Source organism: Domibacillus sp. A3M-37 (assembly GCF_024213455.1).
GTDB lineage: Bacteria > Bacillota > Bacilli > Bacillales > Domibacillaceae > Domibacillus > Domibacillus tundrae.
Genome location: NZ_JANAVL010000003.1, coordinates 1 through 57,671, shown reverse-complemented (window position 1 = coordinate 57,671; position 57,671 = coordinate 1). Strand labels below are relative to the sequence as shown.

Annotated in this window: 50 protein-coding genes, 1 rRNA gene and 2 riboswitches (1 of these 53 running past the window's edge); of the genes, 31 read left to right on the top strand and 20 right to left on the bottom strand. The window is 44.4% G+C overall.

What is annotated here, in order from left to right; genetic code table 11:
* A protein-coding gene (locus NLX67_RS07115) for an MMPL family transporter (RefSeq protein ID WP_254310889.1) crosses the window boundary here: on the top strand, window positions 1-1,718 show its 3' portion. The gene continues 364 nt to the left of window position 1, outside the view; 1,718 of the gene's 2,082 nt are visible here — the last part of the coding sequence; its start codon lies beyond the left edge, outside the window; it ends in the stop codon at window positions 1,716-1,718.
* A gap of 1,026 nt (window positions 1,719-2,744) precedes the next feature.
* Here NLX67_RS07115 and metH read toward each other — a convergent pair.
* The 6 genes from metH to NLX67_RS07085 form a co-directional block, all read right to left on the bottom strand.
* Window positions 2,745-6,188 carry a methionine synthase gene (gene metH, locus NLX67_RS07110; protein ID WP_254310887.1) on the bottom strand — a complete coding sequence of 1,148 codons (3,444 nt, stop codon included), beginning with the start codon at window positions 6,186-6,188 and terminating at the stop codon, window positions 2,745-2,747.
* Window positions 6,169-8,028 (bottom strand): bifunctional homocysteine S-methyltransferase/methylenetetrahydrofolate reductase, encoded by a 1,860-nt coding sequence (locus NLX67_RS07105; protein WP_254310885.1) that lies wholly within the window; start codon window positions 8,026-8,028, stop codon window positions 6,169-6,171. Before NLX67_RS07105 ends, metH begins: the two co-directional genes overlap by 20 nt.
* Before the next feature lie 85 nt (window positions 8,029-8,113).
* A riboswitch (SAM riboswitch) is annotated at window positions 8,114-8,218 on the bottom strand.
* Window positions 8,219-8,306: 88 nt separating this feature from the next.
* On the bottom strand, window positions 8,307-8,942 hold the full coding sequence (locus NLX67_RS07100; RefSeq protein ID WP_254310883.1) for an SdpI family protein: 636 nt from the start codon (window positions 8,940-8,942) through the stop codon (window positions 8,307-8,309).
* Window positions 8,939-9,214 carry an autorepressor SdpR family transcription factor gene (locus tag NLX67_RS07095; protein WP_254310881.1) on the bottom strand — a complete coding sequence of 92 codons (276 nt, stop codon included), beginning with the start codon at window positions 9,212-9,214 and terminating at the stop codon, window positions 8,939-8,941. Before NLX67_RS07095 ends, NLX67_RS07100 begins: the two co-directional genes overlap by 4 nt.
* 180 nt (window positions 9,215-9,394) lie before the next feature.
* Window positions 9,395-10,402, bottom strand: coding sequence for a rod-share determining protein MreBH (mreBH, locus tag NLX67_RS07090; RefSeq protein ID WP_046181108.1), 1,008 nt, complete (start codon window positions 10,400-10,402; stop codon window positions 9,395-9,397).
* A gap of 193 nt (window positions 10,403-10,595) precedes the next feature.
* Window positions 10,596-11,099, bottom strand: coding sequence for an acyl-CoA thioesterase (locus NLX67_RS07085; protein WP_046181107.1), 504 nt, complete (start codon window positions 11,097-11,099; stop codon window positions 10,596-10,598).
* A gap of 154 nt (window positions 11,100-11,253) precedes the next feature.
* On the opposite strand from NLX67_RS07085, the gene argF reads away from it, so the two are divergent.
* Both argF and NLX67_RS07075 read left to right on the top strand, forming a co-directional pair.
* Entirely contained in the window at window positions 11,254-12,207 is a 954-nt protein-coding gene (gene argF / locus NLX67_RS07080; RefSeq protein WP_254310879.1) for an ornithine carbamoyltransferase, read from the top strand.
* Window positions 12,208-12,456: 249 nt separating this feature from the next.
* The gene (locus NLX67_RS07075) at window positions 12,457-13,317 is read left to right on the top strand and encodes a LysR family transcriptional regulator (RefSeq protein WP_046181106.1); all 861 of its coding nucleotides are present in this window, start codon (window positions 12,457-12,459) and stop codon (window positions 13,315-13,317) included.
* Window positions 13,318-13,706: 389 nt separating this feature from the next.
* Here NLX67_RS07075 and NLX67_RS07070 read toward each other — a convergent pair whose 3' ends face one another.
* Both NLX67_RS07070 and gltB read right to left on the bottom strand, forming a co-directional pair.
* Window positions 13,707-15,185 (bottom strand): glutamate synthase subunit beta, encoded by a 1,479-nt coding sequence (locus tag NLX67_RS07070; protein WP_254310877.1) that lies wholly within the window; start codon window positions 15,183-15,185, stop codon window positions 13,707-13,709.
* 16 nt (window positions 15,186-15,201) lie between these two features.
* Complete coding sequence (gltB, locus tag NLX67_RS07065; protein ID WP_254310876.1) at window positions 15,202-19,794, bottom strand: glutamate synthase large subunit; 4,593 nt, start codon at window positions 19,792-19,794, stop codon at window positions 15,202-15,204.
* A gap of 131 nt (window positions 19,795-19,925) precedes the next feature.
* Between gltB and gltC the strand changes: the two genes are divergently transcribed.
* Window positions 19,926-20,831: a glutamate biosynthesis transcriptional regulator GltC gene (gltC, locus tag NLX67_RS07060; protein ID WP_254310874.1), complete on the top strand. Its 906-nt coding sequence runs from the start codon at window positions 19,926-19,928 to the stop codon at window positions 20,829-20,831.
* Window positions 20,832-20,885: 54 nt separating this feature from the next.
* Here the strand turns inward: gltC and NLX67_RS07055 are convergent, their stop codons facing one another.
* Together NLX67_RS07055 and NLX67_RS07050 are read right to left on the bottom strand one after the other, a co-directional pair.
* Window positions 20,886-22,115, bottom strand: a complete 1,230-nt coding sequence (locus tag NLX67_RS07055) for an aminopeptidase (RefSeq protein WP_046181102.1) — start codon at window positions 22,113-22,115, stop codon at window positions 20,886-20,888.
* A gap of 54 nt (window positions 22,116-22,169) precedes the next feature.
* Entirely contained in the window at window positions 22,170-22,616 is a 447-nt protein-coding gene (locus tag NLX67_RS07050; protein WP_046181101.1) for an RrF2 family transcriptional regulator, read from the bottom strand.
* Between the two features lie 114 nt (window positions 22,617-22,730).
* Between NLX67_RS07050 and NLX67_RS07045 the strand changes: the two genes are divergently transcribed.
* The gene (locus NLX67_RS07045; protein WP_254310872.1) at window positions 22,731-23,216 is read left to right on the top strand and encodes a ferredoxin reductase domain-containing protein; all 486 of its coding nucleotides are present in this window, start codon (window positions 22,731-22,733) and stop codon (window positions 23,214-23,216) included.
* A 522-nt stretch (window positions 23,217-23,738) separates the two neighbouring features.
* Here the strand turns inward: NLX67_RS07045 and NLX67_RS07040 are convergent.
* A complete protein-coding gene (locus NLX67_RS07040) occupies window positions 23,739-24,623 on the bottom strand; it encodes a putative bifunctional diguanylate cyclase/phosphodiesterase (protein ID WP_254310870.1) in 885 nt (294 codons plus the stop codon).
* Window positions 24,568-25,014, bottom strand: a complete 447-nt coding sequence (locus NLX67_RS07035) for a GGDEF domain-containing protein (protein WP_309143120.1) — start codon at window positions 25,012-25,014, stop codon at window positions 24,568-24,570. The genes NLX67_RS07040 and NLX67_RS07035 overlap by 56 nt, the downstream gene beginning before the upstream one ends.
* Window positions 25,015-25,280: 266 nt before the next feature.
* Here NLX67_RS07035 and motA point away from each other — a divergent pair, with 266 nt between their 5' ends.
* The 4 genes from motA to NLX67_RS07015 all read left to right on the top strand — a co-directional run bounded on the left by motA (window position 25,281) and on the right by NLX67_RS07015 (window position 29,111).
* Window positions 25,281-26,084: a flagellar motor stator protein MotA gene (motA, locus tag NLX67_RS07030; protein ID WP_046181098.1), complete on the top strand. Its 804-nt coding sequence runs from the start codon at window positions 25,281-25,283 to the stop codon at window positions 26,082-26,084.
* Window positions 26,071-26,829 carry a flagellar motor protein MotB gene (gene motB / locus NLX67_RS07025; protein ID WP_254310868.1) on the top strand — a complete coding sequence of 253 codons (759 nt, stop codon included), beginning with the start codon at window positions 26,071-26,073 and terminating at the stop codon, window positions 26,827-26,829. Before motA ends, motB begins: the two co-directional genes overlap by 14 nt.
* Window positions 26,830-26,946: 117 nt before the next feature.
* Window positions 26,947-27,465 carry a type 1 glutamine amidotransferase domain-containing protein gene (locus NLX67_RS07020; protein ID WP_069937969.1) on the top strand — a complete coding sequence of 173 codons (519 nt, stop codon included), beginning with the start codon at window positions 26,947-26,949 and terminating at the stop codon, window positions 27,463-27,465.
* Between the two features lie 209 nt (window positions 27,466-27,674).
* Window positions 27,675-29,111 carry a methyl-accepting chemotaxis protein gene (locus NLX67_RS07015; RefSeq protein WP_254310866.1) on the top strand — a complete coding sequence of 479 codons (1,437 nt, stop codon included), beginning with the start codon at window positions 27,675-27,677 and terminating at the stop codon, window positions 29,109-29,111.
* Window positions 29,112-29,148: 37 nt separating this feature from the next.
* Here NLX67_RS07015 and NLX67_RS07010 read toward each other — a convergent pair whose 3' ends face one another.
* Window positions 29,149-29,370, bottom strand: a complete 222-nt coding sequence (locus tag NLX67_RS07010; RefSeq protein ID WP_046181118.1) for a DUF1128 domain-containing protein — start codon at window positions 29,368-29,370, stop codon at window positions 29,149-29,151.
* A gap of 74 nt (window positions 29,371-29,444) precedes the next feature.
* The gene (locus NLX67_RS07005) at window positions 29,445-30,794 is read right to left on the bottom strand and encodes an alanine/glycine:cation symporter family protein (RefSeq protein ID WP_254310864.1); all 1,350 of its coding nucleotides are present in this window, start codon (window positions 30,792-30,794) and stop codon (window positions 29,445-29,447) included.
* Window positions 30,795-30,993: 199 nt separating this feature from the next.
* Between NLX67_RS07005 and NLX67_RS07000 the strand changes: the two genes are divergently transcribed.
* Both NLX67_RS07000 and NLX67_RS06995 read left to right on the top strand, forming a co-directional pair.
* Window positions 30,994-31,347 carry a YtxH domain-containing protein gene (locus tag NLX67_RS07000; protein ID WP_254310863.1) on the top strand — a complete coding sequence of 118 codons (354 nt, stop codon included), beginning with the start codon at window positions 30,994-30,996 and terminating at the stop codon, window positions 31,345-31,347.
* 15 nt (window positions 31,348-31,362) lie between these two features.
* Window positions 31,363-32,208: a YihY/virulence factor BrkB family protein gene (locus tag NLX67_RS06995; protein ID WP_082091610.1), complete on the top strand. Its 846-nt coding sequence runs from the start codon at window positions 31,363-31,365 to the stop codon at window positions 32,206-32,208.
* Between the two features lie 41 nt (window positions 32,209-32,249).
* Here NLX67_RS06995 and NLX67_RS06990 read toward each other — a convergent pair whose 3' ends face one another.
* Complete coding sequence (locus tag NLX67_RS06990) at window positions 32,250-34,157, bottom strand: heavy metal translocating P-type ATPase (protein ID WP_254310861.1); 1,908 nt, start codon at window positions 34,155-34,157, stop codon at window positions 32,250-32,252.
* A gap of 236 nt (window positions 34,158-34,393) precedes the next feature.
* On the opposite strand from NLX67_RS06990, the gene NLX67_RS06985 reads away from it, so the two are divergent.
* The 7 genes from NLX67_RS06985 to NLX67_RS06955 all read left to right on the top strand — a co-directional run bounded on the left by NLX67_RS06985 (window position 34,394) and on the right by NLX67_RS06955 (window position 42,641).
* A complete protein-coding gene (locus NLX67_RS06985; protein ID WP_046181093.1) occupies window positions 34,394-34,774 on the top strand; it encodes an OsmC family protein in 381 nt (126 codons plus the stop codon).
* An 87-nt stretch (window positions 34,775-34,861) separates the two neighbouring features.
* Entirely contained in the window at window positions 34,862-35,914 is a 1,053-nt protein-coding gene (cax, locus tag NLX67_RS06980) for a calcium/proton exchanger (protein WP_254310859.1), read from the top strand.
* Window positions 35,915-35,935: 21 nt separating this feature from the next.
* On the top strand, window positions 35,936-36,115 hold the full coding sequence (locus NLX67_RS06975; RefSeq protein ID WP_046181091.1) for an SE1561 family protein: 180 nt from the start codon (window positions 35,936-35,938) through the stop codon (window positions 36,113-36,115).
* Window positions 36,116-36,284: 169 nt separating this feature from the next.
* Window positions 36,285-37,829, top strand: coding sequence for a fumarate hydratase (locus NLX67_RS06970; RefSeq protein WP_046181090.1), 1,545 nt, complete (start codon window positions 36,285-36,287; stop codon window positions 37,827-37,829).
* 101 nt (window positions 37,830-37,930) lie between these two features.
* Window positions 37,931-38,683 (top strand): delta-lactam-biosynthetic de-N-acetylase, encoded by a 753-nt coding sequence (pdaA, locus tag NLX67_RS06965; protein ID WP_046181089.1) that lies wholly within the window; start codon window positions 37,931-37,933, stop codon window positions 38,681-38,683.
* Window positions 38,684-38,742: 59 nt separating this feature from the next.
* Window positions 38,743-40,110, top strand: a complete 1,368-nt coding sequence (rlmD, locus tag NLX67_RS06960) for a 23S rRNA (uracil(1939)-C(5))-methyltransferase RlmD (protein WP_254310857.1) — start codon at window positions 38,743-38,745, stop codon at window positions 40,108-40,110.
* Between the two features lie 337 nt (window positions 40,111-40,447).
* Window positions 40,448-40,533: riboswitch (cyclic di-GMP riboswitch) on the top strand.
* Window positions 40,534-40,664: 131 nt separating this feature from the next.
* Entirely contained in the window at window positions 40,665-42,641 is a 1,977-nt protein-coding gene (locus NLX67_RS06955) for a methyl-accepting chemotaxis protein (protein WP_254310856.1), read from the top strand.
* A 40-nt stretch (window positions 42,642-42,681) separates the two neighbouring features.
* Here NLX67_RS06955 and NLX67_RS06950 read toward each other — a convergent pair whose 3' ends face one another.
* On the bottom strand, window positions 42,682-43,596 hold the full coding sequence (locus tag NLX67_RS06950) for a TIGR01777 family oxidoreductase (RefSeq protein ID WP_254310854.1): 915 nt from the start codon (window positions 43,594-43,596) through the stop codon (window positions 42,682-42,684).
* Window positions 43,597-43,683: 87 nt separating this feature from the next.
* Between NLX67_RS06950 and recX the strand changes: the two genes are divergently transcribed.
* The 3 genes from recX to NLX67_RS06935 are packed head-to-tail and all read left to right on the top strand — an operon-like array spanning window position 43,684 to window position 45,094.
* The gene (gene recX, locus NLX67_RS06945; protein WP_254310853.1) at window positions 43,684-44,478 is read left to right on the top strand and encodes a recombination regulator RecX; all 795 of its coding nucleotides are present in this window, start codon (window positions 43,684-43,686) and stop codon (window positions 44,476-44,478) included.
* Between the two features lie 17 nt (window positions 44,479-44,495).
* A complete protein-coding gene (locus NLX67_RS06940) occupies window positions 44,496-44,819 on the top strand; it encodes a YfhH family protein (protein WP_254311319.1) in 324 nt (107 codons plus the stop codon).
* Window positions 44,820-44,824: 5 nt separating this feature from the next.
* Window positions 44,825-45,094: a YfhJ family protein gene (locus NLX67_RS06935; protein ID WP_046181084.1), complete on the top strand. Its 270-nt coding sequence runs from the start codon at window positions 44,825-44,827 to the stop codon at window positions 45,092-45,094.
* Here NLX67_RS06935 and NLX67_RS06930 read toward each other — a convergent pair.
* On the bottom strand, window positions 45,091-46,077 hold the full coding sequence (locus NLX67_RS06930) for a metal-dependent hydrolase (protein ID WP_254310851.1): 987 nt from the start codon (window positions 46,075-46,077) through the stop codon (window positions 45,091-45,093). The two genes, NLX67_RS06935 and NLX67_RS06930, sit on opposite strands and share 4 nt — an antisense overlap.
* A gap of 95 nt (window positions 46,078-46,172) precedes the next feature.
* Between NLX67_RS06930 and mutY the strand changes: the two genes are divergently transcribed.
* The 5 genes from mutY to NLX67_RS06905 all read left to right on the top strand — a co-directional run bounded on the left by mutY (window position 46,173) and on the right by NLX67_RS06905 (window position 51,060).
* Entirely contained in the window at window positions 46,173-47,264 is a 1,092-nt protein-coding gene (gene mutY / locus NLX67_RS06925; RefSeq protein ID WP_156154095.1) for an A/G-specific adenine glycosylase, read from the top strand.
* Entirely contained in the window at window positions 47,261-48,004 is a 744-nt protein-coding gene (gene fabL / locus NLX67_RS06920; protein ID WP_254310849.1) for an enoyl-[acyl-carrier-protein] reductase FabL, read from the top strand. The genes mutY and fabL overlap by 4 nt, the downstream gene beginning before the upstream one ends.
* A gap of 92 nt (window positions 48,005-48,096) precedes the next feature.
* Window positions 48,097-48,576 (top strand): gamma-type small acid-soluble spore protein, encoded by a 480-nt coding sequence (locus NLX67_RS06915; RefSeq protein WP_254310847.1) that lies wholly within the window; start codon window positions 48,097-48,099, stop codon window positions 48,574-48,576.
* Window positions 48,577-48,727: 151 nt separating this feature from the next.
* Entirely contained in the window at window positions 48,728-49,258 is a 531-nt protein-coding gene (ntdP, locus tag NLX67_RS06910; protein ID WP_046181330.1) for a nucleoside tri-diphosphate phosphatase, read from the top strand.
* Window positions 49,259-49,314: 56 nt separating this feature from the next.
* Complete coding sequence (locus NLX67_RS06905; protein WP_254310846.1) at window positions 49,315-51,060, top strand: ABC transporter ATP-binding protein; 1,746 nt, start codon at window positions 49,315-49,317, stop codon at window positions 51,058-51,060.
* Between the two features lie 30 nt (window positions 51,061-51,090).
* On the opposite strand, the gene NLX67_RS06900 is transcribed toward NLX67_RS06905, so the two are convergent.
* Together NLX67_RS06900 and NLX67_RS06895 are read right to left on the bottom strand one after the other, a co-directional pair.
* On the bottom strand, window positions 51,091-52,167 hold the full coding sequence (locus NLX67_RS06900; RefSeq protein WP_254310844.1) for an FUSC family protein: 1,077 nt from the start codon (window positions 52,165-52,167) through the stop codon (window positions 51,091-51,093).
* Between the two features lie 160 nt (window positions 52,168-52,327).
* Window positions 52,328-53,617 (bottom strand): glutamate-1-semialdehyde 2,1-aminomutase, encoded by a 1,290-nt coding sequence (locus NLX67_RS06895; protein WP_254310843.1) that lies wholly within the window; start codon window positions 53,615-53,617, stop codon window positions 52,328-52,330.
* A gap of 127 nt (window positions 53,618-53,744) precedes the next feature.
* Between NLX67_RS06895 and bcp the strand changes: the two genes are divergently transcribed.
* From bcp to perR, 3 genes are all read left to right on the top strand, one after another.
* Window positions 53,745-54,212 (top strand): thioredoxin-dependent thiol peroxidase, encoded by a 468-nt coding sequence (bcp, locus tag NLX67_RS06890; RefSeq protein ID WP_156154114.1) that lies wholly within the window; start codon window positions 53,745-53,747, stop codon window positions 54,210-54,212.
* A 12-nt stretch (window positions 54,213-54,224) separates the two neighbouring features.
* The gene (locus NLX67_RS06885) at window positions 54,225-55,169 is read left to right on the top strand and encodes a D-2-hydroxyacid dehydrogenase (protein WP_046181334.1); all 945 of its coding nucleotides are present in this window, start codon (window positions 54,225-54,227) and stop codon (window positions 55,167-55,169) included.
* Between the two features lie 286 nt (window positions 55,170-55,455).
* Window positions 55,456-55,914, top strand: a complete 459-nt coding sequence (gene perR, locus NLX67_RS06880; protein WP_046181335.1) for a peroxide-responsive transcriptional repressor PerR — start codon at window positions 55,456-55,458, stop codon at window positions 55,912-55,914.
* Between the two features lie 48 nt (window positions 55,915-55,962).
* Here the strand turns inward: perR and NLX67_RS06875 are convergent, their stop codons facing one another.
* Window positions 55,963-56,319 (bottom strand): YgzB family protein, encoded by a 357-nt coding sequence (locus NLX67_RS06875; protein WP_046181336.1) that lies wholly within the window; start codon window positions 56,317-56,319, stop codon window positions 55,963-55,965.
* Between the two features lie 117 nt (window positions 56,320-56,436).
* Here NLX67_RS06875 and NLX67_RS06870 point away from each other — a divergent pair, with 117 nt between their 5' ends.
* Entirely contained in the window at window positions 56,437-57,309 is an 873-nt protein-coding gene (locus NLX67_RS06870; RefSeq protein ID WP_254310841.1) for a nucleotidyltransferase-like protein, read from the top strand.
* Window positions 57,310-57,602: 293 nt separating this feature from the next.
* Window positions 57,603-57,671, top strand: a 16S ribosomal RNA gene (locus NLX67_RS06865); the annotation flags it as partial.

Sequence of the window (57,671 nt, the reverse complement as noted above, 5' to 3'; positions counted from 1 at the left end):
TTTTAGCGAAAGATGAATCTGCCGCAGCTATTCCGGTTGTGTTTCAAGCGGGGTTTGATAGTGAAGAGTTTGAGCCGCTTATTGAAAAAATGACAGATATTGCGGTTCAGGAAGCCGGCGGCGATGTATATGTGACCGGACCAGCCGGCATTGCCACCGATACGACAGCCTTGTTTTCAAGAGCGGATATTGTGTTGCTTTTATCGACGGTCGGACTTATTTTAGTATTGCTTATTGTTATTTACCGCTCACCGCTGTTAGCGTTTATTCCACTCCTTGCTTCAGGACTTGTGTACGCGTTGACAGATCGGATTTTGGGTCTTTACGGTGCAGCCGGACTTGAAATGAGCAGCCAGGCATTGTCGATCATGACGATACTGCTATTTGCGGCTGTTACAGACTATTCCCTTTTCGTGCTGGCACGTTTCCGTGAAGAGCTGAAGCAGCATGAAAGCAAATTCAATGCGATGAAATATGCGATGCGCGAAACAGGGGAACCGGTCTTTTTCTCCGGCGGTACTGTTCTTGCAGCAATGCTTGTGCTGTTTTTTGCGGCCATCCGTGATTATCAGAATTTCGCACCGCTTTTTGCGACGGTTATGGCTGTTATTATGATGGCATCTGTCACATTGGTCCCGGCGTTATTTACGTTATTTGGACGCAAATCGTTTTGGCCAAAAGTGCCGAAAGTTGGAGCGGAAAACAAAATAGAAAAAGGTCTTTGGAGCCGTGTGGCGCGTTTTGTAATAAATAAACCCGCTCTTTCTGGCGGCATTGTCCTTGTCTTTTTAATTGTTTCTTCCCTAAATGTCTTTAATCTTAAATACGAGTTTGACACACTCAAATCGTTTCCGGCTGACATGCCGTCACTCGTCGGCTACAACATTATCGATGAAAAATTTTCAGCCGGTGATTTATCACCGACGACTGTTTTATACGAAGGGGAAGGTGATCCTGCTGCGGTGGCGGAGGAGCTTGGAAATCAGGAAGGAATCCTTTCAGCTGTGTCAGCGGCTTCCACAGCGGCAGGCAACGCTCATGAGCTGACGATAGCATTTGAAACGAGCCCTTATGATGAAACTTCGCTTGATATATTGGCTGATTTACGTTCGAATGAATCGGATATTCTGAAGGCTGCGGGTGCAGCCGGTGAATTGTACTTTGCGGGAGAAACAGCAGAAAAGCTCGATGATCGTGAACTGAATGAGCGGGACTTAACGCTTATCGTGATCATTGAAATTGTCTTGTTGTTTGTTATGCTTATTGTTTTGACTCGGTCTTGGAAAATGCCGCTTTATATGGTTGGAACCATTGTGCTGTCGTTTCTATCCGCGCTTGGTCTTGGCTTATTCTTAATAGATACATTGTTTGGTATTGATGCGGTCAGTACAAGAATTCCGTTATATTCGTTTGTCTTCCTCGTTGCGCTTGGTATTGATTACAACATTATTCTTGTCTCGCGTTATATGGAGGAAAGAGAAAAACACCCGCTTAAAAAAGCAGTTGAAATTGCAGTCGCTAAAACAGGCGGGGTCATTTCATCAGCAGGGATTATATTGGCGGCTACATTTGCGGTACTAATGACGCAGCCGATTGAAGTGCTGTTTGTGTTTGGTTTTATCGTCGCCGTCGGAATTCTCATTGATACATTTTTCGTGCGGGGTCTTCTGCTGCCTTCATTGATTCTATTTTTTGAGAAAAAGAAATATATAAGTTGAATTAAACTTCTTGCTTTCTGCGCTTCCTATTATGAAAGGATATCTTTTTAAAAGCAGCGTAATGGGCTGCAGGCTGGCGGCTGCGCTAACAACAGGGGTGAACGCTGAATCAGTCACCGCTTTGCGCTGCCCGTTTCAGCCTGTCCGCTCGTCTCGCGGAAGTCTCCGCTGCCATAGGCGTAAACTTAAGAAAAAAAGATAAAACCAGTTTCTTTTCCTCCTGAATGTGATAAAACAAACTATCACGAGGAGGTATTTTTATGAAAAAAAATAATCCTGCTGTCCTGATGGAAGAATTATTTCAGGAGTTGTCTCCCAAAAGTTCTTGAGGAGTTAGCGCACGAAACAGAGTTCATCAAGCGGAAAAGACTTTTTACGCCGGAACACCTTCTCATGCCCAAGCCTTCAGGAAAGGAAGGCGGGCATGGAAGAGGGCGGTCAAAAACTTCACTATTTGCCTGAACAAATGTGGAAAGACGTCTAAAAAAGCCAGAAACATAGCCTGGACCTGATAAAAAGGAAAAAATTTCAATACCCCTTTTTCGGAAGTCTTATTTTTTATGACCCCTTCACACGATAAAAAACAGCCTCCAAAAATACCGGGGCCAAAAATATTTCTCAGAAGAGGGCGTGCACCCTCCTTAAGTTTACGCCTATGGTCTCCGCGCTGCCAGCCCTCCGCCCGTTGGTTTTTAGTAAATCAGCGAGTATGGATAGACACATATGATCCATTCTTTTCGATAAGAGAAGAAAAGACCAAATTGTTGTTGATCCTTCCTGTTTTTCCTCCCCACAAAGGCGGCAGGCGCAGGACGGAGACTGCCCCATGGAAAGCGCAGCCCTGTGTCTGCCGCCCTTCCATTACTTAGGATAAGCGCTGTTCTTGAACGCTTTTTCTGAACGGTGGTGTGTAAAATCATTTGTTCAACTTATATAGATTGTTTTTTAGTTGATTGCGAAAGTTTGCAGTTGGCCACGAAACAAAAAAGCAGCCCTGCGTACCATACGCAGCGGCTGCTTTTTTTATTAATTTACGTTAAAGTATCGTGCATCCGGGTGAGCAAAAACGATGGCGGAAACAGACGCTTCCGGTTCCATCATAAAGCCCTCTGTTAAGTTGACACCGATTTCCTCCGGTTTAATAAGGCCAAATAGTTTTTCCTGGTCTTCAAGGTTTGGACAGGCCGGGTAGCCGAATGAAAAGCGCTGCCCCTGGTATTTGGCTGCGAATCGTTCACGCATTGTAAAGTCAATCGGATCGGGAATACCCCACTGGTCGCGCATTTCCTGGTGAATCCGTTCAGCAAAGCCTTCTGCAAGCTCAAGCGCTGTCGACTGAAGCGCATGGCTATCAAGGAATTTCCCTTCTTCACGCAGCTTCATCGCTGCATTACGAACACCAAATCCGGCTGTGACAACGAAAAATCCGACGTAATCCATTTCGCCGCTTTCAACAGATTTCACATAATCCGCCAAACAGAGGAAAGGCTCTTTCGTCTGGCGCGGGAAGGTAAATCGTTCAATTTCTGTTTTCGCATCAGACGGATCGTAAATAATGACATCGTTGCCTTGTGACTGTGCCGGGAAAAATTGATAGACAGCCGCTGTTTTTAACTCGCCGTCATTTAAAAAGCCGGTAACTGTGTCGTGAAGCTGAATCGCTTTGTCATTTTGTTCTTCAATCAGCTTTTTCACATTGCCTTTCATGCCAAGGTGATGGCCGATCAGTGTCTGCATATTCACGTACGGCTTCAAGTGGGAAATTGAATAATCTTTCAACAAGCGGCGGCGCTGGTCACGCGGCACAAAAACCGGTACATCTTCCCGAACGGTTTTGACCGGCTTCGGTGCGGTCGCAATTGCTTGTTCTTTCCGCTCCTCACGGTATGCTTCCACTTCTTTTCGTTTTTCTTTTTTATCTTCAAGCTCCTGTAAAAGTGCCACTTTTTGCTCCGCATTTTGCAGGCGGTTGGCGATATCGAGGCCGTCCATCGCATCTTTAGCGTATAAAACAGGACCCGTATATTCCGGGGAAATTTTTGTTTCAGTAAACCGGCGAGACAGCGCCGCGCCGCCGACTAAAATTGGGACATTGATATCCGCTGACTTAAAGTCCTGCGCAGTAATAACCATCTGCTGAGCTGACTTAACGAGCAGTCCGGATAAGCCGACCATGTCTGGTTTTTCTTTCCGGATGGCCTCTATTAACGCCTGTGGTGTGACTTTAATACCGACATCAACCACTTTAAAGCCATTGTTGCTTAAAATAATGTCAACCAGGTTTTTGCCGATGTCATGCACATCGCCTTTTACAGTCGCCAACACTATTTTTCCTTTGCCGTTGTCATCTTCTTTTTTCTCCATGAACTGCTCAAGGTAGGAAACAGACGCTTTCATGACTTCCGCACTTTGCAGCACTTCTGCCACGATCAGCTGGTTGTCATTAAACAAACGGCCGACTTCTGCCATTCCTTTCATGAGAGGCCCATTAATAATATCAAGCGGTTCATCATACATGCCGCGCGCCGCTTCAAGATCCGGAAGAAGGCCTTCTTTCGTTCCTTCAACCACATAGTAACTTAAACGCTCCGGTACCGTTTTTGGAATATCTTCTTCTTTTTTCTCTTTTTTCTTGCCGCGGTAAAAGTCAGTGAAAACAGCCAGTGTTTCGTCTGTCGTTGTAAACAGCAGTTCATCCGCAAGCTTGATTTCTTCTTTCGGAATCGACGCGTAGCGTTCAAGTTTCTCCGTGTTGACGATCGCATAATCGAGTCCTGCTTGTGTACAGTGGTACAAATACACCGCATTCAGCACTTCACGCCCGACAGGAGGGAGGCCGAATGACACGTTGCTCACGCCAAGAACAGTTAAGCATCTCGGCAGTTTTTCTTTAATAAGCCGGATGCCTTCAATCGTTTCAACCGCAGAACCTATATACTGCTCATCGCCGGTTCCAACAGGGAAGACAAGTGGATCAAAAATAATATCCTCTGGTGCAAGCCCCCATTTTTCCACAAGCAAGTCATGTGAACGGATGGCGATTTCAAGTTTTCGCTCTCTTGTAACGGCCATGCCGACTTCATCAATCGTTCCAACGACGACAGCTGCCCCGTATTGCTTTACAAGCGGCATGACTGCATCAAAGCGCTCTTCGCCGTCTTCTAAGTTAATCGAATTAATAATGGCTTTCCCTTGTGAGTATTTTAGTGCTTCTTCAATGACTTTTTCATCGGTGGAGTCAATGACGAGCGGTACTTTTACTTTTTTGACGACTTCTTGCATAAATTGTTTCATGTCGTCCAGTTCTTCACGATCCGGGTTGGCGAGACAAATATCGATAACGTGTGCGCCGCCTTTTACTTGCGCCCGGGCAACTTCTGCTGCTTCTTCAAATTTGCCTTCAATGATCAGCCGCTTGAATTTGCGTGAGCCGATAACGTTTGTCCGCTCTCCAATGAAAAGAGGGCGCATAGAATCGTCATATAAAAGCGGTTCTATGCCGGAAACAGCGTGTCCGTGCGGCTGCTCAGGCGATGTGCGCGGTTTTTTTTCTTTGACCGCTTCACGCATGACACGAATGTGTTCAGGTGTTGTACCGCAGCAGCCGCCGACGATATTCAGCCAGCCTTTATCGGCAAATGCTGACAATTTTTGCGCAAGCGAGTCCGGTGATTCATGATAATTGCCTTCTTCATCCGGAAGACCGGCATTCGGATAACAGCTGACATAGCTTGTTGCAAGGTCTGACAGGGAGCGGATATGATCCGTCATAAATTCCGGACCGGTCGCACAGTTTAGGCCGACTGAAAGAGGCTTAATGTGTTCAATGGAAATGTAAAACGCCTCAATGTTTTGTCCGGCAAGTGTCGTGCCCATCGGTTCGATCGTACCCGAAATCATAACAGGAAGCTCAACACCAGCTGCATCAAAAGCGCGGCGGATCCCAAGCGTTCCGGCTTTGACGTTCAGCATATCCTGACTTGTTTCCATCAAAATTAAATCCGATCCGCCTTCAATTAACGCTTTTGCCTGAAGCTCAAAATTGTCAACGAGTGCATCGAATGTGATGCCGCCTGTGACAGACAATGTTTTCGTCGTCGGGCCAATGGCGCCTGCTACAAAACGAGGCCAGTCAGGCGTGGAAAATTCATCGACGACTTTACGGGCGATCTGTACAGCGCGCAAATTGATTTCATACGCTTTATCGCCTAAGTCGTACTCGTCCAGCACGACGGGTGTTCCGCCAAACGTATTGGTCGCGATAATGTCAGCGCCCGCTTCTAAATATTCGCGGTGAATGCGTTCGATCACATCCGGTCTTGTAAGCACAAGGTTTTCGTTACAGCCGTCATATTCTTCGCCGCCGAAATCATCCGGCGATAAATCCGCATTTTGAAGCATTGTTCCCATTGCACCATCAATGAGAAGAATTCGCTTTTTCAGTTCTTGTTCAATTTGATATGTGGTCATGCATAGCCCCGCTTTCTTTCTTTGCATCAAGTTCTTTTATATAATGAATCAATTCAACCGACATGTCGTAACGTAAAAACGGTGTAATAAGATACAAACCATTAAACAGTCCGGCCGCCGTATCAATCAGCTCTTTCGCAATTTTCACGCCTTCTTTTGCGGACGCTTCTTTATCTTCGCCGCATGCGCGCATTCTTTCAAGTGTTTCGTCTGACAGCTTAATACCTGGCACTTCATGATGCAAAAACTCAGCATTTCGCATGTTCGTCAGCGGCATGATGCCAATAAAGACCGGAGTGGGTAAATGCTTGGTCGCTTCATGGACTTCAATAATTTTTTCTTTTGTAAACACAGGCTGGGTAATAAAGTAATCCGCGCCGCATTCGATTTTTTTCTCCAGCCGCTTTACGGCGCGGTCGAGCACGCGTACATTCGGATTAAACGCGGCTGCAACCGAAAACTTTGCTTTCTTTTTCAGCGGCTTGCCGGAGAAGGAAATGCCTTCATTTAATTGCTTAATAAGCTGAATCAGTTCAAGGCTTGATACATCGTACACACTTGTCGCACCAGGGAAATCGCCTACTTTCGTCGGGTCGCCAGTAATGGCAAGCACGTCATGCAGGCCAAGAGCGTCAAGCCCCATCAAGTGGGATTGCAGCCCGATTAAGTTACGGTCACGGCACGTAATATGAACGAGCGATCGAACGTCATGTTTCATTTTTAATGTCGCACCCATTGCCATGTTGCTGACACGTGGGGAAGCGAGCGAATTATCGGCCATCGTCACGGCATCGACACCGGTCGCATATAACGCATTCGCGCCTTCAATAAACTTATCGGTCATTAATGTTTTCGGCGTATCGAGCTCTACGATCACCGTCCGTTCAGTTTTCGCTTTCTCACAAATGGACACGTCCGTTGCAGGCGCCGCTTCTTGAATAACAATCGGCTTTTTCGTTTTTACTTTTTTCTCCATTAAAGGAGGGAGGCCGGCGAGACGTTTTTTGGCTGCTTCAATATGCTTCGGCGTCGTACCGCAGCAGCCGCCGATGAGCCGTACACCTTCATTACGGAGAAGAACGGCCGCCCGTCCAAAATAATCGGCTTCCGATTCATACACGATCCGTCCGTCTTCTACATCAAGCAGGCTCGCATTCGGGTAAGCGGATAAAAAGGATTTGTTTGGCAGTGTCACGTCTTCAAACGCTTGAATTGTATGATAAGGACCTAAGCGGCAGTTGACACCAACAACGTCTGCGCCGATTCCTTCCAATTGCTGAAGCGCGTCGTTTAATGACAGCCCATTTTGCAAAACGCCCGGTTCGTGCATCGACACTTGTGCAATGATCGGCACATCGCTCATTTGACGAAGCAGCTTCACGGATGCGGACAGCTCTTCAAAATCATAATACGTTTCAAGCAAAAGTCCGTCCGGATCACCAGCTAATAAACTTTCTGCCTGCTCGCGTACGGAAGCGAGAATTTCATCATTTGTCGCCGTGCTTTTACGAATGCCGCGGATGCCTCCGATTGTGCCAAGAACAAACTGGCCGCCTGGTGCCGCTGCTTTTTTCGCAATGTTCACAGCTGCTTCGTTTAATTCGCGCACCCGGTTTTCAATGCCATAGCGCGCCAGCTTTAATGTATTGGCACCGTATGTATTCGTTTGAATAACATCCGCGCCGGCTTTAATATAATCTTGATGAATTTTTTCGATAATTTCCGGTTTTTCTGTATTCAGTTCCTCATAGCAAAAATCAATTCCATATGAATATAAAAGCGTGCCCATCGCTCCGTCCGCGGTCAGCACGTCTGTTTTTAACTTATCGAGCAGTGTCATGGCGCAGCATCCTCTCCGTAGTAAAATAAAAAAAGCCTTCCTGAGGGCAAGAAGGCTTTTTCAACATGTATGTGTTGTCCGTTCCTTCTCATCTTCCAGACTGCAGCAGTCTGCTGGATTTAGCACCTGACCGTCCGGCTGGTTGCTGAAGCGTCATAGGGCCAGTACCCTCGGCTTCTCTCGATAAGAATTAGGTTATAAAATTGCATGAATAATTAAAATTATCATATCGTTTCAAGAACGCTCAGTCAAGAAGAATTTTCACTGTAGGATTATATTTAACGATGCATTTTTTTGAATAAAAGGTATGACTGGATAAAAGGAATCAATGAGATCAGAATAATGACAACGACCAACGCCGTAATTTTAACAGCGACCGGCAAAAAGGCTGCAACAATCAGCACAAGTCCTCCAATGACAAACAGCAGGCCGCCTGTCCGGTGTGTTTTCGTCCAGACCTGGTCATCTGCAAGTGTCCATGGTGTTCGAATGCCAACTAAGTAACTGGGGCGCACGCGCGGCATGTAATTGCCGATGACAATAAAGAGCGAACCAATTAAAAGAGAAACGGCTACATCCATTTGCACAGCATACCCAAGCCCGTTAACCAGCGTCAGTAAGTGAATGATAAATAAAAGCGTAACCGATGCATTCATAATAATAAGGTAGCTGCTCTTAAATTTTCCGTAATTTTGACGGCGTGGATCGATTTTTGGAGAAGCGATCAAAAGGACGCCGACAAATAGAAGCATGAGCGGTCCGAAAAATGCACCAAACCATTTAGAAGAATAGCCGTCCACTTCTCCAGCAGGACCCCAATGTGTCGCAATTTGATCCGGCAAATAGGGGAGGATGATAAAGCTGATCAAAAAAGCAGCCGAGATGACGAGCCAAAAATAACGATATTCTTTCATTTTTCATTCTCCTTTCCAGATACATTCATCATCCACATCATAATGTCTTGAAAAACGGTTGTGTTCAATGAATAAATAATGTGCTGGCCGCTTCGTTCCGATAAAATAAGTCCTGCTGTCTGAAGTGTACTAAGATGGTGCGAGATACTGGGCTTTTTCATGTTGAACTGCTCGGCAATATCGCCAGCCGTCATGTCTTGTTCTTTTAACAATTCGATTATCGAACGTCTAGTAGGATCAGCAAGCGCTTTGAAAACAAGTGTAGCGGACATCTGCAGCCTCCTTTATTTAGATGTTTATCTAATTATCTAAATTATAATATATCGACGTGAAACATTCAAGGAAAACAATCACTGCTTTTGGTATACTTTTCTTTTATTGAACTTTTTTATCAAGATGTTCCATACGAAAAATAAAGGGGCTGCCTTTTTCATGGCAGCCCCTTTATTTTTTTAAGACGTCACTTTTTGTAATTTTTTCAGTACATGTAATGACCGGCCAGTGCCGATCGCGACAGATTCCAATGGATTTGGTGCTAAGTGAACCGGCACGATGATTTCTTGTGCAAGCCAATCCTGAATGCCGTTTAAAAGTGCTCCGCCGCCGCTGATCACGACGCCGCGGTCAACGATATCGCCGCTCAGCTCCGGTGGCGATGATTCAAGTGTAACGCGGATCGTTTCTAAAATAGCTGACAGCGATTCGCGAAGCGCTGTTTGAATTTCATACGAGCTGACGTTCACGGTTTTTGGCAAGCCGGTCACAAGGTCGCGGCCGCGCACATCCATATGCATCTCATTATGCTCAATGGGTGCATAGCCGATTTCCATTTTGACATTTTCTGCTGTCCGCTCACCAATCAATAAATTGTATTCTTTCCGAATATATTGAATGATGTCTTCATCTAATTTATCACCGGCTAAGCGGATCGAATTGCACGTAACCACTCCGCCGTATGAAATAATAGCCACTTCCGTCGTACCGCCGCCAATGTCAACAATCAGGTTGGCAATCGGTTCCTCTACAGGGAGGTCTGCTCCGATTGCTGCCGCTACAGGCTCTTCAATTAAATGAACCGTTTTGGCTCCGCTTGATTTGATCGCATCTTGAATCGCACGGCGTTCTACACTGGTTGCGCCAGAGGGTGTGCAAACAACGACTGTCGGCTTCCGAATTGTAAATCCGGCTGCTTTTCCGGCTTTTTTCATTAATTCTTTTAACATTTCGGCTGTTACATCAAAGTCGGCGATGACACCGTCTTTCATCGGGCGCACAGCTGCAATCCGTCCCGGCGTTTTTCCGATCATTTCTTTTGCATCTTTACCAACAGCTAGTACTTTTTTTGTATCCATATCAATGGCAACAACAGAAGGCTCATTTAAAATAATGCCTTTATCTTTACAGTAAACGAGCAAATTAGCTGTTCCCAGGTCAATTCCGATTTCAACTTGTCCAAACATATATCCATTCCTCCAAACGGCATTTTCTCGCCTGCGCTCATTATAAGGAAGAAAAAGAATACACGTACATGGGACAAAAAGATGAATTTGCTTTTATTACAGTCATGACAGAAGAAAAAGCCGTCGTTATAGTAAAAGGGGACAAGCTTGTTACGAAAACTTAAATTTTGTTACGGTGAAGGGAGGTCAAAGGTCATATCTTTTTAAAAAATAAAGCTAGTTCTTTACTATGATCTTTTCTGGTTTTTCGATATGCGGCACGTGCGGGAGCGGTGTCAGATAACCATTTTTCTTCTTCTGATTCTGGTACGACGCTTCCTACTTCTACCGGTTGACCGTTTTCATTTAATGCGACAAATGTCAAAAATGAAATGGCGGCCACCTCTTCTGCGCCGGTAATAAGATTTTCAGATATCACCCGAACAAATACTTCCATGCTCGATCGGCCGGTGTGGGTCACCATTGCTTTAAGCGTGACTGTATCGCCGACTTTAATCGGCCGAATAAAATCAACAGAATCAGTAGATGCTGTGACCGTTGGATTACGGGCAAATCGTGTCGCAGAAATAGAGGCGACATCATCAATATGCGCCATTAATTTCCCGCCAAAAAGCGTTCCATAATAGTTTGTATCCGGAGGAAACACTTGAGCAGACTTCACTACAATCGTATCTTGCATTCGCTTCGGTTCTTTCATATATAATCACCTTTTCCTTCCATAAAAAGTATACATGAAGGAAGGAGGCGGATAAAGAATTTCAAATAATTTATTTTAAAAAGGTTGTATTTTAATTCTTTATAGTGTATAAATATAAGTATAAACACGGTGACGACACGTCGGGGTGACTTTTATGATCACGATGGAACAAGTAGTGAAGCTCGATTTAAAAGGGAAAGACTTCCTGAAGCTTCTTGACTTCAGCATTGAAGAAGTGCAGGCACTTGTCGTGCTTGCTGACGATATGAAAAAACAAAAAGAAAAATATTTTGATGCCTTAAAAGGACAGATTCTTGGCATGATTTTCGAAAAAAGCTCAACGAGAACGCGTGTTTCTTTTGAAACAGCTATTCTACAGCTTGGCGGAAACGGTATGTTTTTAAGCTCGGACCAGCTGCAAATAGGCCGTGGTGAAACAATTGAAGACACCGGCAAAGTGTTATCAGGCTATCTGGATGGCATTATGATCCGTACGCACGGACATGATCGGATTGAAACGCTGGCAGAAGCAGCGTCCGTTCCTGTTATTAATGGACTGACGGACTTGTATCATCCATGCCAGGCGCTGGCTGATTTATTGACCGTTTATGAGTACAAAGGCAGTTTTAAGGGCAGCAAAATAGTGTATGTTGGTGATGGTAACAACGTCGCACATTCTCTCATGATCGGTGCGGTCATGATGGGCATGGACTTTGCTCTTGCGGCACCAAAAGGATATGAAGCAGACAGCAGCGTGATCCAAAAGACAAAAGAAATTGCGGCCAAAACAGGTGCTGTCGTGACATTCACGGAAGATCCGAATGAAGCGGTACAAGGAGCAGATTTCATTTATACGGACGTATGGACGAGTATGGGGCAGGAAGAAGAATCAGCTCTTCGTCTGGAGGCATTTGCACCGTATCAAGTCAATGAAGCACTGCTTCAACAAGCAAATGGAAACTGCAAGTTTATGCACTGCCTGCCTGCGCATCGCGGCGAAGAAGTATCTGCTGGCGTGATGGATGGAGAAGCGTCCGTCGTGTTCCAGCAAGCAGAAAACCGCTTGCACGCCCAAAAGGCAGTTTTGTACAGCTTAATGAAAAAATAAAGCATCACCACCTTGTTCAGCTGTTATTGGAGAATAGCTGGACGCAATGAAATACTTACTTTCAGCTGTTATTGGAGAACAGCTGATCCTAAACAAAACAATTCAAAGCATTCAAATGTCATAGGAGGACACTGAATGCTTTTTTGTTTGCTTCTTTTTATACAGCGTTCCCTTTTTCCATTTCGTTCATGCTAAAATAGAAGCAGTTAAAAACAAATAAAAAGCAATCATGTATGATGGTGGGTGGCTATGGAACAAAAATTAAGAGTTTTTTTAACCGTAGTAAAGCATATGAATTTTTCAAGGGCGGCAGAAGAGCTGTTTATTACGCAGCCAGCAGTGAGCCAATACATTAAATCGTTTGAAGAAGAGCTCGGCATTAAACTTATTGACCGGACGAACAAAAAGATCCGTTTGACGAAAGCTGGCAGCCTTGTTGCCTATTACGGCGGGGAGATTTTTACGTTAAACGAAAAAATGAAGCAGGCAGTGGAAGATTTGGCCGGTGAAGTAAAAGGGAAGCTGGCCGTTGGCGCAAGCTACTCGTTTGGTGAATACATTTTGCCACACATTGTGGCGGACTTTCTCGAGAAGTTTCCGTCGGTGGATCCTCATATTACGATCGGCAACACACAGGAAATCGCCGAAAAGGTCATCCATAATGAAATTGATCTTGGGGTTGTGGAAGGGACTGTCGCCTCGGATAAACTGATCGCTGAGAAAATTGCTTCGGATAAAATGTATGTCATTAAAGGAAAAAAAGAAAATACAGAGAAGCGTGTTCATTTAAATGAAGAAACATGGATTGTAAGAGAGCAAGGATCCGGTACGAGGGAAGCATTTGATTGGTTCGCGGCGAAAAACAGCATTCGTCCGGCGAAAATTCTTGAATTCGGCAGCACACAGATTATTAAAGAAGCAGTAGAAGCGGGGCTTGGTGTCGCTCTTTTATCCGAATGGACGATCCGCAATGAATTGGAGCTCGAAAAATTGAAGATTGTCGGTGGCGGAAGTCTTTATTACGAACGAAATTTTTATGCGATTATTCCAGATGCGCCGTTTATGACGAAAACAGCTGAAACGTTTTTGCATTATTTAAGAAGGGACTAGCAGACGCTGGTCTTTTTTTGTATGGAATTGTTGTGGTTCGCTGTTTTTGACGGGAGCCGAAAAGGCGGTGGGCAAAACAGCATCGTCTGGCAGATACATATTCTTTCGCAGCAGCAGGGGTGAAAGAATTCGCAGAAATGTCCCTGACGATTGTTAAATAAATGCAGTATATAAAGACTCGCTCTCACTTGCTGCTTTTCCAAAACCACTTGGTGAAGCCTGCCAGACGAAGACTCCTGCGGGAAGTACAGTGAATCGGCAGATCCCGCAGGCGCAGACGATGAAGCTGCCGCACTGCCCGCGGAAAGCGAAGTCCGGCCGGCTTCACCTATCGGCCCTTTTCAAAACAGAAAAAGGCTGCCGACAACGTCGACAGCCTCTTGTGCTAGTTAAGGAAGTTTCGTTTCACCCATCAGGAAGTGGTCTGTTTCACGTGCTGCTTCGCGTCCTTCATGGATCGCCCAGACGACAAGACTTTGTCCACGGCGCATATCACCAGCGGCAAAAATGCCTTCTTCGTTTGTCTTGTACTTGCCGTATTTCGCAAGAACGGTATTCCGTGCTGTTGTATCTACACCGAAGTGAGAAGCAAGCGGCATATCTGTTCCACTGAAGCCGATCGCGACAAGCACAAGTTCAACAGGCCAAACTTGCTCGCTGCCTGGAATTTCTTCCATCGTGTAGCTTCCGTCTTCAAGGTGCGTTTTTTCCATACGAACCGTATGAAGTTCTTTTAACTTGCCGTGTTCATCCGCGACGAATTTCGTTGTCGAAATCAAATATTCACGTGGGTCTTCACCAAACACAGCTGCTGCCTCCGCGTATGCGTAATCAAGCTCGAATACATTCGGATACTGAGGCCACGGGTTATTTCCCTTGCGTGCCATTGGCTGTGCTTCATGCTTACCAAACTGCACAACGCTTTTGGCACCTTGGCGAATCGCTGTAGCGACACAGTCAGCGCCTGTATCGCCGCCGCCGATGACGATTACATTTTTGCCTTCTGCTGAAATAACGCCTTCTTCAGACTCATTTAAGAGGCCTTTAATGCTTTTTGTCAAATAGTCCATTGCTAAGTGAATGCCATCTGCTTCGCGTCCTTCAATGACGATGTCGCGGTGTGTTTGTGCACCTGCACACAAAATCACTGCATCGTATTCTTCTTTCAGCTGTTCTTTTGTAATGTCTTTGCCGATTGTTGTGTTGACAACAAATTCAATGCCTTCATTTTTCAACAAGTTTACACGGCGTTCGACGGATTCTTTTTCAAGTTTCATTGAAGGGATGCCGTACATAAGCAGGCCGCCGATCCGGTCGTCACGCTCAAAAACTGTCACAAGGTGGCCTGCTTTGTTCAGCTGATCTGCGGCAGCTAAACCTGCAGGACCTGATCCAACGACTGCTACTCGTTTACCTGTGCGGCGTTTTGGCGGGTTCGGCACGATCCAGCCTTCTTCAAAACCTTTGTCAATGATCGCTTTTTCAATGGATTTAATGGCAACAGCAGGATCGCTGATGGCAACGGTACATGAACCTTCACAAGGAGCCGGGCAGACACGGCCCGTGAACTCAGGAAAGTTGTTTGTTTTGATTAAACGGTCCAATGCTTCTTTCCAATGACCGCGGTAAACAAGGTCATTCCATTCCGGGATCAAGTTGTAAAGCGGGCATCCCGATACAGTGCCCCCAATCATCTGGCCAGTGTGGCAGAAGGGAGTCCCGCAGTCCATGCAGCGGGCCCCTTGAATTTGTAATTCCTGTTCAGGAAGTTTTGTGGTATATTCTTTCCAGTCTTTCACCCGATTAGCCGGGTTTCGTCCTGGCGCTGTTTTACGATCATATTCGATAAAACCGGTAGCTTTCCCCATCAATTCATTCTCCTTTCTATGCGTTTTCAACGACTGGCATTTTTTTCTCTGTGAATGCGGCATATTTCGCGTCAGCCGTTTTCATTCCTTGCTGCTCATAGTAGGAAATGGATTTCATCATTTCTTTATATTCATGAGGGATGACACGGATAAAGTTGTTTTTCTCCGTTTCCCAGTTTTCTAAAATGGAAGCGGCAAGCGGGCTGCCTGTCCATTGAACGTGGCTTGTAATAAGCGCTTTTAGTTCAGATTCTTCCTGTGCACCGTCTAATGATTCTGTTAATACCATTTCACGGTTTACACGGCTTTCCGTATAATCGCGCTCCGTTATATATAAGTACGCGATACCGCCGGACATACCAGCAGCGAAGTTCCGGCCGGTTGGACCAAGAATGACAACCCGTCCGCCTGTCATGTACTCACAGCCATGATCGGTAATGCCTTCAACAACAATATCCGCGCCGCTGTTACGAACCGCAAAGCGTGTGCCGGCACGTCCGTTAATGAACGCTTCTCCGTTTGTTGCGCCATACAGGTTTACGTTTCCGCAAATCGCATGTTCATGCGGTACAAGATTAGCGTCATTATGTGGACGGACAACGAGGCGTCCGCCTGACAATCCTTTGCCGAAATAATCATTCGCATCGCCGTTTACAGTAAACGTCAATCCTTTTGGAAGGAACGCGCCGAAGCTTTGTCCGGCAGACCCGTTAAACGTGAATTGAACTGTATTGTCAGGGAGACCTTCTGCCCCGTATGCAAGCGTGACAGCTGAACCCGTAATTGTACCCGCTGCACGGTCCGTATTGACAATGTCAAACTCACCTGCAACAACTTCCCTATTTTCAAGCGCCGGGCGAACGGCGTCTAAAAGAAGACGACGGTCAATCGTACGCTCTAATTTATAGTCCTGATCTTTCGTTTTGTACTGTTTCTGGCCGGGTTTAAGCGGCGTCATATATAGAAGAGGAAACAGGTCCAAGTATTTTGCTTTCGGATGCTGATCTTTCCGCGCATGCGGCTTTAACACTTGTTTCTGTCCGATCATTTCGTCGATTGTGCGGAAACCAAGCTCAGCCATCAATTCACGGATTTCACGCCCCACAAACGTTAAGTAGTTGACAACATGATCCGGATCGCCCATGAATTTTTCGCGAAGAGCCGGGTTTTGTGTGGCAACACCAACCGGGCATGTATCCATATGGCACACACGCATCATAATACAGCCAAGAACAACAAGTGGAGCTGTCGCAAAACCGAATTCTTCGGCACCGAGAAGAGCTGCCATGATAACGTCGCGGCCGTTCATTAATTTTCCATCTGTTTCAAGCGTTACTTTTTCGCGCAGGCCATTCATAAGAAGAGTCTGGTGTGTTTCAGCCAAGCCGATTTCCCACGGGATGCCGGCGTGTTTAATACTTGTTTTCGGAGAAGCACCTGTACCGCCTTCGTAGCCGCTGACGAGAATAACATCTGCCAAACCTTTTGCTACACCGGCTGCAATTGTGCCGACACCTGTTTTCGCCACGAGTTTCACGTTAATGCGTGCTTTGTGGTTTGCATTTTTCAAGTCATAAATAAGCTGCGCCAAATCCTCGATTGAATAAATATCATGGTGAGGAGGAGGTGAGATCAAGCCAACACCTGGCGTTGAGCCGCGTGTTTCCGCAATCCAAGGGTAAACCTTTTTGCCAGGCAAGTGTCCGCCTTCACCCGGTTTTGCGCCTTGTGCCATTTTAATTTGAATTTCTGTTGCTGTATTCAAATATTCACTTGTGACACCGAAACGGCCGGATGCCACCTGTTTAATCGAACTTGAACGCATGTCTCCATTGGCATCCTGGCGATAGCGGCCAGGATCTTCGCCGCCTTCACCGCTGTTGCTTTTACCGCCTAAACGGTTAAGGGCAATTGCTAATGATTCATGTGCTTCTTTACTAATAGAACCGTAAGACATCGCCCCGGATTTAAACCGTTTAAAGATGTTTTCAAGCGGTTCAACTTCATCAAGCGGAATCGATGGACGGACTGAGAAATCAAGATCAAGCAAGCCGCGAAGGAACATAACGTTTTCCTCGTTTATTAGCGATGAATATTGTTTATATAGCTCATAATCATTCGTCCGTGATGCATGCTGAAGCATATGAATGGTTTTTGGATTAAACGCATGTTTTTCACCTGTGCGTCTCCATGCGAACTCACCACTCGAATCAAGCGTCGGATCGCTGAATTCGCCTTTGCCAAATGCATCGTGATGACGGATAAGTGTTTCGTTTAAAATAACATCAAGTGTAATGCCGCTGAGTGCTGTCGTTGTACCGGTAAAGTATGTTTCAATGACGTCGTGGCCAACACCGACAGCTTCAAAAATTTGCGCGCCACGGTAACTTTGAACCGTTGAAATACCCATTTTAGCCATTACTTTGACAATGCCGCTTGTTGCCGCATAGTTGTAGTTTTTCTCTGCTTCTTCCGTCGACATGTTTTGAATCTTGCCATCTGCCACCATCGAACGAAGAGATGCGAGCGCAAGATACGGATAAATCGCATCTGCACCGTAACCAATCAAGCAGCAGAACTGGTGAACATCACGTGCTTCCGCCGTATCAAGAATCAAACTGACATTGGTGCGTCGTCCTGTTTTAATTAAGTGATGATGAAGACCGCTCACTGCAAGGAGGGCAGGCACAGCTGCTTTTTTGCTTGATACACCCCGGTCTGACAAGATGAGGAGTGACGCGCCATTTTCAATTGCTTCATCCGCTTGTTTAATCAGTTGTGACATCGTTTCCGATAAAGACGTTTTATCTTTTGCGTTAAATAAAAGGGAGAGCGTTTCTGTTTTGAATGCTTCTTTTTTGTTTAACGCAATTTTGTTCCATTCTTTTTCGCTAAGAATCGGCGTTTCCAAGCGGATGCGACGGCTGTTTTCTGCAGAAGGAGTTAAAATGTTTCCTTCGTTGCCAAGAAGCGTCATCATAGATACGACGTTATCTTCACGGATCGCATCAATCGGCGGATTTGTTACTTGAGCAAAAAGCTGTTTAAAGTAATTGTACAAAAGCTGCGGGCGTTCAGATAGAACCGCAAGCGGCGCATCATACCCCATTGAACCGATCGGGTCTACTTTTTCCGTTGCCATCGGCGCGATCTGTTTTGTTAATTCATCATACGTGTAGCCGAATGTTTTCTGAAGATTCAGTATCTCTTCGTCGGTAAATGACTCATCTTGTGCGTCAGTGGCTTCTTCAAGATCTGTAATATGTGTTAAATTATTGTCAAGCCATTCACGGTAAGGCTCAGCTGTTGTAATTTCCCGCTTGATTTCTTCATCAGACACGATACGTCCTTCTTCCAAATCAACAAGAAGCATTTCACCGGCGCTGACCGTTTCTTTTTTCACGATGCGTTTTTCATCGACTTCGATTGTGCCGACTTCAGATGAATAAATGATGTGGTCATCATCCGTCACATAGTAGCGGGCTGGGCGTAAACCGTTACGGTCAAGAATCGTACCGATTTTGCGTCCATCCGTAAATGAAATCGATGTTGGTCCGTCCCAAGGCTCCATTAGGCAGCTGTGGTATTCATAAAAAGCTTTTTTCGGATCCCCCATATGCGGATCACGGTCCCAAGGCTCGGGAATCAGCATCATTGCCGCATGAGGAAGTGAGCGTCCTGACAGTGTTAAAAACTCAACCGCGTTATCAAGCATCGCCGAGTCACTGCCGTTCGTATCAATGATTGGCAAAAGGTCTTCATATTGATTGCCGAACAATTTTGAATAGCCGGCTTTTTCACGTGCCTGCATCCAGCTGACGTTTCCACGGTTCGTATTGATTTCACCGTTATGAATCAAGTAGCGGTATGGATGCGCACGTTCCCAGCTTGGGAATGTATTTGTACTGAAACGAGAGTGAACGAGTGAAAAGGCGGACTGGTAGTCTTCTTTTGCAAGGTCAATGTAATATTGATCGATTTGCTCTGGTGTCAGCATTCCTTTATAAATGATGGTCCGTGTTGAAAAACTCGGAATGTAAAACGTACCTTTCACATCCGGATTATGACCAATTTCATTTTCGACGCGTTTTCTCATTATATAGAGTGCGCGCTCAAAATCTTTTTCTGTTTCATGTTTTTTGCTTTTTTCAACGAATAATTGCATTACATATGGAGCGATGACAAGCGCTTCTGGTCCAGCTGCCTCTGGATTGACCGGAACGTCACGCCAGCCGAGAAGTTTTAATCCTTCTTCATGAAGAATCAGTTCTGTTTCCACTTGAATCTGCTGACGTTCTTTTTCGTTTTTAGGAAGGAAGAACATACCGACTGCATACTCATACGGAGCAGGTAATGTAATGTTCAAGCTTTCACATTCTTTACGGAAAAAATCATCACAAATTTGCAACATGATGCCTGCACCATCGCCTGTTGTTCCGTTCAAGTTTCCGCCGCGGTGTTCTAAGCGGCAAAGCATATGAATACCATCCTGCACAATTTTGTGGGATGGGCGTCCTTTAATATTCGCGATAAAACCGATACCGCATGCATCATGTTCATTTTGTGGGTCGTACAAGCCCTGTTTTTCCGGGTAACCGTATAGATTCATGTTGTGCACCTCCGCGTTCAAATCATCTTTCTCTGTTAATATTTATTGTAAAGACGATAAATGATACAATCAATATATTATTAATCAGTTATTCATCTCGAAATGATATGAGTTGAAGGGTGTGGATATAAATGGAAATTAGACAAGTGAAATATTTTATGGAAGTAGCACGACAGGAACATGTCACGGAAGCTGCATTTCGTCTTCATGTCGCCCAGTCTGCGGTCAGCCGCCAAATTGCAAAGCTCGAGGATGAACTTGGAGTAGAGCTTTTTTTACGGGAAGGAAGGAGTGTGCGTTTAACGCACGCCGGCCGCATTTTTTATGATCATGCTGTCATTGCAATGGAAGCAATGGATAAAGCGGTGCAGGTAATTGAAGATTATTTGAATCCAGAAGCTGGAAAAATTCGTCTCGGCTTTCCGAACTCGCTGGCGACGAAAACATTGCCGCGGGTCATTTCCGCTTTCCGAAACCAATATTCGGATGTCGGATTTGATTTTAAGCAAGGGTCGAACAGGGAACTGCGCGACCGGGTGGAAAAAGGCGAAATTGATCTGGCGTTTGTCTCGCCTGTACCAGAAGCAACTGCTGAAATTGATACGCACGTTTTCTTCTCTGAGCATATGAGAGCGTTAATTCCTACGCATCACCGGCTTGCCAAGCAAGTATCGATTAACTTGCGCGACTTGATGGATGACCAGTTTGTTTTGTTCCGGACGGGATATGATATGCGGGCGCTCGTCATCGATGCATGCAAACAGGTGAATTTTGAACCTGCCGTGGCATTTGAGAGCGAAGATATTTATACAATTAAAGGATTAGTAGAAGCAGGGCTCGGTGTCAGCCTGCTGCCGGAGACGCTGTTAATTGACCAGACGCCGGTAGGCACAGTCAGTATCCCGGTCAGTGTGCCGCGGGTCACTAGAACGGTTGGCGTCATCATAACCAAATCGAGAACAATACCGCCATCCGAAAAATTATTTTATGAATTTCTCATTAAATACTATAATCGCTTGAATGAATTTAGTTTATAACAGAAAAGATCCAGTGCCGCTTATTTGCGGCACTGGATCTTTTCTATAGTTTCATTACGCCCAGTTGCCGTTGCGGAAAACGGCTTCACGTGTACCATCCGCTTTAATGCCGTCAATGTTCATCTCAGCGGAACCGATCATAAAGTCAACGTGGGTAATGCTTGTATTTAAACCATTTTTCTCAAGTTGTTCCTGCGACATTTCTTTGCCGCCTTCGATGCAAAATGCATAAGCGCTGCCGATGGCTAAATGATTCGATGCATTTTCATCAAAGAGTGTATTGAAAAACAAAATGCCCGCATTTGAAATTGGTGAGTCATGAGGGACAAGCGCCACTTCCCCTAAATAATGAGAGCCTTCATCTGTATCGACAAGCTGCTTCAGCACATCTTCCCCTTCTTCAGCAGATACATCGATGATACGCCCGTTTTCAAATGTAACGGTAAAGCCGTCGATAATGTTGCCTGCATAGCTGAGCGGCTTTGTCGCTTTTACATAGCCATTAACACCTGTTTTAACAGGGACCGTAAACACTTCTTCCGTCGGCATATTTGCCATAAAGCTGTGTCCTTGTTCACTTGTACTGCCCGCACCGACCCATAAATGTGTGTCTGGCAAGTCGATCGTTAAGTCCGTTCCGGGAGCTGTATAATGAAGTGTTTTAAAATGCTGCTCGTTCAATACGGCTACTTTTTCACAAAGGCGGGCATCGTGGTCTTTCCATGATTGCACCGGATCGGCATGATCAGCGCGTACTGCTTTGAAAATCGCTTCCCAAAGAGCTGGGGTTCGCTCCTCTTCAGGAAGTTCGCTGAATACTTTATCTGCCCAGTCCTGTGAAGGAGCTGCAATAACCGTCCAGCTTACTTTATCAGACTGAATGTATTCCCGGTATTTTTTCATCGCGGCACCAGCTGCTTTTTGATAAGCGGCAATTCGTTTTCCGTCGACCCCTTTTAACAAATCCGGGCCAGATGAAACGATCGACATAAATGCGGCGCCTTCTTCTGCAAGTGATTCCATCATTTGTTTGTTCCACTCAGGGAATTCATGAAATGCTTCTTCCGGTGCAAGTGTATATTTTAATTTAGAGACAGCATCGTCGCTCCAGTCGACATATACGTGCTTGGCGCCTGCTTTATATGCTTTTTCAACGATTAAACGGACAAGCTGTGCTGAATCAATCGCCGCACGAACGACGAGGGTCTGGCCCGGCTGAACATTTACACCTGTTGAAACCGACAGCTGCGCATATTTTTCTAATTGTTCCTGAAAATTTGTCATTGATATTCTCCTTTATATAAGTAGTATAGTCAGTTTATCAAAAAAAACGCTCCATTACGTAATAGAAGCGTCAGATTCCAAAAAGATACGAAGCATGTCTTTATCGGCTAAAAAATCATTCAATGTATAGCGGTCCAGCACCGACATAAATGCCTGCAGCGCTTCCGCAAATACGTGCCGCAATCCGCAGATCGGCGTAATGACACAACGCCCGGGATCAACAAAACATTCAACAAGATGGAAGTCATCTTCTGTTTTCCGGACGACCTCGCCAATATTAATATCCAGAGGATTTTTAGCAAGCCGGATGCCGCCATTTCGTCCTCGAATTGTTTCAATATAACCGAGTTTGCCCAGTTCGTGGGTTACTTTCATTAAATGATTTTTTGAAATATTATATGCATCCGCAATTTCTCTAATATTTGATAATTCACCTTCTTCTTTTGCTCCAAGAAAGACGAGCATCCGAAGGGAATAATCTGTATAAAGCGTTAATTTCATTTTCCTCACCTGTCCTATATACCTATTATGTCACGTGAAAAGAACGATGTGCAATTATGAACATTTTTCAAAACATACATTTTCTATATTGTTATTGCAGATCCAATAACGTATTTGCATGATCAATTAAAAGAAGGGGATACGATCGAAGTAAGTGCGCCGGCGGGTGATTTTTATTTGGAAAAAAGCACGCAGCCTGTCGCACTTATTTCCGGTGGTGTCGGTGTAACACCCATGATGGCAATGCTTGATGCGGTTGCTGCGAACGAACCGAACCGAAAAACAGTCTTTATTCACGCGGCTCGCAATAAAGAAGCGCACGCATTTGGCAGGGAATCAGCAGAAAAAATCAGCCAGCTGTCAGATGGAAAAGTGTACATTGCCTATGAAGAGAAAAAGCACGAGTCAGATGTATGCGATGTGACCGGATTTATTAGTAAAGACTTTTTACAGAAAGTGATTGATTCACAGAGCATTTGCTACGTTTGCGGTCCAGTTCCGTTTATGCGGGCGGTTGTGCAGCATTTGAATGAACTGGGCTTTGATAAACAAAATATAAAATACGAATTTTTTGGTCCATCGCTTGCCTTGCAGTCTTAAATGAAAAACGCAGAACCCTATTTGGATTCTGCGGTCAGAGTTTAGACAAATAAACCCTTTTGTCAGCACATTTGATTTTTCTTCTTCATCTTCATCCTTGTTCTTTGGTGATGGTGGTTTATAGCTTTCTGATTGGAGCCAAAATGCGGCAGGCTCGCGACTTCGCGTTCCGCGGGCAGGAGTCTTCGCCGCAAGCCCGCCGCCGCTGTTTCAATAAGAGCATCGCCGGTTCTCACGGACACGCTCCACTGGCGGCAGCGCCGAAACGGGACCCTTACGATGCCCACTCGTTTTCGCGAATATAAGCCAGCCAAAAAACGGGGTGAAGCAAAAAGGACGCAGACTCCTACGGGAACAGCGGTGAACGTGAGACCCCGCAGGAGCGGGAGCGACGGGGAGGCTCACGCACTGCCCGCGGAAAGCGAAGTCCTTTTTGCTTCACCTATCGGCCCCTTCAAAAAAACTGAAGACTTTGTCGACAGGCTGACCGCAAAACCCTATTCGGATTTTGCGTTTTTTTTATTATGAACCGTATTTTTTCTGCGCGTAACGTGCTTCTAAAATGTCAGGGCGTTCGGGCCAGCTAATTAAATAGCCTTGAATAGAGTCGCAGCCCAATTTTTTTAAAATGCTCATCTGCTCCTGTTTTTCCACACCTTCTGCCACAACAGACAACTTAAACAACTTCGCAAGCTGAATGATCATTTCAACAAGTGCTTTGTCCTCGAAGGATGTATGGACACCATCGATAAATGACTTATCAATTTTTAGTGTATCAATGGGGAGTTTCTTTAAATAAGTAAGCGAAGAAACCCATGTGCCAAAATCATCAAGGGAAATCGAAATACCTTCTTTTTTTAAAGAATTAATAATGGTAAGAGCAGCATCAAAGTGCGCCATAATCACAGTTTCCGTTATTTCGAGTTCAAGATGACGTGCTTCCAGGCGAGAATCATAAAGAATATGGCTAATCATTTTGGGGAGTCGATCCGATAAAAACATTGGGGCTGAAATATTGACAGCCACTCGTTCAATCGTACGGTTCATTTGTTTCCATTGCTTCATTTGGCGGCACGCTTCACCTAGAATCCACTTTGTTAAGTCAAAAATAAACCCGTTTTTTTCGGCAATAGGAATAAAAGTGGCTGGGGAGACGACGCCATGAATTGGACTATTCCAGCGGATCAGCGCTTCGACTGAATCAACACAGCCTTTGTGAACATTAAATTTCGGCTGGTAGCACAAATAAAACTCTCCGTTTTGGAGGGCGCTCTGAAAGCTCATCGCAAGCTGGCGTTCTAGATCCTGCTGTTGAAAGGATGCATCGTATAAGACGATATCATTTTTCCCATTATGCTTTACATGGCGCAAAAGAGTATAACAATCCGATCCATCCTCCGAGGCCAATGTCACACCGGCTGAAAAAGTAAGATGGACCGGCTCGCCGAAAACGTGAAAAAAGTTTTGCAGCGGCAAAAAATTGTTCAGAAAGCATTGTTTGGACTTCCTGGCTGCTATATGTGCCGGGAATGGCAAGAGCAAACTTATTTCCTTCAATTCGTGCTGCCAAACTATGGGGTGGAGCTGAAAAAACGAGACGTTGTGAAAATTCAACGATTAAGGCATTTCCGTTTTCATAGCCGTATTCTTCATTAATCCAATTAAAATTATCAATATCAATCACAACGACAGCAATCGGCAAATTAAGCGGAGTCGTCCGATCGTGAATGAATTTTTCTAAGCTGCTTCGGTTTGGAAGCTGCGTTAATTGATCTGTTCGTTCAAGACGAAACGCAATTTTTTTCGCAGAAAAAACAAAATTGTTATAAAAAGGAACATAAGAAAAAGAATAATGTAATCATAGGCGAAAAGACCTCGTTCTTTTATGAATTGGTTTTATTTTATCTAATAGATGTAAATCTAATGATAAGATTTTATTAATTTTAATTCAAAAAGACTATTTATGTAACAGCTTTGCCATTCTTTTTCTTTGTCGAAACGTGTAAAATATTCCTTAACTGAATTATAAGTAAAAAGTCTATGAAAATAAGGAGCTAGCATATTATGGATAAATCTTCTCTTATTGGTATTATTTTAGGTATTATTGCGGTCGGAGTCGGAATGATGGCCAAAGGAGTCAGCCCAGCTGTTCTTGTGAACCCGGCTGCTTTTTTAATTATCATTGTAGGGACTGTAGCAGCAGTAACCATTGCGTTTCCTGGATCGGATTTAAAGAAAGTGCCTAAGCTGTTTGGCATTTTGTTTAAAGATCAAAAAAGATTGAGTCCCAAGGAAGTTATCGGACTGTTCACAAGCTGGGCAGAGCTTGCCCGTAAAGAAGGCCTGCTCTCTTTAGAATCAAAAATGAATGAAATTGAAGATGATTTTCTGAAAAATGGCATGAGTCTGGCAGTAGATGGGCAAAGTGCGGATTACATCCGTGACGTACTGAGCGAAGAAATTGCGGCAATGGAAGACCGTCATATGTCTGGAGCAGCTATCTTTACACAAGCCGGCACTTATGCACCGACGCTTGGGGTTCTCGGAGCAGTTATCGGCTTGATTGCTGCACTCGGAAATATGAGTGATACAGATGCGCTTGGTCATGCGATTTCGGCAGCGTTCGTGGCGACGCTTCTTGGTATTTTTACCGGTTACGTGTTATGGCATCCCTTTGCGAATAAATTAAAACGCAAATCAGCGATGGAAGCAAAAGTGAAAGAAATGATGGTTGAAGGTATTTTGTCTATTTTAGAAGGGGAGGCCCCGCGCACCCTTGAACAAAAGCTGGCTTCTTATTTACCGGCAGATGAAAAGAAAAAACTGCTTAATGTAAGTGGAGGAGGACTAGGGGATGGCGAAGCGTAAGCGGCATAAAAAACATGAAGAGCACGTGGATGAATCATGGCTGATACCGTACGCGGATTTGCTGACGCTGCTCCTCGCTTTATTTATTGTTTTATTTGCGAGCAGCTCCGTTGACGTCCAGAAGTTTCAGGCCATTGCTTCTGCTTTTAATAACGAGATGGAAGGCGGCAGCGGCGTTCTCGATTTTCCAAGTCCCGTTTCCAACCCATCTATGTCTGAAACAGAAGAGCAGGAAAATTTAAAAGCAGCGGATCAAAAAGAATTGCAGGAAATGCAGGAAAAAATGACAGCCTACATTAAAGAAAATAATTTGCAGGATAAAGTGGAAACGACGTTGAATGGAGAAGGCCTGCTTTTGCGTATTCGCGATAACGTCTTGTTTAACTCCGGTGAAGCTGAAATTCAGCCTGTCCATCTTAAAAATGTACAGGAAATTTCAAAATTGCTTGTAATGGACATTCCGCGCAGTATTATTATCAGCGGTCATACGGATAACTTACCGATTAGCACGGCGCAATTTGACTCGAACTGGGAGTTGAGTGCGATGCGCGCAGTTAATTTCATGAAAGAAATTTTAAAGAATGAACAGCTTGATCCACGTCTTTTCAGTGCAAAAGGATATGGAGAATATCAGCCGATCGCTTCAAACGACACGGCTGATGGACGGGCGCAGAACCGGCGGGTGGAAATTTTAATTTTGCCGCAGGGAGAAACGGATCAATCTACAAATTCTTCGATTCAATAACAGAAGGGGGTAAATGAACCCTTTCTGTTTTTTTTTTGTTTAAAGGCTGAATCTCTGGGTAAACTTCTTACTGTGAATAAAAAAAGAAAGTTAACAAAGAGAGGGGAAACACTGATTATGGGTAAGAAAATTGCTGTTTTAATTACAGATATGTTTGAAGACGTAGAATACACGGAGCCGGCAAAAGCTTTTAAAGAAGCTGGGCATGAACTGATTAATATTGAAAAAGAAGCTGGAAAAACCGTGAAAGGGAAACAGGGAGAAGCGACAGTTTCAATCGACAAAGGGATCGATGAAGTGAATTCTTCCGAGTTTGATGCACTGTTATTGCCAGGCGGTTTTTCTCCAGACCAGCTACGGGCGGATGACCGCTTCGTTCAATTTACAAAAGAATTTATGGATGCGAAAAAGCCGGTTTTTGCCATTTGTCATGGACCACAGCTGCTCATTACGGCAAAATCACTTGAAGGCCGTGATGCAACAGGGTTTAAATCCATTCACGTTGATCTTGAATACGCTGGAGCCAATCTTCACGATGAGGAAGTTGTCGTCTGTCAAAATCAGCTTGTAACAAGCCGTCAGCCAGAGGATATTCCAGCATTTAACCGTGAATCATTAAAGCTGCTTGCTCAATAAGTAAGCTGAATATCAAAGACCGCCATGTGCGGTTTCAGGTTGTTGACAAACGTTTTCAATCAGCCTGTAATTTAACTTTGTCTACACTATGAGACCGCCATGCTGCGGTCTTTTTTTTTTGGGAAAATATCGTTTTTTGAAGGCGAATAAATGTATAATGGGTTATATGAACTATTATGTTTTGCTTATTTATTAAAGGGGTGTCAACGATGAAGAGTGTGCGGGGAAAACTTTTATTAAGCTTTGGTATTTTAATTGCATTAGCGGTTATCATTTCGGCAGTGAATTTCATTTCAATCTCGATCTTAAATAATAATACCGAAAATCTACTTTCAGAGACATTGCCACAATTGTTGAATGATGAAAACATTTCAACTGAAAATGCACAGCAAATAGCAGCACAAAGTGAAAACGTTATCGCGTTTGGTCAACAGTCCATGGCAATCAGTCTTATTTTGGCGATTGTGTCGTTGATGGGTGGTATCGTATTGGCATGGGGAAGCGCCCGTGCCCTTACTCGTCCACTGAAAGCAGTGGCTGCCCGGATGAAAGAAATGGCTGCTGGGCGTGTTCAGCAAGAGCCTCTCCACACAAAATCAAATGATGAAGTTGGACAGCTCGTTGTGGCAATGAATGAAATGAACAGCCAGCTTGGCTCAATTTTTTATGATATAAATGGCGTTTCGAAAAAAGTTGAAGAAGAAAGTGCATCGCTTCATCAGCAGTCAGATCGGATTCAGCAGGAAACGGGCCAGGTCGCGGCGATGATGCAGCAAATGTCTGCAGGTGCAGAAGAACAGGCACGATCGGCTTCCACATTGACTGAAATGTTCGGAAAATTTGTTGAGGATATTTCAATTGCGGCGATGAGCGGGGAAGAGGTAAAACAAGGTGCAGCGGATATGGTCTCTTTAACCGATGAAGGGGAAAGCGAAATGAAACAGTCGGTTGATCAAATGAATACGATTTATCAAAACATGACGAACGCGCTCCAAAAAGTAAAAGGGCTCGATGACCGGATGAAAGATATTACGGAACTCGTCAGTATTATCCGCCAAGTAGCAGAGCAGACAAACTTGCTTGCTTTGAACGCAGCCATTGAAGCAGCCCGGGCTGGCGAACACGGACGCGGCTTTGCGATTGTCGCGGATGAAGTACGGAAACTGGCTGAGCAAGTGGCTCAATCAATCACAGGAATTAATGATATTATTGCGAGTGTTCAGCAGGAATCTGCTGAAGCGGTTGTGACGCTCGAAAGCGGCTATGACCTTGTTGCGCAAGGAAGCAGCCAAATTACCGGCACTGGTGAAAAGTTTAGTGAAATGAAAGAACGGATCAGCCAGGTAAGCACGAATATTACATCTATTTCAGACTCGCTGTATGTCGTAATGGATCATACAGTAAAAGTGAATCAATCAATTTCAAATATTGCTGCGGTTTCTCAAGAATCAGCGGCAGGAATTGAAGAAGCGGCCGCAAGTGTGCAGGAAACAAACCGGTCAGTGGACGCCATTTCACATATTGCTGCGCAGCTCGATCAGCATTCTAGTGAATTAGGTGATCATATTGAAAAATTTCAGGCAGGGGGCAGCCGCAAAATGGACCTGATCAGTGAAGAAACAGACGAAGAGTCAATAAACGGATAAAAAAGATACCCGCGGCAACAGCCAGCGGGTATCTTTTTTATTTGCGCAAATTTCCAAGCTCCTCAGCAATCGCCTGCATTTCATTTGGGCTGAACGACTGCTTGCGGATGACCAAATCGTAAATGTCTTTTAAATCTTCATACGAAGAGGTGCTGAAATGTTCCGGGCTGATGGCGCCTGTATTCACCATCCGGAGTTTTGTTGTAATTTGGTTGACCATATACTGAATATTTTGGGCTGATTTTACGCTTAAATCCACGACTTTGTCACCTTTTTCATTTTTTATAATCATTCCATGTTTTGCAGCGCTTGTCAATAAAGTATAATAAGCGATTAAGCGGTGTGCTTTTCTTCTTTAATTTTCTTTAAAATAATGCGTGTTTCCGCAACGACAACACCGGACAAACTGAGTAAGCCGACCAAGTTCGGAAGCGCCATCAAACCGTTCATAATATCAGCAAATGTCCAAACGAGTTCAAGGCTAGTCACCGCACCGACGAACACGGAGAGTACGAAAACGATGCGGTAATAGTTCACAACTTTTTTGCTGAATAAATACGAGAAGCATTTTTCACCGTAGTACGACCAGCCGATAATTGTTGAAGAAGCGAAAAACAACAAACCGATCGCCACGATATAAGAGCCGGCTGAACCAAGAAACGCGCTAAAGGATGCCGTAGTCAATTCGCTTCCTTTAAGGCCAGAATCGTATTGTCCGGCTAAAACAATGACCAATCCGGTAATTGAACAAATGACGATCGTATCGATAAATACTTGCGTCATTGAAACGAGTGCCTGGCGGGCAGGCATATCCGTTTTTGCCGCCGCTGCTGCAATCGGTGCAGAACCGAGACCGGCTTCGTTTGAGAACACTCCGCGTGCAACCCCATAGCGTATAACAGTTCCAAGTGCGCCGCCGGCGACAGCTTCTCCTGTGAAAGCGTCGGTGAATACTAATGCCAGTGCGGCCGGAATATCAGCCAGGTTCATTGCTAAAACAATTAAGCCGGCAATCACGTAAAAAGCAGCCATTACCGGGACGAAAAAGGCGGTGACGCGGCCAATGCTTTTAATGCCGCCAAGCAATACAAGTCCCGTAAAAATCGTTAAAACAAGCCCTGTTACCCAGGTGGGTACATTAAACGTTGAGTTAACAACTTCTGCAACCGAATTTGCTTGGACAAGGTTACCGATGCCAAATGCCGCAATTGCACCAAATAAAGCAAATAAGACACCAAGCCATTTTTGATTCAGTCCATGTTCCAAGTAATACATCGGACCGCCGGACATCTCGCCATTCTCATCTTGCACACGGTACTTTACAGCCAAAACCGCTTCCGCGTACTTTGTGGCCATTCCAAAAAAAGCGCTGATCCACATCCAAAAGAGTGCGCCCGGACCGCCGATCAATACAGCTGCTGCCACACCAACAATGTTTCCGGTCCCGATGGTCGCGGCGAGCGCCGTCATGAGCGCTTGAAAGTGGGAGATGTCCCCTTCGGAATGAGTGTCTTGATTTTTGCTGAATGCAAGTTTAAGTGAATAAGGCAGAAGACGTATTTGTAGAAAGCCTATCCGCATCGTAAAATAAATACCAGTACCGACAATAAGAACTAAAAGCGGCGGCCCCCAAATAAACGAACTGATCCTGCCGAGCATTTCTAAAAGCTTGTCTTGGTCCATAAATCTCCCTCCCCCCTTTAATTTTTCACTATAAAAGACAATTCTGAAAAACCTGCATATTACTCAAATAAAATTTATTTTTATGAATATGTGTTTCGATTTTTTTTAATAAGGGAAAAGCTTCAACATCTGACAAGGAAAATCGGCATGGCAAGCCGAATACTAGACAATATTGAGATAAAGAAAGGATGACTATTCAATGGGTAAAAGCAAATTTTTCGTAAGTGTGGCAGCAGGTGCTGCTATCGGAGGTACAATCGCGCTTCTAGACCGTGGAACGCGCCAGGAAATGTCTTCATGGGCAAGTTATATAATGGCGCTTGCGAAAGATCCAGAGCAGTTAACAGAGTCATCACGTGAACTGATCGACCGGGCAACTGAAACAGCGCAAAAAATTAATGAAGATGTTTCGTTCATTAAAGGAAAAGTAGATGACTTAAAAGAGTTGACGCCGGAAGTAAAAGATCTTGTTCAAGAGACGAAATCAACTTTTGTGCCGGATGAACAAAATCCAGCAGCTTCGTCACCAAGCGCACAATATCCGTCGTCATAACGGAGGAGAGCATTTTTGGCAAAACATACAGATGAAAAAACAGAATTTCGTATCTTTTTTAAACACTTGATGCGAAGAGTAAAAGCATCAGATGTACCGGGTATAGCGGCACAAATGGCTTACTTCTTTCTGCTTGCTTTATTCCCGCTGATGATTTTTATGGTAACATTGCTTGGATACCTTCCGATCGATCCAAATGAAGTGTTTAACATTATTAAAGACTTTGCACCTTCCGATTCGTTAAGCCTCGTACAGGATACGCTGCTGGAAGTCACGTCTAATCAAAATGGCGGCTTATTATCAGTCGGTGTTCTTGGGACAATCTGGTCAGCGTCCAATGCGATGAATGCAGTGATTAAAGGCTTAAATTACGCATACGACGTAAAAGAAACCAGAGCTTTTTACGTAGCGCGCGGATTGTCGGTTTTGTTGACCTTCGCATTTATCTTTATTATTGCCGTCATGCTTATTCTTCAAGTATTCGGTGAGCAAATTGGCGAGTTTGCGTTTGAATTCCTTGGTATGGGCGACCAGTTTTTAATCATCTGGACATGGATTCGCTTTTTGCTGCCGCCAGTTGTTTTGTTTCTGGTGTTTGTAGGCTTGTATTATTTAGCGCCAAACTTAAAAGTGAAATACGTGACGGTTTTGCCGGGAGCAATTTTTGCGACGATTGGATGGATTATTGTATCACTCGGTTTTTCATTTTATGTCAATAACTTTGGTAATTATTCTGCCACATATGGAAGCATTGGGGGCGTCATCATCCTCATGATTTGGCTTTACTTATCCGCAATGATCCTTCTAGTCGGTGGTGAAGTCAACGCGCTCCGTAATGATCAAAAGCGCGGAGTAAACTGAAAAAAACCCGCTTGAGAAATTTTATTCTCAAGCGGGTTTTCCTATGCGCTTTTCAAAAGACGCAGACCATTTAAAATAACAAGAATCGTACTTCCTTCGTGTCCGAGTACGCCGAAGGGCAAATCAAGCGCCTGGAAAAAGTTTGAGATGATCAAGAGAGCGATAACCGAAATAGAAAAAATGATATTTTGCTTTACAATCCGCTGCATTTTACGAGATAGCTTGATCGCTTCGGCAATTTTCGGCAAGTCGTTTTTCATTAAAACAATATCTGCTGTTTCAAGCGCGACATCTGAGCCTTCGCCCATCGCGATCCCGACTGAAGCGGTAGCGAGGGCTGGAGCATCGTTAATACCGTCACCGACCATTGCAACTGTCCCATACTTTTCGAGCAAGTCCTTTATATGGTCGACTTTTTGCTCTGGCAGGCATTCGGCAATATAGGAATTGAGTGCCGTTTCAGAAGCGATCGCATCCGCTGTTTTTTGGCTGTCACCCGTCAGCATAATTGTAAAAATGCCCTCTTCCTGCAAAATCTTCAGCGCTTGTTTTGTTTCTTCACGAATAATGTCCTTTAAAGCAATGACGGCAGCAATGCCTTCACTGTCCGCTGCATAAATTGTTGTTTTGCCTTCTTCGGCAAATTGTAAAGAGATACCGTTCGCAAACGTGGCTGCTCCTTCTTCGCCAACAAACGCAGCCTTGCCAATTTTCCATTCTTTTTCGCCAATAACTCCTTGAACACCCCAACCGGCGACATCTTCAAGGTGGTCCGGCGGCGCAAAAGAAAGTTGTTCTTGTTGAATGTACCGAACAACTGCATGCGCCAGCGGGTGATTCGACCGGCTTTCAATCGACGCTACTGCCTGAAGCAGCTCCGCGCGGTTTAACCCATCACGAATGACGACATCGGTGACTTCTGGCTTCCCGAGTGTCAATGTCCCTGTTTTGTCAAACGCGATCGCTTTCACATGGCTCAAATTCTCAAGGTGAGCACCACCTTTAAACAAAATGCCGTTCCGGGCCCCGTTTGAGATCGCGGATAACGTCGCCGGCATGACAGATGCGACAAGCGCACATGGGGAAGCCACAACGAGCAGCACCATCGCCCGGTAAAACGTTTCTGTCCAGCTCCAGCTGAGAAGAAAATAAGGCAAAAACATCATTAATGCGACAACCGCAAGGACGACTTTTACATATGTTCCTTCAAACCGTTCAATAAATTGCTGCGAAGGAGATTTTTCACTTTGTGCCGACTGAACGAGATCAATAATCTTTTGGAAAAGAGTTTCATCTGATTTCTTTGTAACATCAATGTAAACAGAGCCGGTCATATTCACTGTACCGGCAAAGACATCAGCACCGGTTTTTTTTGAAACGGGAATGGATTCTCCTGTAATAGCGGCTTCATCGATCGTTGTGTGTCCTTTTGAAATGGTGCCGTCCGCGGGAACTCGTTCGCCCGGCTTAACGATGATAACGTCGCCACGCGTTAATTCAGATACATGGACTGTTTCTTCAATGCCGTCACGGATGAAAAGAGCAGTGTCCGGCTGGATGTCCATGAGCGCAGAGATTTCACGCTGGCTTTTGTTCATTGTATATGTTTCAAGCGCACCGCTGAGGGCAAAAATAAAAATAAGGATAGCGCCCTCTGTCCAGTAGCCGATCGCCGCTGATCCTGCGGCCGCTAAAATCATCAGCATCTCAACGTTTAATTCTTTCTCTTGAATGGTCGCTTCAATGCCTTCTTTTGCTTTTGCATAGCCGCCAATGACAAATGCGGACAAATAAACAAGGACAGAAATCGTTTCTGCGCCATTTCGGTCAAGAAACCAGCCGGCTAAAATAAGTACACCACTGAATAGCGCCGCAATTAATTCAATGTGAGGAGCCAATTTATGAAATATGCTTTCTCGTACTGTTACATTCTCAGTGTAGGTTGTCATCTGCATATCCTCCTAATCTAATTGAGAATTAAAATCAGCTTATTGATGATGATTATCATCAGTAATCCTTTAATGATAAGGAATTTCAATTAGAATAAATTAATTTTTATTTTATAATAATTATAATGTAAACTTATAATATCATAATCAATAAAAGATGCAAGCTTCTTTTATTGGCTCGATTGAATGGATTCGATACAATAGTGAGTATTAAGATGAAAGAGAGATGAAAATAGATGGAATTTAAAATGAAAGAAGGCGGATTTACAGCAGATTTCCCATTTGGGGAATTGCATATTTCAGGGGATGAATCGTATGGCTTCCGTCCATATCAATTACTCGTCTCGTCCGTTGCAGTATGCAGCGGCGGCGTGCTGCGTAAAATCTTCGCTAAGCAGCGGATCGACATTGACGACATAACGATACAAACGGACGTGTTACGCAATCCAGATGAAGCGGACCGCATTGAGAAAATCTCTATTCACTTTATGATAAAAGGGACAGGATTAAAAGAAGAGAAAGTTCGAAAAGCACTTGAATTAACGCGGAAAAATTGCTCCATGGTGCAATCGGTCATTCCAGCAATAGAAATAGAAGAAACATTTGAGCTAAAATAATTTGGTTTATAGTGTTAGGTAAAGTAAATAGCGGGTAAGCTGACTAAGTACTAAGCTGTTTATTTTGACGTAATGGAGAGTGGGATTATGGGGAAAGTGTTTGCGATTATGATTGCTGCGGGTGTTCCGCTGACGATTGCAGGTTCACTTTTGCACTGGCCGAGCGTGGTCATGTTTGTGATTTGCAGCGCGACGGTCATTGCGCTGTCGAGCTACATGGGAAGAGCGACAGAAAGTCTGGCGATTGTAGTTGGGCCGCGTATCGGGGGATTATTGAACGCAACATTCGGAAATGCAGTTGAACTTATTATTTCTATTTTTGCTTTAAAAGCGGGACTTGTCGGCGTGGTGCTTGCGTCATTAACCGGTTCCGTTCTAGGAAACCTCTTACTTGTTGCAGGCCTTTCGTTTTTTGTGGGCGGATTGAAATTCAAGCGGCAGACATTCAGTGTGCACGATGCGCGCCATAACTCAGCGCTGCTTATTTTCGCAGTTGTTGTCGGGTTTGTCATTCCGGAAATTTTTTCAATGTCAATGACGGAAGCGAAAACGTTGAACCTGAGTATCGGCATTTCAATTGTCATGATCGCGATTTACCTTGCAGGCTTGTTTTTCAAGCTTGTGACACATCGTGGTGTATATGTATCAGAAGGAAACGAAACACATCATGAAGAAGTGCCTGAATGGGGTAAGAAAAAGGCAATTGGCATTTTGCTTGCAGCCACGGCAGCAGTTGCGTATGTGGCAGAAGGCCTTGTTCATACATTTGAAGCAGTCGGCGAGCAATTTGGCTGGTCTGAACTTTTTATCGGGGTTATCATTGTCGCTATTGTCGGAAATGCCGCTGAACATGTTTCTGCTATTTTAATGGCGATGAAAAACAAAATGGACATTGCGGTTGAAATTGCGATTGGTTCTACGCTTCAAGTCGCGATGTTTGTCGCACCGGTACTTGTTCTTATTTCACTTTTGTACCCGACACCGATGCCTCTTGTCTTCACAATACCGGAGCTCGTTTCTATGGTTACCGCTGTGTTTCTCGCCATCAGCATTTCCAATGACGGAGAGACGAACTGGTTTGAAGGGTTGACACTTCTTGCCGCATACTTCATCATGGGCATTGGATTTTACTTGTTATAATGGAAGAAGGGAAGAGTTGAATTGAAACCAATTCAAGATAAAGAAAAGCAGGTCGTGTATTTAAAAGAGCGGCTGAATATTTTTATGGAAGTACTGGATTCGATTGATCCGGAAGAAGCAGAAGTAGAAGACATTGACCGCTTAATCGAGATGATCGATGACATTGAATTAAAATGTGAACAATTCCGCGGCCGCGGTTAATTTGGAAAGCTTAAGCTGTGTACGTGCAGCTTAAGCTTTTTATTTTTTCGTTAGCAGTTAATTGAAACCGTTTGCGATTTTTTCTTTTAAACATTATATGACAGGCGTATAATGAACGTGTTGACCTAAGTTTTATACATAAGAAAAAATTCTGAGGGGGAACTGCACAATGAATTTGGAAACACTTCAGCAAAGCATGTACACGTTGATTGTCGAAACATCGACGAATCTTCCGAAAGACGTCCGCCGGGCAGTGAAAAAAGCGAAAGAGCGCGAAAATGCCGGTACACGGGCAGCAATGAGCCTCGATACCATCACGACAAATATTAAAATGGCAGACGATAACATTTCACCGATCTGCCAGGATACAGGTATGCCCACATTTAAAATTAAAACACCTGTCGGGGCAAATCAAATACATATTCAAAAAGCAATTTATGCGGCTATTGAGCAGGCAACAAAGAACGGAAAGCTCCGTCCGAATTCCGTTGATTCACTTGATGGCTCAAACAGCGGCAACAACCTTGGTCCGGGTACACCAGTCATTAAGTTTGAACAGTGGGAAGAAGACTATATCGATGCGCGTCTTATTTTAAAAGGCGGCGGCTGTGAAAATAAAAATATTCAATATAGTCTTCCATGCGAACTTGAAGGAATTGGGAAAGCGGGCCGCGACTTGGACGGCATCCGTAAATGCATTATGCACTCTGTTTATCAGGCGCAGGGACAAGGCTGCTCTGCCGGGTTTATAGGTGTCGGCATTGGCGGAGATCGCTCGTCCGGATATGATTTAGCGAAAGCGCAGTTGTTCCGCGGTGTGGACGATGTAAATGAAAATGAAGATTTACGCAAGCTGGAAGAGTATGTGATGGAGCACGCGAACGAGCTTGGAATCGGCACAATGGGCTTCGGCGGCGAAACAACATTGCTTGGCTGCAAAGTTGGCGTGATGAACCGCCTGCCTGCAAGTTTCTTCGTGTCCGTTGCGTACAACTGCTGGGCATACCGCCGTTTAGGTGTCGCAATCAATACAGAAACAGGTGGAATTGGCGAATGGTTTTACCAGGATGGGGAAGAAGTATCATTTGATACGACTCAGCAGCAGGAACAGGAAGTGAAATCAGAAAGCCGGGTTGTCACACTGCAGGCGCCGATTACCGAAGAACAAATCCGTGACTTGAAAGTTGGAGACGTTGTCCAAATTAATGGCATGATGTATACCGGCCGTGATGCAATTCATAAACATTTAAGCACAGCAGACAGCGCACCAGTTGATTTAAATGGACAAGTTATTTACCACTGCGGCCCGGTTATCCTGAAAGATGAAGCCGGCCAGTGGCACGTTAAAGCAGCTGGTCCCACAACGTCTATTCGCGAGGAGCCGTATCAAGGCGATATTATGAAACGATTTGGCATTCGCGCTGTAATTGGCAAAGGCGGTATGGGACCAAAAACATTGCAGGCACTTGGTGAACACGGCGGTGTTTATTTAAATGCAATCGGCGGCGCGGCGCAATATTATGCAGACTGCATCAAGGGTGTCGAAGGTGTAGACTTAATGCAATTTGGTATTCCGGAAGCGATGTGGCATTTGCGTGTAGAAGGATTTACCGCTGTTGTAACAATGGATTCACATGGAAACAGCCTTCATGAAGAAGTCGACAAATCATCACTCCAAAAATTGGCGAAATTTAAAGAACCTGTATTTGCTTAATCGTTAAACCGGCCTTTTGCCGGTTTTTTTGTTTTGAAATATGTTTCCACGGATGAAGCAGCATTATACAGCACATCTTAAGAACAAAAGGTGGTGCTGAAATGAAACAGTTTATTTTGTTTGTTGTTTTCCTTTTTATGCTGCCGGTTATTGCGGTATCATCAGAAGCCATTCATTGGGGATTTCAAAAGGGTTCAGACGGACAACAGGCAGAAGCGGGCGGCCAGCTGGATCAAATGCTAAAGGAGTACGATTCATTTTACAAAGGAAGTCCGAAGAAAAAAGTTGTGTATTTAACATTCGACAATGGATATGAAAACGGCCATACGAAAACGATTTTAGATACATTAAAAAAAGAAAAAATACCGGCGGCTTTTTTTGTCACAGGACATTATGTGGAAAGCGCCCCTGACTTGCTAAAAAGAATGGTCAAAGAAGGGCACATTATCGGCAACCATTCCTGGCACCATTACGATTTAACAACAGTACCAGGCAGCACAGTAATTGAGGAATTGAAGCTTGTAGAAAAAGAAGTAGCCAAAGTAACCGACCAGAAAAAAACAAAGTACGTCCGGCCGCCGCGCGGTATTTTTTCGGAGAATGTATTAAAAACTGCTGAAAAAGCCGGATACACTCACGTTATGTGGTCTCTCGCCTATGTGGACTGGTACGCGGATCAGCCAAAAGGGAAACAATATGCATACAATGAGATTATGAAACAAATTCATCCAGGCGCCATTATTATGCTTCACAGTGTCTCCAAAGATAACGCTGAAGCACTGCCGGATGTGATCCGTGATTTGAAAAAGAAAGGCTACACTTTTAAGTCTCTTGACCACTTTGCCGGCGCGTAATGCCCGGCTTCTTTTGATTGGTCAAATTCTATGATACAGTAAAGCTTGAGGTGACCTAAATGAAAAATGGAATTGAAATGAAGCCGGGACAGACGTTCCCGCTTACAATAAAACGAATTGGGATCAACGGGGAAGGTGTCGGCTATTTTAAACGAAAAGCGGTATTTGTACCGGGCGCTCTGCCGGGTGAAGAAATTACTGCAGAAGCGGTAAAAGTGATGCCGAAATTTACAGAAGCCGTGATCAAAAAGCTGCGAAAGCCATCTCCAAGCCGTGTAACGCCGCCGTGTCCGATATATGAACAGTGCGGCGGGTGTCAGCTGCAGCACCTTGACTACAGCGCGCAGCTGACAGAAAAAAAGGGCTTGATTATTCAAGCGCTGGAACGTTATACATCTTTTAATATCGACAAGCTGCCGATTCATGACACGATTGGCATGGACGATCCGTGGCGATACCGGAATAAAGCACAATTCCAGACAGGGATTCAAAAAGGTAAAATGGCGGCTGGATTGTACAGCCCGAACTCAAACGAGCTGGTGAATATTGAAGAGTGTATTGTCCAGCATCGGGTAATCGATGAAACAATTCGTCTGTCAAAAAAAATCATGAACAAGCTGTCGATTCCGGTATTTAGTTCTAAAAACAAGCAAGGCGTCAAAACGATTGTGGTCCGGTATGGATTCGAAACAGGTGACGTGCAGGCTGTGATCGTCACGGGGGATAAAACATTCCCAAAAGCATCACAGTTTGCCGAACAGTTAATGGCGCAAAAGCCGCGTGTAAAGTCAGTCGTCCACAACGTAAATCCAGGCAATACGCATTTAGTCATGGGTGACGTATCAAAAACGATCGCCGGCAGTGACACCATCTCAGAAAAACTGGGCGAATTTGAATATGAATTATCGGCTCGTGCCTTTTTTCAATTAAACCCTGTGCAGACGAAAAAATTGTATGATGAAGTCAAAAAAGCCGCAAATGTGAAGCCAACAGACAAAGTGGCCGACACTTACTGTGGATCGGGCACAATTGGGCTTTGGATCGGTAAAAACGCGGCAGAAGTGCGCGGAATGGACACGATTGCTGTATCCATTAAAGACGCCCGTGCCAATGCTGAGAAATATGGCGTCAACGCGACCTATGAAGTGGGGCCTGCCGAGAAATGGCTGCCAATCTGGAAAGAAAAAGGCTGGGTGCCAGATGTGTTAGTCACCGATCCGCCGCGCACCGGACTTGACCGGAAGCTGATTCAAACGATTAAACAGATCAAACCCGCCACATTTGTGTACGTTTCCTGTAATCCATCGACTCTTGCAAAGGACTTAACCGACCTTGCATCCGTATACAAAATCGACAGCATTCAGCCGGTCGATATGTTTCCACAGACGGCTCAAGTGGAATGTGTGGTAGCGCTGAAAAGAAAATAATACAGTCCCAAACAATTTACATGTCTTGACTGACTTTACAATCGGCATGAAACAAACGGATATTGAAGAAGAAGTATAACGAAGACAAATCGTAAATCACCGAAAATTAAATGTTGGGCATAAGCATCTGCACAAAGTTGTGTGGATGCTTTTTTTAAACATACAATCCAGACTGCTAAAAGTATTCTTTCAGCAGGTGTCATTAGGCGGAAAAAGCATTTTGGCATTAGCTTGCCGGCTTATTATTAGAATTTTCAAGTTGAAAGAAAGAAGATTTACCATTGACTGTAGGTCTTTTTTCTCATATATTGATAGTGTAATCAAAAAAGCAATGCTCAACAAGAAATGGCAAACTTGCTGAAAAGCAAGGACGCAAAGCTATGGGCCTACGGAATTTGATTCTATAGCTGCCGGGCCGCTGAAAATGAGGAGAAGGTCGAAACATCTCTTATTTGGGGTGTTTTTATTTATTTTGTGTAATGGTGATTTTATGCAAAAGTCTCCTCCTATTTTCCATTTATGGATGAGTAATAAAAAAGGGGGAGAAATTTTTAATGAAATTAGTGGTTAAAAATACATTCATGATCAGCCTGCTAATTGCCATTTCCATGATGAGCATTTCAGCGTTCGGCTATGTAAAGGCGAAGGAATTTTTGTATGAAAAATTTCAGGAGCAGGCATATAATCAGCTGGAATCGGTAAAAGCGAATATCAACATTTGGACAGAAGGAAAGCAGGAAACAATGGAGTATATTGCAGAAGCTGATGCGCTGAAAGTAGATGATACGACGAAAGCTGCTGCTCTGGGAACGAGACTTGCTGAGCGCATGGAAAATCCAGATGCGTTTGGTTTCATGGATGCTGAAGGATTTTTGTACTTAGGTGATGCACAAATTCCGGTGAGTGACTATGAGCATTTTATCGGCGGCAGAAAGGGAGAAACGAACGCATATAATCCTGTTCCGTCTTCATCGCCGGGGGTAGATGAAGCGCCGATTGTACTGGCTTCATCGCCAGTGTATGGCGATAGTGGAGAAATTGTCGGCGTCGCTTCCGGTGGATACCCGATCGAAACATTGATTAACATTATTTCCAGTGTGACATTAGGCGAAAGCGGCTATGTCACGGTTTTCACGAACGATGGCACGATCGTTGCAGGACAAAACAAAGAAGACACATTGCATAAAAAAATAGCCAATTATGAAAATGAGGACTTAAATCAGCTTGTAAAAGAAAGCATGAATGGCAAAACAGGCGTTGTAGAAACGAATTTTAACGGTGAAGACAACCTTATTTTTTACAGCAAAGCCGATGAAGTCGACTGGGGTGTCATGATTTCTGTTCCAGTCAGTGAAGCTTTTGCCGATGCTAATTCTTTGCTGAACTACTTTATCATCATCACAATTATTTTTATTGTGGGAAGTGCCATCATTAGCTATTTGCTGAATAACCGGTCTTTGAAACCGATCACAGATATCAATAATAAAATTGCGGAATTGGCGAATGAAGAAGGCGATTTAACGCAAAGGCTTCGGATTAAGCGAAAGGATGAAATTGGGCAGCTTGCAGGCAATGTCAACGCGCTGCTGGACAGCTTGCAGGTGTTAATTAAAGGTATTCTTCAAAAAGGAGAAGTAGTGTCAAAAAGTACGTCCGACTTATCCGAAAGTGCAGAAGAAATCGTACAGCTGTCCAATGACGTCACACAAAATGTTCAAAACGCAGCCGCACTGTCAACAGAGCAGGAAAAAGGTAATAACAAAAACCTGGCGTCCATTACCGAAATAACTGAAACGGTTGATGAGATGAAAGATCATTCTTCATTAGTATCAGAGAAAACAAAGTACGCTTATCAGGAAGTAGAAACTGTGAATCAAGAAATTCAGACCTTGATCGAGCAAATGACGTCCATACAGGAATCCATCCGCCATTCTGCTGACACAGTGAAAAAACTAGGCAGTCGCTCATCGGAAATCGGTAATATCGTGGATTTGATCACGGGGATTACAGAACAAACGAATTTACTTGCGCTTAATGCGTCGATTGAAGCAGCAAGAGCTGGAGAACATGGAAGGGGCTTCGCGGTAGTAGCGGAAGAGGTTAGAAAGCTGGCGGAGCAGTCGTCTTTATCTGCCAAACAAATTTCTGAACTTGTAGGCGAAATTTTAACAGAAACCTCGAATGCTGTTAATGGCATAGAAACGGGCACAAGTCAGTTTGGAACGGGAATGGAAACATTAAAAACGGTAAATGGCAAATTGCAAAATGTGTATCGTTCAACGGCAGAATCGTCCGATGAAGCATTGAATATTTTTCGGGAAATGGATAACCTGCTTTTAAATGTAAAAGAAGTCGAGCGTGTTATTTCTGACAACTCAAGAAAGTCGGCAGCATCGTCTACGTATATTCGTGAAGTAGCCTCATCTTCTGAAGAACAGCTGCTGTCAATTCAGGATATTACTGAATCTATAGAGAAAGCAGCTCAATTTGCTGAAGAATTAAAAGACTTGTTGAACCGGTTTAAAATTTGAGCTTTGTAAGGCGCAATTCGGGATGAATTGCGCCTTACACTTATTTTCGGGATGAATACAAGTCCTCAATCGCTCCCCGCACAAGTGGAAATTCAAACTGAAACCCTTTTTTCAAAAGCTTATCCGGCAGTGCTTTCTGGCCGTCTAACACAACCGTGCTCATTTCCCCGAGTGCAAGCTTTAATGCGGGTTCCGGCACAAACAGCCAGTGCGGGCGCCCGAGCACTTTGGCGAGTGTTTTGCCGAGGTCGTTCATTCGGACCGGGGTAGGTGCAGTGACGTTGAGTGGTCCTTCAATTGAATCGTTTTCAGCTGCGAATCGGATTGCCCTTACCACGTCTTTTACATGAATCCAAGACATCCATTGCCGGCCGGAGCCAATTTTGCCGCCAGCACCGAATTTGTACGGCATTGCCATGCGCGGCAGTGCGCCATCTTTTTCACCTAAAATAACCCCAAAGCGGGCCAGCACGGTACGGATGCCAGCTTTATCCGCCTGAATGGCTTCTTCCTCCCATACATTCACGACATGGCTTAAAAATCCACTGCCGGCAACACGAGATGATTCTACAAATGTCCCGGTTTCAGAGGTTGGGTAAATGCCAATCGCGCTCGCATTCACCAGAACCTTTGGCTTTTGTTCCAATACATTCATGATCCGGATGATTTCACGAGTGGCAATGATGCGGCTGTCCAATATTCGTTTTTTTCGCTCTTCTGTCCACCGTCCGCTGTTGATCGATTCCCCGGCTAAATTAATAAAAATGTCAACGCCGGCGAGTTCTGCTTCCGGTTTTGAACCGGATGTGAGCCACTTTACGTAATGAAGATGCTCTTCTTCTTTCTTATTTCCGGTGTTTCGCGTTAAAATATAAACATCGTATCCATGGCGAACTAGTTCATTCGTCAGTTCTTTTCCGACGAAGCCTGTACCGCCTGCGATCACAGCTTTCATAATGAAGACCCCCTGATTCTTTATATATGTTATTTTACCTGTTTAGACCATAAACAAACTATTCGAATGTGCTGAGGAGCGTGAGTAATGGGTGTTATTACAAAAATAACGGTTCAGCAAAAACGGGTGGACCGCTATAATATAGAAATTGACGGCGAATATGCGTTTAGTACTGATGAAGCGGTGCTCATCGAATTTAATTTAAAAAAAGGCCAAACGATCACCGAAGCAGAAATCACCGATATTCAGGTGCGAGATGGCGTTCAGCGAGGCATCAATACAGCCATCAACTTCTTATCCGTCCGCATGCGGTCAGAAAAAGAAATACGCGACTATTTGAAAAAGAAAGAAATTGAGCCGGATTCATGGGATGAAATTATGAAACGGCTCGCGTCGATGGGGTATTTAAATGATGAGCAGTTTGCGGACGCGTATATTAAAACGCAGATCCAGACGACGGAAAAAGGACCGGCAGTTATTTTGCGTGAGCTGAAGGAAAAAGGCATCGAGGACCACATCGCCGCTTCGCTTATTGAACAGTTTACAGAAGAAGAACGAATTGAAAAAGCGGCAGCTTTATTCGAAAAGCAGCTGAAAAAATACAAGCGGGATTCTGCTTTTCTGCAGCAAAAAAAAGCGGAGCAGCACGTTTTAACGAAAGGCTACTCTGCGGTCGTTATGAAAAAAGCGGCAACCAAAGCTGAACCGGACGCGGAAGCGGAGATGGGGGCGCTTATGCATCAGGCAGAAAAAGCGCACCGCCGCTATCGTGCATTTGAGAACCGGGAATACCGCCAAAAAATGAAAGCGTCTCTTTACCGAAAAGGTTTTGATTTATCGGATATTGATCGGGCGATTGACCGTCTGTTAGAAGAAGAATAAGAGAGGAAGAGATGAATATGGAACAGGAAAAACGGTACAGTGACATGAGCGAAGCGGAATTAAAGCAGGAAATTGCGCAGTTGCGGGAAAAAGCGCGAAAAGCGGAGCAGCTTGGTATCGTAAATGAATTCGCTGTTTATGATCGGCGCGTGTCGATGGCTCAGGCCTATTTACTTGATCCAGATGTTTTTAAGCCGGGGAAACTATATGAATTAACAACAGACCCGGGGCAATATTTTAAAGTAAACTATTTAAACGGTGTATTTGCCTGGGGATACAGATTAAATGGAGACGGAAAAGAAGAAGGCATACCCATTTCGCTGTTAAATAAAGGAGTGTAAGGAAAATGGAAGAAACGTTTCGGAAATTAACAGAGCGGCTGCTCCAAAGAAACAGCCGCTTGTCAGTGACCCGCGCAAGAACATGGGTCGAGCTTTTATGGGAAGATTTTGAGACGACGTATGCAAAAGCCGGCCATGATTACCGAGGGAAAGAACTAACTGAAAAAATGGTCACACAGCTGATCGACAGCTACGGAACAAAGCTGCATGAATTTGCAGCCCGCAATCCGAAATATAAGCATTTGCTTGATGACTCAAATGATATAACTCATTAATCACCAGGCAAAAAGGTGAGTTTTTTGCGTAATTTTTCTTCGCTGAAAATCCAGCCGGTATACGAACCGATTATGTTGTAGTCAAAATCAAGCTGAACGACTGCAACAAATGGATAATAATTTTTGCTGCGGTAACGAAGATCGATGAATTTTACTTCATAGCAGTCATTATATTCAGCCATTTCCCACCGGTAAACAGGAGAAAAGTGAAGAAATGCATCCAAGTTTTTATCTTTTTTCGCTGCTTTAAATAAAATTGACTCCGGTACAGGTACGCGCTTGTATTTATCTAAAATGGTCACAGACCGCCGGTAGCCGCTTGCTACGTAAAAATGGTCAGGGGACTTTACCGCAATGCGCCACTGGTTAAACCGGATCGTTGGCGCAATAATAATCTCCTCCGCATCCGGAATAAGCCGGCGGACGGAATGGCGAATAGCTGCCTGCATTTGAAAGCGAAGGATGTAGTAAATAAACAAAATCGCATAAACGATGATGAATGTGAACGCCGGATCAAAGCCGGCAAGCCACCAAAGCAATAATCCGATGACGTGCATGGTGAAAATAAATGAGTCGAATGTGTTAATGACACCGAGCGCTACCCATCTTGATGAAAATGGACGGAGTGCCTGTGTGCCGTATGAGTTGAAAATATCGACGAATACGTGTAAAAAAACGGCTGTTTGTGACCAGAGCCAAAGGTGGAACATATTGGCTTCCGGGAAAATAAAAAACAGCGCTCCAGTAATAAGAAGTGGCCACAGCAAAACAGCTGGAATCGAATGGGTGGCGCCTCGATGATTTCGAATATAAACCGCGTTATTACGGAGCTTTAAAATGGTATCAATGTCAGGTGCCTGCGAACCGATGACGGCAGCTGTCATGACCGCATATTTCGTTACGGGATCTGTTGCAACAGCCGGATCAAGTGTCGCGAGACCGCCAAGTGCGAAGCCCATGACAATGTGAGTTCCAGTATCCAATAAGGGCAGCCTCCTTTGCTAAAAGAATCTAATTATTAATGGTATTCCCGAATTCAAGTCTATTGTAACATGCAGAAAGCGGAGGGACAGTTAATTTGCTGGAAAACAGTGCATTGCAGAAAATAAACATCAACAAATTCCAACAGGATTTAGTCAGCTGGTACGCAGCGGAAAAGCGGGATCTTCCGTGGCGGCATGAACGGGACCCATATAAAATCTGGGTGTCGGAGATTATGCTGCAGCAAACACGTGTTGACACCGTTATTCCGTATTTCAATCGGTTTATGGAACAGTTCCCGACCGTTGAATCATTAGCGCATGCCGATGAGGAAGCAGTTATGAAAGCATGGGAAGGGCTTGGCTATTACTCGCGAGTCCGCAACTTGCAGTCAGCGGTCAAGGAAGTAACGGAAAGTTATGGCGGAACTGTGCCGTCTAATAAAGATGAATTTTTATCATTAAAAGGAGTCGGTCCATATACAGGCGGGGCGGTTTTGAGCATCGCCTACGGACTGCCTGAACCGGCTGTCGACGGCAATGTAATGCGCGTCCTAGCCCGCATTTTAACAATTTGGGACGATATTGCCAAGCCGTCAACGCGCAAAATTTTCGAGGAGGCCGTTCGGCACTTAATGTACGAAGAAGATCCGTCTTCTTTTAATCAGGCGTTAATGGAGCTGGGGGCAACCGTCTGTACACCAACATCGCCAGCTTGTCTTTTATGCCCTGTGCAAAATCATTGCCAGGCATTTGAAGAAGGAGTACAGCGGGAGCTGCCGGTGAAAACAAAAAAGAAATCAGACAAAAAAATCCGGATGGGGGCAGTGGTGCTGCGGGCGCCGGATGGAACTGTGCTCATTGAAAAGCGGCCGGAATCCGGGCTTTTGGCGAACTTATGGCAATTTCCTAATATGGAGCTGCCAGCCGGTACGAATCCAAGGACCGTGATGGAAGCGTATGTTGAAGCAGCATATGGATTGAATGCCCGCGTCCAGCCAGAAAAAACAATTGAAATCACTCATGTTTTTTCCCATTTAACGTGGGAAATTGATGTGTATATTGGAACAGTCGATATAAAAAAAGAAAAAGAACGAACGAAATTTGTTTCAAAACAAGATGTGGAAACATATGCTTTTTCTGTTTCGCATCAAAAAATATGGAAGCACGTGAAAGGAATGGGACAATGAAAACCGCATTAGTGACAGGCTCAAGCCGTGGTGTTGGGAAAGCAATTGCCATTACACTTGCGAAAGAAGGATATGATATTGTTGTCAATTATGTGCGCAGCAAATCAGCAGCAGAAGAAACCGCTAAAGAAATTGAAGCACTCGGCCGCCGCGCACTCGTTGTAAAAGCGAATGTCGGGGACATAGCAAAAATTAAAGAGATGTTTGAAACAATTGACGAAGAATTTGGCCGGCTAGATATTTTTATTAATAATGCTGCATCGGGCGTACAGCGTCCGGTTATGGAGCTTGAAGAAAAGCATTGGGATTGGACAATGGATATTAACAGCAAGGCATTACTATTTTGCGCAAAAGAGGCGGCAAAATTGATGGAAAAAAGCGGAGGTGGTTCCATTGTCAGCATCAGCTCACTCGGATCGATCCGGTATTTAAAAAATTATACAGCTGTTGGCGTGTCGAAAGCAGCTGTTGAAGCATTGACACGTTATTTGGCCGTGGAATTTGCAGAAAAAAATATTGTTGTTAACGCGGTGTCTGGAGGCGCGATCGATACGAATGCCCTTAAACATTTTTCCAACCGTGAGGAAATTTTGGAAGATGCAAAACAAAATACTCCGGCTGGGCGAATTGTTGAAATGGAGGATATTGTTCAGGCGGTGCTGTTTTTAACGTCTCCTGGCGCTTTTATGATCCGTGGACAAACGATTATTGTCGATGGCGGCCGTTCACTGCTCGTTTAAGTTTTTACGAATAAGATAAGCCTTTTTCGGTCAATATAATCAGCGTGGCGGGTTCAAGACCACAAAGACAAAATAACCGTAGGGGTGAAAAAATGAACAACAACCGCAATAAAACAACAGCTGGCACAGACGTTAACCAAGTGAGACGACAAAACGCTGCATCTGCTCAAGGACAGCAATATAAGACAGAGTTTGCTTCTGAAACAAACGTACAGGAAGTAAGACAGCAAAATGCACAATCTACACAAAATGCAGGAATGACTGGTGGTTCTGCAATGGCGGGCCGCAATGCCCGCAGCAGGCAGGCAAATCCAGCACAGCAATATGCGGCAGAATTCGCAGCTGAAACAAACGCACAGGAGGTAAGACAGCAAAACGCAGCCTCTACACAAAATGCAGGAATGACTGCTGGTTCTGCAATGGCAGGCCGCAACGCCCGCGGTATGCAGGCAAATCCAGCACAGCAATATGCGGCAGAATTCGCAGCTGAAACAAACGCACAGGAAGTAAGACAGCAAAATGCACAGTCTCAAGCACGTAAAAAAAATTCAACATCAAATCCAAATCAATAAAATGAAAACAAATGAAGCCCCGGCTAAACGCCTGGGGCTTCATTTGTTTTCATTTGAGCAGTTAATCGTTATAATAGAAGATGAATGTTTTACCGTCCTTGCGAAAAGGGAATATAAAACAGCATGTGACGCTAGAAAGTAGGGGACAACGATGGAGATTCCTGCAGAAGGTGAATCGTTGCAGATTCACAGTTACAAGCATAATGGCCGCATTCATCGGGTGTGGGAAGAAACAGTTGTCGTAAAAGCAACTGAAAATATTGTTATTGGTGGAAATGACCGGACGATTGTAACAGAATCAGACGGGCGGACGTGGGTGACACGTGAGCCGGCAATCTGTTACTTTCACACACGTAAATGGTTTAATGTAATCGGCATGCTTCGCGCAGACGGCATCCATTACTACTGTAATATTAGTTCGCCATTCGTGTTTGACCACGGTGCGCTCAAGTATATTGATTATGATCTTGACGTAAAGGTTTTTCCGGATATGACGTACATTTTACTTGATGAAGACGAGTACCGACAGCATAGCCACGAGATGAACTATCCAGAGGTCATTGATAAAATTTTGCGGCGCAATATGGATCACCTGCTTCAATTGATTGAGCAGCAGAAAGGTCCATTTTCGCCCGGATTTATCGAGCGCTGTTATGGGAAATACTCACAGCTATGCCGCTGAATGCCTGTTGAAGTGTTCAACAGGTTTTTTCGTTGTGGAAAGAAAGGGGATAAGAGATGGGCGTTATCAAACGATATATGCAATTTGTCAAGCCATACAAGTGGCAGATTGCCGGGACATTGTTGATTGGCATCATTAAATTTGGTATTCCGCTCTTGCTGCCAATATTGATCAAATATGTTATTGATGACATTGTTGGCGGGTCGATGAGTGCAGCGGAAAAAAAAGAACAGCTTTACTGGTTAATCGGACTTATGCTCATTTTGTTCGTTATCGTCCGGTATCCGGTTGAATATTACCGGCAATACTTTGCCCAGTGGACAGGCAGTAAAATTTTATATGACATCCGAGATCGCCTGTTTGCACACATTCAACAACTCAGCTTTAAGTATTATGCCAATACGCGCGCAGGTGAAGTGATCTCGCGTGTGATCAACGACGTGGAACAAACGAAAAACTTTGTCATTACCGGGCTGATGAATGTCTGGCTTGACGCGGCAACCATTGTCATTGCTGCTGCGATTATGATGACAATGGACGTGAAATTAACGCTTGTGGCACTTGTTGTGTTTCCGTTTTACGCACTGAGCGTCAAATATTTTTTCGGTAATTTGCGCCATTTGACCCGCGTCCGTTCACAGGCTCTCGCAGAAGTACAGAGTCACTTGCATGAACGCGTCCAAGGAATGCCGGTTATTAAAAGTTTTGCCATTGAACCGGTTGAACAGGAGCGTTTTCGAACACACAACAAAAATTTCCTGCAAAAAGCGCTGGACCAGACAGCTTGGAACGCAAAAGCATTTGCCGTCGTCAATACAATGACCGATATCGCGCCGCTTTTAGTCATCGGTTATGCTGGTATTCAAGTTATTGACGGGAACTTAACCGTCGGGACAATGGCGGCGTTTATTGCGTACATTGATCGTTTGTACAATCCGCTGCGCCGTCTCGTTAATTCATCGACGACGTTAACGCAGGCAATCGCTTCCATGGACCGCGTATTTGAGCTGCTTGATGAAAAATACGATATAACCGATAAACCGGAAGCGATTGAATGCCGCGACGTAAAAGGGGACATCATGTTTGACCACGTTCATTTTCGTTATGACGAAGGAGAAGAACTGGTGCTTAAAGATGTTGATTTACATGTGAAAGCAGGAGAAACGGTGGCGCTTGTCGGAATGAGCGGCGGCGGCAAGTCGTCACTCGTCAGCTTAATTCCACGTTTTTACGATGTAACAGATGGACGGATTTTGCTTGATGGCACCGACATCCGTGATTTTAACGTCCGCTCATTGCGTGATAAAATTGGTATGGTGCTGCAGGACAACATTTTGTTTAGCGATTCGGTTCGGGAAAATATTTTGCTTGGCCGCCCAGAGGGGACGGATGAAGAAGTGATCGAAGCAGCCAAAGCAGCGAACGCACATGACTTCATTATGGCGCTGCCGAACGGTTATGAAACAAAGGTCGGTGAACGCGGGGTCAAATTGTCCGGCGGTCAAAAGCAGCGTGTGGCAATTGCCCGCGTGTTCCTGAAAAATCCGCCGCTTCTTATTTTGGACGAAGCAACGTCGGCACTTGATTTGGAGAGCGAGCATCTTATTCAAGAGGCCATTGAGTCGCTGGCAAAAACACGGACAACGTTTATTGTTGCCCACAGGCTGTCAACGATTACCCATGCGGACCGGATTATTTTGATTGAACATGGTGAAGTGATTGAAGACGGTTCGCACGATGAATTGATGAAAAAACAAGGCGGCTACTGGAGGCTGTTTCAAGTCCAGCAGCTGGACCAATAAAAAAGCGATGCCTAAGCCGGCATCGCTTTTTTATTCTTCTTCATATTCAGGCGCTTCGTCATCTTTATGATATTTATAAAAGCTTGTCATTAGATGATCAAGGTGTTCGAGCTTCTCCCCATATTCCAAAATCGACGATACAATGTGGAGAAGATGAATCGATGATGTTAATTCTTCTTTATTGTCCTTGTATATTTCATCTGTAAACATATGCATAAACTCATCCCGGTTCATACACGGCTCAAACAGCTCTTCAGACGTTTCAGTCGTTTTTGCTTTGCCGACAAACCGGAGAAGCAAATGTTCATGGTAGCTGACAAGGCAGTCAAGATGATCCTGCATTGTACGCAGCAATTCAGGGTTTAAATGGTGAAGCTCATTTTCATATTGATTGAGCCGCTGTAAAATATCCATGCTCCGGCGGGTCGTTAAAATCAATTTTCGATAGAGGACAATTTTTCGCTGCTTTGCCCGGAGATTTTTCTTCAGCGGGGTCCGGTCTTCTTTGTACAGCAAAAACATGTTGTCGATTTTAATCAATTTTTCGCGCTGTTTAGCCATGTCTTTTTTCAGCAAATGAGATTCCGACGCGTTTCGGGAGGTAATCCGAATCCACTTTAAAACTTCTTCGCTCAATTGGTTAAGGGATGAGAACAGCTTCGTTTCATATTTAGGTGGCAAAAAGACCAAATTCACAAGGAATGAAGATAAAACGCCGATTGAAATATTAAACATACGGATCATCGAGAATTGTACGAACTGATCGTTTTGGACTTCCATAATTGCGATGATTGTCACAAGAGCGATACTAACGGATTTTTCAAGCTTAAATTTAAGCAGAATAATAATGGCAATAATCGCTGCGAGTCCAACGATAATAATATGATTTCCGAAAGCGAGTACGAATAAAATAGCGATCGCGGCACCGATCACGTTTGCTTGAATTTGTTCCACTGCCGTTAAATAAGAACGGTAAATATTCGGCTGAATAGCAAAAACAGCCGCGATTCCGGCGAAAACCGGTGACGGCAATTGTAGCCATTGTGCAATGTAAAGGGCTAAAACAATGGCAATTCCCGTTTTGAAAATGCGGGCACCCAGCTTCATTTGATGTATAGTTCCTTTCCTGAATAGTTGTATTGATACGTGTTTACCGAAAATCCCTGTGGATCAAACAAACTGTACTATACAACGGAAAAGAAGGCATTGCAAGTAACAGAAAAATGAAAAAGAAACGCCTCTTTTATAGAGACGATCTTTTCATTCGTTATAAAAGCGCAGCAAATGCTTGTTCCGCAGCGTGAATGGTGTTTTGAATATCTTCTTCTGTGTGGGCGGTCGTTAAAAACCAGGCTTCATATTTTGATGGAGCTAAATTAATGCCGCGATGCAGCATTTCCTTAAAGAATCTTGCAAAGAGCTCGCCATCTGTTGCTTCTGCCTGATCGTAATTCACCACTTGTTGATCGGTAAAGTAAACCGTTAACGCACCTTTCAGACGATTAATGGTCACGGGGACATTTGCCTTTGCTGCGGCCTGTAAGAGTCCTTCTTCAAGCATGGCGCCAAGACGATCAAGCTGCTCGTAAACACCATCCTGTTCAATCACTTCGAGGCAGGCGATACCGGACAGCATTGAAGCTGGATTGCCGGCCATCGTCCCCGCCTGATACGCAGGACCAAGCGGCGCCACTTCTTCCATTACATCCACGCGGCCGCCGTAAGCGCCGATTGGCAAACCGCCGCCGATAATTTTGCCGAGTGCCGTTAAGTCGGGTGTTACTTCGAGTAAATCCTGGGCGCCGCCGTACATAAAACGGAAAGCAGAAATCACTTCATCAAAAATAAGCAGCGCGCCCGCTTCATGAGTGAGCCGTTTTACTTCTTCTAAAAAGCCAGGCTTTGGTTCTACAATACCGAAGTTGCCAACGATCGGTTCGATCATGACCGCGGCTACGTTATCACCCCATTTTTCGAGCGCTTCTTTTAATGGACCCGTTTCATTGAATGGAACGGTAATGACTTCCTGCGCAATGCTTTTCGGCACGCCGGCAGAATCGGGGGTGCCGAGTGTAGACGGACCACTGCCGGCAGCAACGAGGACAAGGTCCGAGTGGCCGTGATAGCAGCCGGCGAATTTAATAATCTTATCACGCTTTGTATATGCGCGCGCCACGCGAATTGTCGTCATAACGGCTTCGGTGCCGCTATTCACAAATCGGACTTTATCCAGTGCCGGCATCGCTTTTTTCAGCTTTTTGGCAAAGATCACTTCATGCTCGGTCGGCGTACCGAACAAAACGCCGTTTTGTGCTGCTTTTGTAATGGCTTCCGTAATATGGGGATGAGCATGTCCAGTAATAATCGGGCCGTATGCCGCTAAATAATCAATATATTGATTCCCGTCTACGTCCCAAAAATAAGCGCCCGCGCCGCGCGCCATTGCCACAGGTGAGCCGCCGCCAACTGCCTTGTAGGAACGGGACGGGCTGTTCACGCCACCAACAATATGTTTAAGCGCTTCTTCGTGAAGTGCATCTGACTTTGAAAACTTCATAACGTATGGCCTCCTGATTCTTTTTTCTGTTTCATTGTAGACTTCTTCGAAAAAGGAATCAACGTACGGCTCTATAGTTGCCAATTTCAACCCGATTCGCTACGCTAAAAGAAAAAGGGGGATTCTTGTGGAGAATTTAACAGGAAAACTGGCACCGATTTTTACATTGCCGGATCAGCGGGGCGAGATGGTTAACATTGCTGACTTTAAAGGGAAAAATATTGTTCTTTATTTTTATCCGAAAGACATGACGCCGGGCTGCACGACAGAAGCTTGTGACTTCCGGGATCAGAACAGCGTCTTTGCCCAATACGAGACGGTCATTATTGGCATTAGTCCAGATCCGGCTGCGCGCCATCAGAAATTTATTGAAAAACATGGATTGCCTTTTACTTTGCTCGCAGATGAAGAACAAACTGCAGCAGAACTGTACGGCGTCTGGACGCTGAAAAAGAACTTCGGCAAAGAATATATGGGTATTGAACGCTCGAGTTTTTTAATTAATAAAGAAGGCATTATTGCAAAAGAATGGCGGAAAGTTCGTGTAAAAGGACATGTAGAAGAAACGCTTGAAGCAGTAAAAGCGTTAAACTAAGGAGGGACTTCGTTGAACATCGTATTTACATTTCGCCCACCGCGGGATATTCAAGCGGATCTTCAGAAAAAATTTCCAAACGAAACGTTTTCGTTTTATAAGCAGCTGGATGAAGCTCAATCGCTCCATGAAGCGGAAATTTTGGTGACATTCGGGAGTGATCTGACAGAAGAACGTATTCATGAGTGCCAGTCTCTTAAATGGATTATGGTGGCGTCGGCTGGCATTGAAGAAATGCCGCTTCAAGCGATTAAAGACCGAGACATTCTTGTGACAAATGCTCGTGGTATACATAAGATTCCAATGGCGGAATTCACACTCGGTTTCATGCTGAATCACGTCAAGCGGTTTGCTGAGCTGCATACGCTCGAACAGTCAGAAACGTGGAACAAGCAGCTGCCGCTTCAGGAGTTGGCCGGAAAAGAAGTGACGATTCTGGGAACAGGAGCGATCGGTCAAGAAATCGCCAGGCTTGCAAAAGCATTCCGGATGACAACAACCGGTGTTAATAAAAGCGGGCAACATGCTGAAGGGTTTGATCAAATTTTTACGATTTATGAACTTGAGTCGGCTGTTCTCAGTGCGGATTTTGTTGTGGCGGTTTTGCCGAGTACGCCAGAAACGATCAGTCTGCTACAGCCAGAACACTTTGAAACGATGAAAAATACGGCTGCATTTATCAATATTGGGCGCGGTGACCTTGTCTCGGAACTGGTTTTGCTTTCTGCGATTAATGATGAGGAAATTGCACATGCGTACTTGGACGTATTCCCGGTAGAGCCGCTCCCTGAAGCCCATCCATTTTGGCGTCATCCGGCCATCACGGTTACGCCTCACATTTCCAGTGTGACAAAGCAGTACGTTCCAAGAGCAATGGTGATTTTTGAACATAATCTCCGCTGTTTTATCGATGGTGGGGATTATGAGAATGTCATTGACGTGGAGAGAGGGTACTAAACCGGCGCGGAGCCGGTTTCAGGCTGTTGACAAACGCTCGCTTTCGGCGTTGCTTGCCGTGTGTGAATGCTCATGACCCCCAAAAGGTCACTCCGCTTCCCAACCGGCGGCGTTCCTTGAAAGACAAGCGTTTTCAATCAGCCTGCTTTCTAACTTTGTCTACACTCTGAAACCAACACTAAGCCGGTTTTTCTTTTCCATTGACAATCATACTCATTTGCGAGTAAACTGTTTATAAAGATTATAAAGTAATAATCCTTTTCAAAAAGAAAAGAGGTGTAGGTCCTTGTCACACACACATGTCCATGAATCCCATGATCAGTTGAAAGATGCGCTTGATGCCCTGAAGCAAACCGGTGTCCGCATTACACCTCAACGCCATGCGATTCTTGAATTTCTCGTCGAGTCGATGACGCACCCGACCGCTGATGATATTTATAAAGCGCTTGAAGGAAAGTTTCCAAATATGAGTGTTGCCACTGTATACAATAATTTGCGTGTGTTCCGTGAAGTAGGTCTCGTAAAAGAATTAACGTACGGCGATACATCAAGCCGTTTTGATTTCGTTACAACAGAGCACTACCACGTGATCTGCGAAACATGCGGCAAAATTGTTGATTTCCACTATCCGGGTCTTGATGAAGTAGAGCAGCTTGCAGCGCACGTAACAGGCTTTAAAATCAGCCATCACCGTATGGAAGTCTACGGAACATGCACGGAATGTCATCATAAAGATTTGCACTAAAAAACCTCCATCACCCTTTTCGGGATGGAGATTTTTTTGTGAGTCTGATTAATCAAGGCTTTTTTTCTGATTATACTTTTCATCGAAGTCTTTTCCTTCCAAAGAAGGATCCAGTGTAAGCGGCTCGTTGCAGTACATGCACATATCGACACGTCCAAGCACTTTAGTCGGCTTCCCGCAGTTCGGACAAACAACTTGTATCGCTCTGGTCGACAGCATACCGATCCAGAAATACACAACGGTGCTAGCCACAATGCATAAAAGACCAAGCAGCATGAAGATCGTCATGACGAGGAAGTTCTCCCGGAAGAAAATACCGCCGTACATCACAATAAATCCAATAAAAATAAGGCTTAACGCAAATGTGCGGATTTTATTAATTTTACTTGAATATTTTTTTGCCATCATTTCATCCTCCCACTCAATACTATATCATATAATCTCTTCCCGCTTGCGGCAGGAATTCGACATTTTATGTCGAAACTAAACAAAACGAAATTTAAATGTCTGGAGGAAAAGGAAGTGGAAGATTTACTGCGCCCTTTATATCAAGAACGGACAAGTCAGCAAAATACACTCGGTGTATTGGCTATACAGAAAAATGAACAAAACCGAGCGTTTACTGAAAACTTTGATTCTATTTTGCTTATCATTGTTAAAGAAGCGGAAGAAGCTGTTTTTATTAAACACTATGGGGACTGGAATGAAGAAACAGCTTCTATGTATATCATAACAGAAGCACAATTAAAAGAATGGCTTCTGTTAGGCACAAACCGGAAAGTCATTGAATGGCTTTATCATGGTCGGATTTTGTTTGATCGAAACGAATATGTACAAGAGTTGAAAACGGAAATGCGCGATTTTCCATTTTACGGCCGCAAAATTAAAATGACGATTGAATTTGCGAAATTAATTAAACGTTACACAGACGGGAAAGCATTTTTTAATGATGCCCATTTTTTAGACGCATATAATCACGTACTGCATTCATTGCACCATTTGGCGCGGCTTTCTGTCATTGAAAATGGACTTTACCCGGAATTGACTGTGTGGAATCAAGTTCGCCATATTGAGCCCGGCATCTATAAACTGTACGAAGAACTTTTAACAAGTGATGAGAACTTGCAAAAAAGACTGGAACTGCTTTTTTTAGCGAGTGAATTTTTAATTCATTCCCGAACTGAACGTGGAGCAGATCATTTACTGACGCTGATGAAAGAAAAAGAATGGTGGAGCATTAGTGAATTGCTAAATCATGAAGAAGTGAGGCATTATGCGGTAGATATTGTGACATTAATAGAATATTTAATTGATCGACAGCTTGTTCGTGTGGTGTCTGTTCAGACAAAAGGGCAAGGGATTTTCCATCGTTATTATCACGTGACAAAAGATTAATTATTTTTCGAAATAAATCATTGACTCATCTGTTACGCAATGTTATATTAATTAGCGTCGCTGTTAGAGGAAGCTAAGACAGCAAAAAAAGAAATTGAAAATAATACTTGACGAATTTGATTCATATTGGTATTATGTTAAAGTCGCTGTCTTACGTTTTATGACAAAGACGCTAAGCTAAATTGAACATTGAAAACTGAACAAAATCAATAAAAACGTCAACGTTTTAAGCAAGAAACTTCTATTATAAGATGCATGTCATCTTATGTGGAAACAATTGAGCAGTCAAACACTTTTTGGAGAGTTTGATCCTGGCTCAGGACGAACGCTGGCGGCGTGCCTAATACATGCAAGTCGAGCGG

What these genes read in the sequence shown, in the direction of transcription:
- NLX67_RS06935 (WP_046181084.1), top strand. Translation starts at nt 44,825, where the DNA reads ATGGAAGAAACGTTTCGGAAATTAACAGAGCGGCTGCTCCAAAGAAAC.
- NLX67_RS07020 (WP_069937969.1), top strand. Translation starts at nt 26,947, where the DNA reads ATGGGTAAGAAAATTGCTGTTTTAATTACAGATATGTTTGAAGACGTA.
- cax (WP_254310859.1), top strand. Translation starts at nt 34,862, where the DNA reads ATGGGGAAAGTGTTTGCGATTATGATTGCTGCGGGTGTTCCGCTGACG.
- NLX67_RS06915 (WP_254310847.1), top strand. Translation starts at nt 48,097, where the DNA reads ATGAACAACAACCGCAATAAAACAACAGCTGGCACAGACGTTAACCAA.
- argF (WP_254310879.1), top strand. Translation starts at nt 11,254, where the DNA reads ATGATCACGATGGAACAAGTAGTGAAGCTCGATTTAAAAGGGAAAGAC.
- NLX67_RS07015 (WP_254310866.1), top strand. Translation starts at nt 27,675, where the DNA reads ATGAAGAGTGTGCGGGGAAAACTTTTATTAAGCTTTGGTATTTTAATT.
- NLX67_RS06905 (WP_254310846.1), top strand. Translation starts at nt 49,315, where the DNA reads ATGGGCGTTATCAAACGATATATGCAATTTGTCAAGCCATACAAGTGG.
- NLX67_RS06895 (WP_254310843.1), bottom strand. Translation starts at nt 53,617, where the DNA reads ATGAAGTTTTCAAAGTCAGATGCACTTCACGAAGAAGCGCTTAAACAT.
- NLX67_RS06900 (WP_254310844.1), bottom strand. Translation starts at nt 52,167, where the DNA reads ATGAAGCTGGGTGCCCGCATTTTCAAAACGGGAATTGCCATTGTTTTA.
- NLX67_RS07100 (WP_254310883.1), bottom strand. Translation starts at nt 8,942, where the DNA reads ATGAAAGAATATCGTTATTTTTGGCTCGTCATCTCGGCTGCTTTTTTG.
- fabL (WP_254310849.1), top strand. Translation starts at nt 47,261, where the DNA reads ATGAAAACCGCATTAGTGACAGGCTCAAGCCGTGGTGTTGGGAAAGCA.
- NLX67_RS06875 (WP_046181336.1), bottom strand. Translation starts at nt 56,319, where the DNA reads ATGGCAAAAAAATATTCAAGTAAAATTAATAAAATCCGCACATTTGCG.
- metH (WP_254310887.1), bottom strand. Translation starts at nt 6,188, where the DNA reads ATGACCACATATCAAATTGAACAAGAACTGAAAAAGCGAATTCTTCTC.
- ntdP (WP_046181330.1), top strand. Translation starts at nt 48,728, where the DNA reads ATGGAGATTCCTGCAGAAGGTGAATCGTTGCAGATTCACAGTTACAAG.
- NLX67_RS06990 (WP_254310861.1), bottom strand. Translation starts at nt 34,157, where the DNA reads ATGACAACCTACACTGAGAATGTAACAGTACGAGAAAGCATATTTCAT.
- NLX67_RS07105 (WP_254310885.1), bottom strand. Translation starts at nt 8,028, where the DNA reads ATGACACTGCTCGATAAGTTAAAAACAGACGTGCTGACCGCGGACGGA.
- NLX67_RS06985 (WP_046181093.1), top strand. Translation starts at nt 34,394, where the DNA reads ATGGAATTTAAAATGAAAGAAGGCGGATTTACAGCAGATTTCCCATTT.
- motA (WP_046181098.1), top strand. Translation starts at nt 25,281, where the DNA reads ATGGATAAATCTTCTCTTATTGGTATTATTTTAGGTATTATTGCGGTC.
- NLX67_RS07075 (WP_046181106.1), top strand. Translation starts at nt 12,457, where the DNA reads ATGGAACAAAAATTAAGAGTTTTTTTAACCGTAGTAAAGCATATGAAT.
- NLX67_RS07000 (WP_254310863.1), top strand. Translation starts at nt 30,994, where the DNA reads ATGGGTAAAAGCAAATTTTTCGTAAGTGTGGCAGCAGGTGCTGCTATC.
- NLX67_RS07050 (WP_046181101.1), bottom strand. Translation starts at nt 22,616, where the DNA reads ATGAAATTAACGCTTTATACAGATTATTCCCTTCGGATGCTCGTCTTT.
- gltB (WP_254310876.1), bottom strand. Translation starts at nt 19,794, where the DNA reads ATGAATCTATACGGTTACCCGGAAAAACAGGGCTTGTACGACCCACAA.
- NLX67_RS07085 (WP_046181107.1), bottom strand. Translation starts at nt 11,099, where the DNA reads ATGAAAGAACCGAAGCGAATGCAAGATACGATTGTAGTGAAGTCTGCT.
- NLX67_RS06950 (WP_254310854.1), bottom strand. Translation starts at nt 43,596, where the DNA reads ATGAAAGCTGTGATCGCAGGCGGTACAGGCTTCGTCGGAAAAGAACTG.
- pdaA (WP_046181089.1), top strand. Translation starts at nt 37,931, where the DNA reads ATGAAACAGTTTATTTTGTTTGTTGTTTTCCTTTTTATGCTGCCGGTT.
- recX (WP_254310853.1), top strand. Translation starts at nt 43,684, where the DNA reads ATGGGTGTTATTACAAAAATAACGGTTCAGCAAAAACGGGTGGACCGC.
- NLX67_RS07070 (WP_254310877.1), bottom strand. Translation starts at nt 15,185, where the DNA reads ATGGGGAAAGCTACCGGTTTTATCGAATATGATCGTAAAACAGCGCCA.
- NLX67_RS07055 (WP_046181102.1), bottom strand. Translation starts at nt 22,115, where the DNA reads ATGACAAATTTTCAGGAACAATTAGAAAAATATGCGCAGCTGTCGGTT.
- mreBH (WP_046181108.1), bottom strand. Translation starts at nt 10,402, where the DNA reads ATGTTTGGACAAGTTGAAATCGGAATTGACCTGGGAACAGCTAATTTG.
- rlmD (WP_254310857.1), top strand. Translation starts at nt 38,743, where the DNA reads ATGAAAAATGGAATTGAAATGAAGCCGGGACAGACGTTCCCGCTTACA.
- NLX67_RS06940 (WP_254311319.1), top strand. Translation starts at nt 44,496, where the DNA reads ATGGAACAGGAAAAACGGTACAGTGACATGAGCGAAGCGGAATTAAAG.
- NLX67_RS06970 (WP_046181090.1), top strand. Translation starts at nt 36,285, where the DNA reads ATGAATTTGGAAACACTTCAGCAAAGCATGTACACGTTGATTGTCGAA.
- motB (WP_254310868.1), top strand. Translation starts at nt 26,071, where the DNA reads ATGGCGAAGCGTAAGCGGCATAAAAAACATGAAGAGCACGTGGATGAA.
- NLX67_RS07095 (WP_254310881.1), bottom strand. Translation starts at nt 9,214, where the DNA reads ATGTCCGCTACACTTGTTTTCAAAGCGCTTGCTGATCCTACTAGACGT.
- gltC (WP_254310874.1), top strand. Translation starts at nt 19,926, where the DNA reads ATGGAAATTAGACAAGTGAAATATTTTATGGAAGTAGCACGACAGGAA.
- NLX67_RS06955 (WP_254310856.1), top strand. Translation starts at nt 40,665, where the DNA reads ATGAAATTAGTGGTTAAAAATACATTCATGATCAGCCTGCTAATTGCC.
- NLX67_RS07005 (WP_254310864.1), bottom strand. Translation starts at nt 30,794, where the DNA reads ATGGACCAAGACAAGCTTTTAGAAATGCTCGGCAGGATCAGTTCGTTT.